General features: G+C 67.6%; 49 protein-coding genes and 4 pseudogenes (2 of these 53 running past the window's edge). 25 read left to right on the forward strand and 28 right to left on the reverse strand.

The window, feature by feature from the left end:
- From minE to minC, 3 genes and pseudogenes are all read right to left on the reverse strand, one after another.
- Positions 1 to 153 carry the 5' portion of a cell division topological specificity factor MinE gene (minE, locus tag Atro_RS19905; RefSeq protein WP_039802943.1) on the reverse strand. It extends 102 nt beyond the left edge of the window, so 153 of the gene's 255 nt are visible here — the first part of the coding sequence; it begins with the start codon at positions 151 to 153; the stop codon falls past the left edge of the window.
- Positions 150 to 964: pseudogene (gene minD, locus Atro_RS19910) on the reverse strand (septum site-determining protein MinD). The gene minE and the pseudogene minD overlap by 4 nt, the downstream one beginning before the upstream one ends.
- Before the next feature lie 99 nt (positions 965 to 1063).
- Positions 1064 to 1807, reverse strand: a complete 744-nt coding sequence (gene minC, locus Atro_RS19915; RefSeq protein ID WP_497925106.1) for a septum site-determining protein MinC — start codon at positions 1805 to 1807, stop codon at positions 1064 to 1066.
- A gap of 226 nt (positions 1808 to 2033) precedes the next feature.
- On the opposite strand from minC, the gene Atro_RS19920 reads away from it, so the two are divergent.
- On the forward strand, positions 2034 to 2957 hold the full coding sequence (locus Atro_RS19920; RefSeq protein ID WP_497925107.1) for a lipid A biosynthesis lauroyl acyltransferase: 924 nt from the start codon (positions 2034 to 2036) through the stop codon (positions 2955 to 2957).
- Between the two features lie 11 nt (positions 2958 to 2968).
- Here the strand turns inward: Atro_RS19920 and Atro_RS19925 are convergent, their stop codons facing one another.
- Both Atro_RS19925 and Atro_RS19930 read right to left on the reverse strand, forming a co-directional pair.
- Positions 2969 to 3724 carry an MlaA family lipoprotein gene (locus Atro_RS19925; protein ID WP_497927716.1) on the reverse strand — a complete coding sequence of 252 codons (756 nt, stop codon included), beginning with the start codon at positions 3722 to 3724 and terminating at the stop codon, positions 2969 to 2971.
- A gap of 10 nt (positions 3725 to 3734) precedes the next feature.
- Positions 3735 to 5033, reverse strand: a complete 1299-nt coding sequence (locus tag Atro_RS19930) for an alpha/beta fold hydrolase (RefSeq protein ID WP_497925111.1) — start codon at positions 5031 to 5033, stop codon at positions 3735 to 3737.
- Between the two features lie 134 nt (positions 5034 to 5167).
- Here Atro_RS19930 and Atro_RS19935 point away from each other — a divergent pair, with 134 nt between their 5' ends.
- On the forward strand, positions 5168 to 5524 hold the full coding sequence (locus Atro_RS19935; protein WP_497925115.1) for a hypothetical protein: 357 nt from the start codon (positions 5168 to 5170) through the stop codon (positions 5522 to 5524).
- On the opposite strand, the gene Atro_RS19940 is transcribed toward Atro_RS19935, so the two are convergent.
- Positions 5504 to 7105, reverse strand: a complete 1602-nt coding sequence (locus Atro_RS19940; RefSeq protein ID WP_497925119.1) for a glycoside hydrolase family 17 protein — start codon at positions 7103 to 7105, stop codon at positions 5504 to 5506. The genes Atro_RS19935 and Atro_RS19940 overlap by 21 nt on opposite strands.
- A 66-nt stretch (positions 7106 to 7171) precedes the next feature.
- On the reverse strand, positions 7172 to 7396 hold the full coding sequence (locus Atro_RS19945; protein WP_497925122.1) for a DUF2061 domain-containing protein: 225 nt from the start codon (positions 7394 to 7396) through the stop codon (positions 7172 to 7174).
- A gap of 293 nt (positions 7397 to 7689) precedes the next feature.
- Between Atro_RS19945 and Atro_RS19950 the strand changes: the two genes are divergently transcribed.
- The 4 genes from Atro_RS19950 to Atro_RS19965 all read left to right on the forward strand — a co-directional run bounded on the left by Atro_RS19950 (position 7690) and on the right by Atro_RS19965 (position 11487).
- Entirely contained in the window at positions 7690 to 8004 is a 315-nt protein-coding gene (locus Atro_RS19950; protein WP_497925126.1) for a DUF485 domain-containing protein, read from the forward strand.
- A complete protein-coding gene (locus Atro_RS19955; RefSeq protein WP_497925129.1) occupies positions 8001 to 9659 on the forward strand; it encodes a cation acetate symporter in 1659 nt (552 codons plus the stop codon). The genes Atro_RS19950 and Atro_RS19955 overlap by 4 nt, the downstream gene beginning before the upstream one ends.
- Before the next feature lie 152 nt (positions 9660 to 9811).
- Positions 9812 to 11110 carry a hemolysin family protein gene (locus Atro_RS19960; protein WP_497925134.1) on the forward strand — a complete coding sequence of 433 codons (1299 nt, stop codon included), beginning with the start codon at positions 9812 to 9814 and terminating at the stop codon, positions 11108 to 11110.
- A 17-nt stretch (positions 11111 to 11127) separates the two neighbouring features.
- Positions 11128 to 11487, forward strand: a complete 360-nt coding sequence (locus Atro_RS19965; protein ID WP_497925138.1) for a DUF2784 domain-containing protein — start codon at positions 11128 to 11130, stop codon at positions 11485 to 11487.
- Positions 11488 to 11494: 7 nt separating this feature from the next.
- Here the strand turns inward: Atro_RS19965 and Atro_RS19970 are convergent, their stop codons facing one another.
- The 5 genes and pseudogenes from Atro_RS19970 to Atro_RS19990 form a co-directional block, all read right to left on the reverse strand.
- Positions 11495 to 11722 (reverse strand): YheU family protein, encoded by a 228-nt coding sequence (locus tag Atro_RS19970; RefSeq protein WP_497925142.1) that lies wholly within the window; start codon positions 11720 to 11722, stop codon positions 11495 to 11497.
- 37 nt (positions 11723 to 11759) lie between these two features.
- A complete protein-coding gene (locus Atro_RS19975; protein WP_497925145.1) occupies positions 11760 to 14501 on the reverse strand; it encodes a hybrid sensor histidine kinase/response regulator in 2742 nt (913 codons plus the stop codon).
- A 386-nt stretch (positions 14502 to 14887) separates the two neighbouring features.
- Entirely contained in the window at positions 14888 to 16078 is a 1191-nt protein-coding gene (locus Atro_RS19980) for an osmoprotectant NAGGN system M42 family peptidase (RefSeq protein ID WP_497925148.1), read from the reverse strand.
- Positions 16079 to 16146: 68 nt separating this feature from the next.
- A complete protein-coding gene (gene ngg / locus Atro_RS19985) occupies positions 16147 to 17889 on the reverse strand; it encodes an N-acetylglutaminylglutamine synthetase (protein WP_497925152.1) in 1743 nt (580 codons plus the stop codon).
- A gap of 12 nt (positions 17890 to 17901) precedes the next feature.
- A pseudogene (locus Atro_RS19990) lies at positions 17902 to 19670 on the reverse strand (N-acetylglutaminylglutamine amidotransferase).
- A gap of 169 nt (positions 19671 to 19839) precedes the next feature.
- Between Atro_RS19990 and Atro_RS19995 the strand changes: the two are divergent.
- Positions 19840 to 20301: a MarR family winged helix-turn-helix transcriptional regulator gene (locus tag Atro_RS19995; RefSeq protein ID WP_497925155.1), complete on the forward strand. Its 462-nt coding sequence runs from the start codon at positions 19840 to 19842 to the stop codon at positions 20299 to 20301.
- Positions 20302 to 21026: 725 nt separating this feature from the next.
- Here the strand turns inward: Atro_RS19995 and mnmC are convergent.
- Complete coding sequence (gene mnmC, locus Atro_RS20000; protein ID WP_497925158.1) at positions 21027 to 22988, reverse strand: bifunctional tRNA (5-methylaminomethyl-2-thiouridine)(34)-methyltransferase MnmC2/FAD-dependent 5-carboxymethylaminomethyl-2-thiouridine(34) oxidoreductase MnmC1; 1962 nt, start codon at positions 22986 to 22988, stop codon at positions 21027 to 21029.
- Positions 22989 to 23100: 112 nt separating this feature from the next.
- Here mnmC and pap point away from each other — a divergent pair.
- A pseudogene (gene pap, locus Atro_RS20005) lies at positions 23101 to 24602 on the forward strand (polyphosphate:AMP phosphotransferase).
- Between the two features lie 328 nt (positions 24603 to 24930).
- A complete protein-coding gene (locus Atro_RS20010; RefSeq protein ID WP_497925161.1) occupies positions 24931 to 25989 on the forward strand; it encodes an OmpP1/FadL family transporter in 1059 nt (352 codons plus the stop codon).
- A gap of 51 nt (positions 25990 to 26040) precedes the next feature.
- Here Atro_RS20010 and Atro_RS20015 read toward each other — a convergent pair whose 3' ends face one another.
- Both Atro_RS20015 and Atro_RS20020 read right to left on the reverse strand, forming a co-directional pair.
- Positions 26041 to 26232 (reverse strand): DUF6316 family protein, encoded by a 192-nt coding sequence (locus Atro_RS20015; RefSeq protein WP_497925163.1) that lies wholly within the window; start codon positions 26230 to 26232, stop codon positions 26041 to 26043.
- 123 nt (positions 26233 to 26355) lie between these two features.
- Positions 26356 to 27750: a class II fumarate hydratase gene (locus Atro_RS20020; RefSeq protein WP_497925165.1), complete on the reverse strand. Its 1395-nt coding sequence runs from the start codon at positions 27748 to 27750 to the stop codon at positions 26356 to 26358.
- A 171-nt stretch (positions 27751 to 27921) separates the two neighbouring features.
- Here Atro_RS20020 and Atro_RS20025 point away from each other — a divergent pair, with 171 nt between their 5' ends.
- The 4 genes from Atro_RS20025 (at position 27922) to Atro_RS20040 (ending at position 31329) form a co-directional block, all read left to right on the forward strand.
- A complete protein-coding gene (locus tag Atro_RS20025) occupies positions 27922 to 28422 on the forward strand; it encodes a DUF2059 domain-containing protein (RefSeq protein WP_497925167.1) in 501 nt (166 codons plus the stop codon).
- Positions 28419 to 28727, forward strand: coding sequence for a BolA family protein (locus tag Atro_RS20030; protein WP_497925170.1), 309 nt, complete (start codon positions 28419 to 28421; stop codon positions 28725 to 28727). The genes Atro_RS20025 and Atro_RS20030 overlap by 4 nt, the downstream gene beginning before the upstream one ends.
- 189 nt (positions 28728 to 28916) lie before the next feature.
- Entirely contained in the window at positions 28917 to 29549 is a 633-nt protein-coding gene (locus tag Atro_RS20035; RefSeq protein WP_497925172.1) for a DsbA family protein, read from the forward strand.
- Positions 29542 to 31329 carry an ABC transporter ATP-binding protein gene (locus Atro_RS20040; RefSeq protein WP_497925174.1) on the forward strand — a complete coding sequence of 596 codons (1788 nt, stop codon included), beginning with the start codon at positions 29542 to 29544 and terminating at the stop codon, positions 31327 to 31329. Before Atro_RS20035 ends, Atro_RS20040 begins: the two co-directional genes overlap by 8 nt.
- A gap of 30 nt (positions 31330 to 31359) precedes the next feature.
- Here the strand turns inward: Atro_RS20040 and Atro_RS20045 are convergent, their stop codons facing one another.
- The gene (locus tag Atro_RS20045) at positions 31360 to 32850 is read right to left on the reverse strand and encodes an extracellular catalytic domain type 1 short-chain-length polyhydroxyalkanoate depolymerase (protein WP_497925179.1); all 1491 of its coding nucleotides are present in this window, start codon (positions 32848 to 32850) and stop codon (positions 31360 to 31362) included.
- Positions 32851 to 32964: 114 nt separating this feature from the next.
- Positions 32965 to 33246 (reverse strand): hypothetical protein, encoded by a 282-nt coding sequence (locus Atro_RS20050; RefSeq protein ID WP_497925182.1) that lies wholly within the window; start codon positions 33244 to 33246, stop codon positions 32965 to 32967.
- Positions 33247 to 33529: 283 nt separating this feature from the next.
- Here Atro_RS20050 and Atro_RS20055 point away from each other — a divergent pair, with 283 nt between their 5' ends.
- The gene (locus tag Atro_RS20055; protein WP_497925186.1) at positions 33530 to 34156 is read left to right on the forward strand and encodes a LolA family protein; all 627 of its coding nucleotides are present in this window, start codon (positions 33530 to 33532) and stop codon (positions 34154 to 34156) included.
- A complete protein-coding gene (locus tag Atro_RS20060) occupies positions 34153 to 34656 on the forward strand; it encodes an SRPBCC family protein (protein ID WP_497925187.1) in 504 nt (167 codons plus the stop codon). The genes Atro_RS20055 and Atro_RS20060 overlap by 4 nt, the downstream gene beginning before the upstream one ends.
- Before the next feature lie 34 nt (positions 34657 to 34690).
- On the opposite strand, the gene Atro_RS20065 is transcribed toward Atro_RS20060, so the two are convergent.
- The 6 genes from Atro_RS20065 to Atro_RS20090 all read right to left on the reverse strand — a co-directional run bounded on the left by Atro_RS20065 (position 34691) and on the right by Atro_RS20090 (position 39849).
- A complete protein-coding gene (locus tag Atro_RS20065) occupies positions 34691 to 35050 on the reverse strand; it encodes a BON domain-containing protein (protein WP_497925189.1) in 360 nt (119 codons plus the stop codon).
- 183 nt (positions 35051 to 35233) lie between these two features.
- Positions 35234 to 36271, reverse strand: coding sequence for a metal-dependent hydrolase (locus tag Atro_RS20070; protein ID WP_497925191.1), 1038 nt, complete (start codon positions 36269 to 36271; stop codon positions 35234 to 35236).
- Positions 36272 to 36382: 111 nt separating this feature from the next.
- The gene (locus Atro_RS20075) at positions 36383 to 36568 is read right to left on the reverse strand and encodes a hypothetical protein (RefSeq protein WP_497925193.1); all 186 of its coding nucleotides are present in this window, start codon (positions 36566 to 36568) and stop codon (positions 36383 to 36385) included.
- A 311-nt stretch (positions 36569 to 36879) separates the two neighbouring features.
- Positions 36880 to 38010, reverse strand: coding sequence for a DUF3616 domain-containing protein (locus Atro_RS20080; protein ID WP_497925195.1), 1131 nt, complete (start codon positions 38008 to 38010; stop codon positions 36880 to 36882).
- A gap of 112 nt (positions 38011 to 38122) precedes the next feature.
- On the reverse strand, positions 38123 to 38749 hold the full coding sequence (locus Atro_RS20085; protein ID WP_497925197.1) for a hypothetical protein: 627 nt from the start codon (positions 38747 to 38749) through the stop codon (positions 38123 to 38125).
- Positions 38750 to 38778: 29 nt separating this feature from the next.
- Positions 38779 to 39849, reverse strand: coding sequence for an extracellular catalytic domain type 2 short-chain-length polyhydroxyalkanoate depolymerase (locus Atro_RS20090; RefSeq protein WP_497925199.1), 1071 nt, complete (start codon positions 39847 to 39849; stop codon positions 38779 to 38781).
- Positions 39850 to 40575: 726 nt separating this feature from the next.
- Here Atro_RS20090 and arfB point away from each other — a divergent pair.
- The gene (gene arfB / locus Atro_RS20095) at positions 40576 to 40989 is read left to right on the forward strand and encodes an alternative ribosome rescue aminoacyl-tRNA hydrolase ArfB (RefSeq protein WP_497925203.1); all 414 of its coding nucleotides are present in this window, start codon (positions 40576 to 40578) and stop codon (positions 40987 to 40989) included.
- A gap of 39 nt (positions 40990 to 41028) precedes the next feature.
- On the opposite strand, the gene ggpS is transcribed toward arfB, so the two are convergent.
- The 4 genes from ggpS to phhA all read right to left on the reverse strand — a co-directional run bounded on the left by ggpS (position 41029) and on the right by phhA (position 46032).
- Positions 41029 to 43281, reverse strand: coding sequence for a glucosylglycerol-phosphate synthase (gene ggpS / locus Atro_RS20100; RefSeq protein WP_497925205.1), 2253 nt, complete (start codon positions 43279 to 43281; stop codon positions 41029 to 41031).
- An 88-nt stretch (positions 43282 to 43369) separates the two neighbouring features.
- A complete protein-coding gene (locus Atro_RS20105) occupies positions 43370 to 44659 on the reverse strand; it encodes an MFS transporter (protein ID WP_497925207.1) in 1290 nt (429 codons plus the stop codon).
- A gap of 144 nt (positions 44660 to 44803) precedes the next feature.
- Positions 44804 to 45160 carry a 4a-hydroxytetrahydrobiopterin dehydratase gene (locus Atro_RS20110; RefSeq protein WP_497925209.1) on the reverse strand — a complete coding sequence of 119 codons (357 nt, stop codon included), beginning with the start codon at positions 45158 to 45160 and terminating at the stop codon, positions 44804 to 44806.
- An 86-nt stretch (positions 45161 to 45246) separates the two neighbouring features.
- Entirely contained in the window at positions 45247 to 46032 is a 786-nt protein-coding gene (gene phhA, locus Atro_RS20115; protein WP_497927717.1) for a phenylalanine 4-monooxygenase, read from the reverse strand.
- Between the two features lie 231 nt (positions 46033 to 46263).
- On the opposite strand from phhA, the gene Atro_RS20120 reads away from it, so the two are divergent.
- Positions 46264 to 46728, forward strand: coding sequence for a TyrR/PhhR family helix-turn-helix DNA-binding protein (locus Atro_RS20120; protein ID WP_497925211.1), 465 nt, complete (start codon positions 46264 to 46266; stop codon positions 46726 to 46728).
- Positions 46729 to 46989: 261 nt separating this feature from the next.
- The gene (locus tag Atro_RS20125; protein WP_497925213.1) at positions 46990 to 47283 is read left to right on the forward strand and encodes an encapsulin-associated ferritin-like protein; all 294 of its coding nucleotides are present in this window, start codon (positions 46990 to 46992) and stop codon (positions 47281 to 47283) included.
- 139 nt (positions 47284 to 47422) lie between these two features.
- On the opposite strand, the gene Atro_RS20130 is transcribed toward Atro_RS20125, so the two are convergent.
- A complete protein-coding gene (locus Atro_RS20130; RefSeq protein WP_497925217.1) occupies positions 47423 to 47719 on the reverse strand; it encodes a hypothetical protein in 297 nt (98 codons plus the stop codon).
- A 229-nt stretch (positions 47720 to 47948) separates the two neighbouring features.
- On the opposite strand from Atro_RS20130, the gene Atro_RS20135 reads away from it, so the two are divergent.
- The 7 genes and pseudogenes from Atro_RS20135 to Atro_RS20165 all read left to right on the forward strand — a co-directional run.
- A complete protein-coding gene (locus tag Atro_RS20135; RefSeq protein ID WP_497925219.1) occupies positions 47949 to 48677 on the forward strand; it encodes a hypothetical protein in 729 nt (242 codons plus the stop codon).
- A 176-nt stretch (positions 48678 to 48853) separates the two neighbouring features.
- Entirely contained in the window at positions 48854 to 49264 is a 411-nt protein-coding gene (locus tag Atro_RS20140) for a phage holin family protein (RefSeq protein WP_497927718.1), read from the forward strand.
- Complete coding sequence (locus Atro_RS20145) at positions 49261 to 50070, forward strand: DUF3618 domain-containing protein (RefSeq protein ID WP_497925221.1); 810 nt, start codon at positions 49261 to 49263, stop codon at positions 50068 to 50070. Before Atro_RS20140 ends, Atro_RS20145 begins: the two co-directional genes overlap by 4 nt.
- A gap of 309 nt (positions 50071 to 50379) precedes the next feature.
- Positions 50380 to 51207 (forward strand): HpcH/HpaI aldolase/citrate lyase family protein, encoded by an 828-nt coding sequence (locus Atro_RS20150; RefSeq protein ID WP_497925223.1) that lies wholly within the window; start codon positions 50380 to 50382, stop codon positions 51205 to 51207.
- Positions 51208 to 51481: 274 nt separating this feature from the next.
- A complete protein-coding gene (gene acs / locus Atro_RS20155) occupies positions 51482 to 53446 on the forward strand; it encodes an acetate--CoA ligase (protein WP_497925225.1) in 1965 nt (654 codons plus the stop codon).
- A 189-nt stretch (positions 53447 to 53635) separates the two neighbouring features.
- Positions 53636 to 54610, forward strand: a complete 975-nt coding sequence (locus tag Atro_RS20160; RefSeq protein ID WP_497925228.1) for a GlxA family transcriptional regulator — start codon at positions 53636 to 53638, stop codon at positions 54608 to 54610.
- Between the two features lie 218 nt (positions 54611 to 54828).
- Positions 54829 to 55754: pseudogene (locus Atro_RS20165) on the forward strand (aspartate aminotransferase family protein) (it continues 293 nt past the right edge of the window).

Genomic DNA, 55754 nt, shown 5'->3' on the forward strand with positions numbered 1-55754 from the left:
GATCACCTCGATCAGCTCCTTCTGCAGGTCCGGCAGGTAGTCCGGCGCACTGCGCTGGCCGCGCTCGTGGGCGACGATGATCTGCAGACGCTCTTTCGCAATGGACGCAGAGGTTTGTTTCTTGCGTTCGCGAAAGAAGTCAAAAATGTTCATTCACGGCCTCCAAATAGGCGTTGCAGGAATCCCTTCTTCTGCACATCGAGGAAGCGGTGCGGCGTTTCCTTGCCCAGCAGTCGCTCCACGGCATCGCTGTAGGCCAGGCCGGCATCGCTCTGTTCGTCGAGGATCACCGGGATGCCCTGGTTGGAGGCCTTGAGGACCGACTGGGACTCGGGAATCACCCGAGCAGGCGGATGGCGAGGATTTCCTCGACGTCCTCCACGCCGAGCATCTCGCCCTTGGTCACGCGGTCGGGGCTGTAGCGGGTCAGCAGCAGGTGCTCCTTGATCGGCTCTTCGCCGTTCTCGGCGCGCCGCGACTTGCTGGCGAGCAGGCCAAGCATGCGATCGGAGTCGCGTACCGAGGATACTTCGGGGTTGGTCACCACGATCGCCTCGTCGGCAAAATACATGGCCAGGTGGGCACCCTTCTCGATACCCGCCGGCGAGTCGCAGATGATGTACTCGAAGGACTCGCGCAGTTCGTCCATCACCCGGCCCACGCCCTCGCTGCTCAGGGCGTCCTTGTCGCGAGTCTGGCTGGCCGCCAGCACGTAGAGGTTCTCCAGGCGCTTGTCCTTGATCAGGGCCTGGCTGAGCGTGGCATCACCCTGGATGACGTTGACGAAGTCGTATACGACCCGGCGTTCGCAGCCCATGATCAGGTCGAGGTTACGCAGACCTACGTCGAAGTCGACGACGACGGTCTTGTGCCCGCGCAGGGCAAGGCCGGTACCGATGGCGGCGCTGGTTGTGGTTTTGCCGACGCCACCCTTGCCGGAAGTGACTACGAGGATCTTGGCCAAGGTGATTCACCCCAAGTGAAGAAAAACGGGAGCGTTGAGCCGCGCGGGTGGCTTGTGGAGTCCAGTCCGTTAAAGCCCCTGAGAACGCGCGAGTATCCGTTAAAGGCGAGTGATGTTCAACACGTCGCCCGCCAGATGAATATGCACGGCCTCGCCCCAGTTCGGATCGCGCCTGAGGTCTTCGGCGACCTTGTAGCGGCCGGCGATGGAGATCAGCTCGGCGGCCAGCATCCGGCAGAAAATCCGTGCCTGGCTGTTGCCCTTGATGCCGGCCAAGGCTCGTCCCCGCATCGGGGCGTACACATGGATGTTGCCGTCGGCGAGCAGTTCCGCGCCGGCGCTGACCGGGGCCAGGACCAGCAGGTCGCCGCCCGGCGCATAGATCTGCTGGCCGCCGCGTACCGGGGTGTTGACCACCCGGGTCGGACGCACCGCCGGCTCGGCCGGTTTCTCGGCTTTCTTCGCCGGTGCCGGTGCTGCGCCAGCGGGAGTGATCGGTCGCTCCCGCGCACTGGAGGGTGGCAGGATCGGCAGGTCCAGCGCCTGGGCGGCGGCGATGTGTTCGGCCAGGCTGGCGCGAATCGCCAGGGTGCGCAGGCCGTGGTGCCGGCAGACCGCCAGCAGGGCGCGCAGATCGAGCCGCTGCGCGCTGGGCTGGAGCTTGTCCAGGGCCAGGACCAGCGGGGTGTTCTGAAAGAAGTTGGGGGCCTGCGCCACCTTTTCGCTCAACTGGTGGTCGAGACGGGCCAGGTCGTTGTGTGCCAGTTCCAGCACGGTAATGGCGAGCATGCTGCCCTTGAGCTGGAACACGGGGGCTGGGTCGAGGAGGTCGGCTTGGCTCATGATCTGCCCATTGCAATGAATGGCGGTCTTATAACGGGAAACGCCGCGTCAGGCTAGCCAGAGAGTGGAAAACCGCTGCGCGGGCCGACGATGCGCCGCCTGGCATGGCCGTGGCTCCTTGTCGCGCGGCCTGGTGACGGATCTGGGCCGCCGATTTCAGCAACGATCGTGACCGCTATTTGCCCGCTGGCTAAAATGCCGGCTTTTGCCTTTTCCGGAACCGCCAATGGATCGCCCGCGCTTTCGTGCCTATTTTCTCCACCCGCGTTTCTGGGCCCTCTGGCTGGGCTTGGGGCTGTTCTGGCTGGTTGCCCAACTGCCCTATGCCTGGCTGCTGCAGCTCGGCCGCGGTCTGGGAGCGCTGACCTATCGTCTGGCCGGTTCGCGCCGGCGCATCGCCAGACGCAACCTGGAGCTGTGCTTCCCCCAACTGTCCGCCGCCGAGCGCGAACGCCTGGTGAAGGAAAATTTCGCCTCGATGGGTATCGCCTTCTTCGAGATGGCCATCAGTTGGTGGTGGCCGCGCCGGCGGCTGGCCCGGCTGGCGCACATCGAGGGTCTCGAGCATCTGCAACAGGCCCAGGCCGAGGGCCGGGGGGTGATCCTCATGGCCCTGCACTTCACGACCCTGGAGATCGGCGCCGCCCTGCTCGGCCAGCGGCAGACCATCGACGGCATGTACCGTGAGCATGCCAACCCGGTCTTCGACTACGTCCAGCGCTGCGGTCGGGAGCGGCACAATGCCGATGCCACCGCCATCGAGCGCGAGGACATCCGCGCCATGCTCAAGGTGCTGCGTGCCGGACGAGCCATCTGGTATGCGCCGGATCAGGACTACGGGCGCAAGCAGAGCCTTTTCGTGCCGCTGTTCGGCATCCCGGCGGCGACCGTGACGGCGACGACCAAATTCGCCCGCCTCGGCAAGGCGCAGGTGATGCCCTTCATCCAGAGCCGTCTGGCCGATGGCTCCGGCTACCGGCTGACGATTTACCCGCCGCTGGAGGAATTTCCCGGCGAGAGCGAGGAGGCCGACTGCCTGCGCATCAACCGCTGGGTCGAGCAGGCGGTATGTCGGCAGCCCGAGCAGTACCTGTGGGCGCACCGGCGCTTCAAGAGCCGTCCGGACGGCGAGCCGGGCCTCTATCAATAACGGAGCGGTCGCTATTCCTCGATCTGCAGCTGGCGGGCGCGGGTGTAGACGTAGCGGATCTTGTTGTATTCGAAGGGCGAGTTCAGCTGTCCGTAGCGGAAGGGGATGCTGTCGCGCCGATCTATGCCCTTGAGGGCGAGAATCTCCGGATGGGCGTTGCTGGCCGTGGCGACGTTCAGGTAGTCGATCCGGTTGGCGGCCAGGAAATCCGTCAGCAGGCCGCCGGCATCGCGCAGGTTGGATGGCCCGAGGATCGGCAGCATCAGGTAGGGGCCTGCGGGCACGCCGTAGGCGCCGAGGGTCTGGCCGAAGTCCTCGCTCTGCCTGGGCAGCCCCATGCGGCTGGCCGGGTCCCACAGGCCGGCGACGCCCAGGGTGGTGTTGAACAGCAGGCGTGTCCCGGTCTCGAGGGCGCGCCGGCCGCGCAGTTGCAGCAGGCTGTTGAGCAGGGTGGGAATCTCGGCGAGATTGCTGAAGAAGTTGCGTACGCCGCTGCGCACGAGGCTCGGGGTGACGTAGCGATAGCCGCGTACCACCGGCAGCAGCACCCATTCGTCGAAGCGATAGTTGAAGTGATAGACCCGTCGGTTCCAGCGTTCCCAGGGATCCTGGACATTCAGGATGGCCATGCTGGCACGTTCGAATTCGCGTTGATCGAGGCCGGGGTTGAAATGCAGACGGTTCAGCGGCTGCTTGAAGCCGTCCTTGTCGGCAGGGGGCTCGGCGGCATGCGCCAGACTGCCGGCGAGCAGGGCGGCGGCAATCAGTCCTGCGCGCTCAGCCACGGAAGAACTCCAGCATGGCCTGGCTGTTGACCCGGTAATTGAAGTTGCCGCAGTGCCCGCCGAACGGATAGAGCGTCAGCCGCTCGCCGAAGGTGCGCCGCAGGAAGCCCAGGTCTCCGGGGCCGAGGATGAGGTCGTCGGCATTGTGCATTACGGCGATCTTGCGGCTGTCGGCCAGGTAGCCCTGCAGGGCCTGGAGGCTGATCTGGCCGATCAGTTGGGACAGGTTGCCGCCATTGTGGCGCAGGCGCCACTGGGGGATCAGCTGCTCGTTCAGGTAACAGCCGAAGTTGCATTGCAGGGCGCGGATGAAAAAAGGGGCGAGCGGGGTGTCCTCCTCGACCGGATAGTTCGGCGGAGTGATCAGCCCGCGACGATTGAGCAGGTCCGAGGTGTAGGCGATATCGGCGGCGGCGAAGCGGAACACCGAGCCGATCAGCATGGCCATTTCCTCGTTCGTCAGGCGCTCCTTCGACTGCTGGAAGTCGTACAGCAGGGCCTCGTTGAGGTCGATGTACCCGCGGCGCTGGAAGTAGCGGGTCAGCTTGTCGAGGATCAGCTCGTAGAAGGTCAGGTTGCCGGTGATGCCGGGCACTTCGGTCTGTACCAGGCGGTCGAGGTTGCGCACCGAGTTGTAGGGGTTGACCGGCGGATTGAGCAGCAGCACGCGCTTGAAGCCGAAGCTTTGGCGGGTCTCGTCCAGCTGGCTGACGAAGGCTGCGTGGAGAGCGCCGAGGCTGTAACCGGTCAGGTGGTAGGCCGTGACCGGCAGGTCCGCCTGCTGCGCCCGCACTGCCTCCATGACCCGGTACAGATCATCGGCATCCTCGCGGCTGAGGCCGGGCGTGGCGGCACGCGAGGCGGCGGTCATGAAGTCGTAGCTGGTCGGCGAAGATAATTGCACCACATGGAAGCCGGCTCCGTAGAACAGGCGCTTCAGGTATTCGGTGAGGCTGCTGGCGTAGTGCGCACCGGTACCGGAGATGATGAAGATCAGCGGCGCAGGGTGGTCCTGACGGGCCAGGCGATAGTGCAGGTCCTCGACCTGGCGCAGGTTGCCCGGCAGCGCGAACGGGCGCTCGGGCCGCAAGGGCAGGCTGTAGTCCTGCTGGTCGATCTCGTCGTCGGATGGCAGGGCGGGGCGCAGCTCCGGCGGCGTGGTGGCGATGGTCGCCTCGAACGGGTTGTGCAGCGGAAAGCCGTAGCTCGCCGGATCGATGTCGGCTGCCGACAGGCGACCGGAGAACAGCAGGGGGCCGAGCAGGGCGGCGATGAGGGGCAGACGGGGCATGGTCCAACCTCGTGGGTGATCTGGCCATGGGACTGCTTTTAGCGCAGCGCGTGCAATCAGGGTAGTCCGGCGCCGGCGCTTGCTTCCGTGCCGCCGCTGGTTATGCTGGCGGGCATTTGTCCCTGGAGTGTCCCATGTCCTCGCGCCTGCCCCTGATTGCCCTGCTGATCCTCCTGCCGCTCTGCGTGGCGGCCAGCTACGGGCTGCGTTTCGCTTTCATGGAGGATAGCCAGTGGGTCGGCCTGTGCGCCGAGCAGGCGCAGCGTTGGGAGTGCCAGCTGCGCACTGGGCTGGGCCTGATGATCCACTTCCGTCTGCTGGCCTGGAGCGCCCTGGCGGCGGCGCTGGCCGGCTTCCTGCTGCGCGGGCGCGCCGGCTGGTGGCTGGCGCTCGCGGGGCTGTGCCTGGCGATTCCGGCGCTGGTGCTCTACACCGCCAGCCTGGCGGTATTCGCCGTGGTCATTGCCGGGCTACGCCTGGTTCGCCGCTGAGCTGGCCTCCACCGCCGCAGCCGCCGGAGCGGGCTTGCGCAGGAACAGGCTGCGGCCGAGGGCGATCACCAGCAGCAGGCTGACCAGCGCCCAGCCGAGCGCCTGCCGGTTGAGCAGGGTCTCCTGATACAGCTGTGGCAGGATGCCGAGGCCGATCAGCGCCAGCAGCAGGGCGATCTCCCGGCGCGATCCAGCCACCGGCCGGCAGCCGTAGAGCAACGCCGGCAGCAGCAGGGCGACGCTGGGAAAGCTGCGGTAGCGGGCATCGAACACCAGCGCCAGCATCATCACCGCCCCGGCGAAGCCGGTGGCGGCCAGCCACCAGCCGCTTCGCGCCTCCAGCCAGGCGAACAGCCGGGCGCGGAAGCCCCGGCGGGCCGACAGCAGCAGCACGCCATGCAGCAGCACGACCAGGTTCAGGCCGATCAGCAGAGCGGCCCACAGCCATTCGCCGGGATAGCGACTGGTGACCCGCGCCAGCTCGCCCCACAGGCCGATGCAGGCACCGCCGAGCGCGGCCAGCGGTGGCAACAACAGGGCCGCGGCGACGGACGCCGGACGTCCGGCGACGAGCAGTGCGCCGGCCATGATCAGCCCGCCGACGCCCAGCCAGAACGGCCAGTACGGCAGGTTGGAGATCGGCCCGGCGAGTACGTGCTTGTCCTCGCGGTCGGCATCCAGCAGTCCCCAGTAGCCGCCCACCGCCCCCTCGCTCTCGCGTTTCCAGGGCTGGTCGAAGGCTTCGATCAGGTTGTAGCGCCAGCCGTGCTGCTCGGCCATGGCAACGAAGCCGCGGATGAACAGGGCCTGGTTGACCCGGCTGGGTAGGGCGGTTTCGCGCTGGCGGCCCTCGCTGGGCCAGCCGGTCTCGCCGATCAGGATGTCCTTGGGCGCGAAGCGCTGGCCGAATTCCTGGCGGACGCGGGCGACCTGGGCGAGCGCCCGGTCGATCCCGGCCGGATCGTCCTCCCAGTAGGGCAGCAGGTGGATGGTCAGGAAGTCCACCGCCGGGGCGACTTCCGGGTGCTTCAGCCAGAACTCCCAGACGTCGGCATAGGTGACCGGCTGGTCGATGCTGCGCTTCACCCGCTCGATCAGTGAGGCCAGATAGGTGGCGGTGACCTCCTTGCGCAGCAGGGTCTCGTTGCCGACGATCACCGCCTCGACGATATCCGGGTTGGCTCTGGCCGCCTCGATCAGCAGCGCGATTTCGCGTTCGGTCTCCACCGGGTCGGCGTTCACCCAGGCGCCGAGCATCAGTTTCAGGCCGTGCTTGCGGGCCAGCGCGGGGAGTGCCTGCATGCCGGTCATGGAGTAGGTACGCACGCATTGGAAGCGTTCGGCGAGCAGCGCCAGATCGGCGTCCATGCGCGCCTCGCGCAGCACGAACGGCTTGTCGAAAGGCGATTGGTCCTTGTCGAACGGACTGTAGGACACGCACTGCAGCTTGTGCGCGGGACTGACCACGTCTGCCAGCACGACCGGCTGGCCGGCGCTGTACCAGATGCCGGTCAGAGCCAGCAGGGCGAGAAGGGTGGCGAACAGATAGGGCGATAGCGGAAAGCGGGAAGTGGCGGGCATGGTTCGAGATCATCTGACGGCCGAGCCGCGCATCTTAACCGCTTCCGCCCGCGCATCGCACCGGCCTCAGGCATGGCGGTGCAGCCAGCCGGACGGCGAAGTCCCGGCCGGCCGGCCGCGGGCCTTGCCCAGGCGCTGCCAGAGCTTTTCGTGGAAGTAGAAACCCACCGAGTTGCACAGGGGCTCGACCGCCGCCAGCAGGCCGCCCACTGCGATGCTGCCGGTCAGCGCGTAGGCGACGCCGAAGGCGATGCAGAAGTGCATCAGCGTGAAGGTCAGGGTCTTGAGCATGGCACACCTCGCAGGAAGTCGTTCCTTGGTAGGGCTCAAGATAATGGCCGGGCGGATGGCCTGGAAATGACGGTTGCGCATGGCTCCGATAGGGGCCGTCAATCTTGTTGTCGATGCCGACGGCCGGCACTGTCTGTGCGGTTTGTTCGCTCGCGCAACAGGGCCCTGCGACGGCTCTCACAGACCGGCTTTGGTATATGGGAACGATGGGCTAAGACTAAGGTCGTCTGTTGTCTGTTTGGCGGCGATCTACAGTGTGCCTACCCCGCAACTCCGTGAGGATAATAAAAGAAATGAACGACGACGGTATCTACAAGCGGATCGAGCAGAATCCGCGTTTCAGAGAACTGGTGGCAAGGCGTGAGCGGTTCGCCTGGCTGCTGTCAGCCATCATGCTGGGCCTCTACTTCGCCTACATCCTGATCATCGCTTTCGTGCCGCAGGTCCTGGGTGCCAAGATCAGCGCCGACTCCGCCACTACCCTGGGCATGCCCGTCGGTATCGGTCTGATCCTTCTCGCCTTCGTGCTCACCGGTGTTTACACCTACCGTGCCAACGGCGAGTTCGATCGTCTGAATCAGGAACTGCTCGACGAGGTGCAGAAATGATGAAGCGTTTTCTGACTGCTGCCACCTTGCTGGCAGCCTCCCCGATGCTGCTGGCGGGCGAAGCCCTGACCGGTGAAGTGCAAAAGCAGGCGACCAACTGGACCGCGATCATCATGTTCGTGGTGTTCATCGCCGCCACCATGGGCATCACCAAGTGGGCAGCCAAGCGCAACACCTCCACGGCTGACTACTACACCGCCGGCGGCAGCATCACCGGCTTCCAGAACGGTCTGGCGATCGCCGGCGACTACATGTCCGCCGCCTCCTTCCTGGGTATTTCCGCCCTGGTGTTCACCTCCGGCTACGACGGCCTGATCTACTCGATCGGCTTCCTGGTCGGCTGGCCGGTGATCCTCTTCCTGATGGCGGAGCGCCTGCGCAACCTCGGGAAGTTCACCTTCTCCGACGTGGCCTCCTACCGCCTCGGGCAGACTCCGATCCGCATCCTGTCGGCCTTCGGCTCGCTGATCGTGGTGGCCTTCTACCTGATCGCCCAGATGGTCGGTGCCGGCAAGCTGATCCAGCTGCTGTTCGGTCTGGACTACCTGGTCGCCGTGGTGCTGGTCGGTGTGCTGATGGTCATGTATGTGCTGTTCGGCGGCATGCTGGCCACCACCTGGGTGCAGATCATCAAGGCGGTCCTGCTGCTTTCCGGCGCCAGCTTCATGGCCCTAATGGTAATGAAGCACGTGGGCTTCGACTTCGGTACCCTGTTCACCGAAGCCGTGAGCATCCATGCCAAAGGCGCTGCCATCATGAGCCCCGGCGGTCTGGTTTCCGACCCGATCTCCGCGATCTCGCTGGGCCTGGCCCTGATGTTCGGTACCGCCGGTCTGCCGCACATTCTGATGCGCTTCTTCACCGTGAGTGACGCCAAGGAAGCTCGCAAGAGCGTGTTCTACGCCACCGGCTTCATCGGCTACTTCTACATCCTGACTTTCATCATCGGCTTCGGCGCCATTCTGCTGGTCGGCACCGATGCTTCCTTCAAGGATGCAAGCGGCGCCATCATCGGCGGCACCAACATGGTGGCCATCCACCTGGCCAACGCCGTCGGCGGCAACCTGTTCCTCGGCTTCATCTCCGCAGTGGCCTTCGCCACCATCCTGGCGGTGGTTGCCGGTCTGACCCTCGCTGGCGCCTCGGCCGTGTCCCACGACCTGTACGCCTGCGTGATCAAGAAGGGCAAGGCCAAGGAAGAGGAAGAGATGCGCGTGACCAAGATCACCACCCTGTCCCTGGGCATCGTGGCGATCCTGCTCGGCATCATCTTCGAGAAGCAGAACATCGCCTTCATGGTGGGTCTGGCCTTCTCCATTGCCGCCAGCTGCAACTTCCCGGTCCTGTTCCTCTCCATGTACTGGAAGGACCTGACCACCCGCGGCGCCCTGTTCGGTGGTGCCCTGGGTCTGGGTGTCGCCCTGGTGCTGACCATCCTCAGCCCGACTGTCTGGGTCGACGTGCTGCACAACGAGGCAGCGATCTTCCCCTACAAGTATCCGGCGCTGTTCTCCATGGTGGCGGCCTTCGTTGGCGTGTGGTTCTTCTCGATCACCGACAAGTCGAAGTCTGCTGCAGAAGAGCGTGAGCGCTTCCTGCCGCAGTTCGTCCGCTCGCAGACCGGCCTGGGAGCCAGTGGCGCCGTCGCCCACTGATCCTTCTCCGGCAGATCGGAAAGGCAGCCTTCGGGCTGCCTTTTCCATTTCTGGGGCAGGGCTTTGTTCGAGTCCTGCGGCGGCGGTGCTATGGTTGTTGCAACGAGTCGGCAGCGAGGCCGCCGCGCCAAGGGTGAAGGGTGGTCGTAGCGATGGAAACGGGCCTGCTCCTGCTGCTGATCCTGCTCAACGGCGTCTTTGCGATGGCGGAAATCGCCGTCGTCTCTTCACGCAAGGCCCGGCTGCAAACGCTTGCCGACCAGCGGCGGCACGGCGCGCTGCTGGCCCTGGCGCTGCAGGAGGACCCTGCGCGTTTTCTCTCCACCATTCAGGTCGGCATCACCTCGATCGGCATTCTCAGCGGCGCGCTCGGCGAAACCCTGTTGGCCCGGCCGCTGGCGGAGCGGATCGCCGCGCTGCCAGTGCTGGCGCCCTATGCCGAGGGCATCGCCCTGGTTTTCACCGTGGCGGCGATCACCTACCTGTCGGTGGTGCTCGGCGAATTGCTGCCCAAGCGCCTTGCGCTGCTCTCGCCGGAGGCCATTGCCACCCGCATCGCCCCGCCGATGCAGTTTTTGGCACGGATCGCCGCACCGCTGGTATGGCTGCTGGCGTGTTCCTGCGACCTGCTGCTGCGCCTGCTCGGGGTCGGGCGCCGCGACGAGCCGCCGATCACCGACGAGGAGATCCGGATGCTGATGGAGCAGGGCGCCGAGGCCGGGGTCTTCCACGAGAGCGAGCAGGCGCTCGTCGCCAATGTCCTGCATCTGGACGAGCAGCCGGTCGGAGCGATCATGTCGCCCCGCCAGCAGATCTACGCCATCGACCTGGGCGAGCCGCCGGAGGAGCAGCTCAGACGGCTCGCCGAGAGTCCCTACAGCAGCGTTCTGGTCTGCCGGGACGGCCTGCAGCAGGTGGTCGGCGTGCTGCAGCGCGGCGACCTGCTCGGGCCGGCCCTGCAGGGGCAGCCGCTCGATCTGCAACGGAGCATTCGCCCGCCGCTTTACGTCGAGGAAAGCGCGAGCAGTACCGGCCTTCTGGAAAGCTTCCGCCGGACGCGCTGCGAGTTCGCCGTCGTCGTCGACGAGTTCGACGATCTGCAGGGCATCGTCACCCTCAAGGACGTGCTCACCGCGATCGTCGGCGAGATTCCCGGCACGCCGCAAGGCGACGAGCCGGCGCTCGTCCGCCGCGAGGATGGCTCCTGGCTGGCCGACGGTAGCATGGGCATCGAGCGGCTGAGGATCGCCCTGGGCATCGCCACCTGTTTTCCGGGCGAGGCGGAGAACGCCTATCGCACGCTCGCCGGGCTGGTCCTGCACCATCTGCAGCGCGTGCCGGAGGTCGCCGACCATTTCGAGCTCGACGGCTGGCGTTTCGAGGTGGTCGACATGGACCGCACGCGCATCGACAAGGTGCTGGTGGTGCGCCTGGTCGTGCCGGCGGGCTGAGCGATGGGGAGGTCCACATGCCGTACCGGCTGGCCGCGGATGCCCTGCTGGTGGTGCATCTGCTGTTTATCGTCTTCGTGCTGCTGGGCGGCCTGTTGCTGCTGCGCTGGCGTGCCCTGGCAGTGGTGCACCTGCCGGCGATGGCCTGGGGCGCGGCGACCGAGTTCTTCGGCCTGCCCTGTCCGCTGACCGCCTGGGAAAACGCCCTGCTGCGGGCGGCGGGAGAGTCCGGCTACGGCGGCGGCTTCATCGAGCACTACCTGTTGCCGCTGATCTACCCGGCCGGCCTGACGCCGGGCATCCAACTCTGGCTGGGCGCCCTGGTGCTGCTGGTCAACGCGCCGATCTATCTCTGGCTGCTATGGCGACGGCGCTGAGCGGCGCTCAGTCCAGCCATTCCTTCGGTACGTCCCGTTTCGCCATCAGCTGGCACTGCTGGCTGTCCGGCTCGAAGACGATCAGCGCTTCGCCGCGCTCGAGCGCCTGGCGGACGCGCTGCACGCGGGTCGCCAGCGGAGTCTCGTCGCCGTTGTCGGTGCCTTCGCGGGTCACGAAGTCCTCGATCAGCCGGGTGAGGGTGTCGGCCTCCAGCAGGTGGTAGGGGATGAGCATGGATAGTCTCCGGGGCAGGGCGGGCGGATCGCCCGCCTCAATTGTCCACCAGTGTCCGGACCGACAGGTAGCGCTCCACGGTGGCGTGCAGCAACTGCTTGTCCACCGGCTTGCCGAGGAAGTCGTTCATCCCCACCTCGAGTCCGTACTCCCGGTGCTCGTCGAGAGTGTGTGCGGTGAGGGCGATAATCGGCACCGCCGGCCACTTGCGCAGGCGCTCCAGCAGACGGATCTGCAGGGTGGCCTCGAAGCCGTCCATCTCCGGCATCTCGCAGTCCATCAGGATCATCTGGATCGAGCCGGGCGCGCGATGGTACTCGGCCACCGCCTCGGCGCCGTTGCCCGCCAGGCGTACGCGGTAGCCGCGCTTTTTCAGCAGTTCCTGGACCACTAGCTGGTTCACCGGGTTGTCCTCGGCGATCAGGATGCAGGGCACCTGGGTATCGCCCGCCGGGTCCTCGATCGGTACCAGCGCATGGGCGGGTTCCATGTGCAGCTCCAGGAGCTTCTTGCGCAGCGCCGCGACGCCGACCGGCTGGGGCAGGCCGAGCATGTGCAGGCTGCTGCGGCTGGCCGGCAGCTGCCGGCACTGCTCCGGCGGGCAGACCAGCAGCAGGCGCTGACCGGGCGCCAGATGCGGATAGAGAGCGTCCAGCCAGTACTCGACGCTGCCCGGCCAGGGGGCGATCAGCAGCAGCAGCGGCGGTTCTTCGAAGCCGGCCAGCTGCTCGGGCAGCTTTTCCGGGATCCGGCAGCGCTCGGTGTGCATGCCCCAGCGGCCGAGCAGGCGGCCGATGGCGTCCAGGGCGAAGCCGTCCAGCGAGGCGAGCAGCGCGGTGCGGCCGACCAGCAGCTGGAACAGTTCGTCGCGGCTTTCGCCGCCGCGCTGCAGAGGCATGTCGAAGGTGAAGCGGCTGCCCAGGCCCGGGGTGCTCTGCACCTCGATGTGGCCGCCCATCATTTCCACCAGCTCCTTGCTGATCGCCAGGCCCAGGCCGCTGCCGCCGTAGCGGCGGGTGGTGCTCGAGTCGCCCTGGCTGAACGACTCGAAGAGCCGCATCTGGGCCTCCTGGCGGATGCCGATGCCGCTGTCGCTGACCCCGAAATACAGGCGCTCGGAGCCGTCGCTCTTGCGCCGGCGGCTGACGTCGAGCCGCACCTGGCCCTCGGAGGTGAACTTCAGCGCGTTGCTCAGCAGGTTGGTCAGTACCTGCTTGAGGCGGGTCGGATCGCCCTGGACATGCTGCGGTACGCCCTCGTCGAGGCTCATGTGCAGGCGCAGGCGCTTTTCCATCGCTTGGGCGGTGAACAGGTTGAGGGTGTCGGAGAGCATCTCCTCGAGGTCGAACTCGATGTTTTCCAGGCTGAGCTTGCCGGACTCGATGCGCGCGTAGTCGAGGATGTCGTTGATCACCGCCATCAGCGTGCTGCCGGAGCTGGCGATGGTGTCCACGTAGAAGCGCTGGCTATGGTCCAGGCGGGTTTCCTTGAGCAACTGCAGCATGCCCAGCACGCCGTTGAGCGGCGTGCGGATCTCGTGGCTCATCTTGGCCAGGAAGCGGCTTTTCGCCTGGTTCTGCAGGAGCGCCTCCTCGGCGGCCTGGTGCGAGTACAGCCCTTCCTTGCGCAGCTGCTGGAAACGATCGGCCAGGCCGACGGCGAGGACCAGCAGGTTGACGGCGACGCCCAGCTTGGCCAGCGCCATGCCTTGCTCGCCGAGCAGGTCCAGGCCCAGCTCCGCACAGGCCAGGCCGGCCAAGGCGACCATCGGGAGCATCCAGGCGGCGAGCTGGTAGGTGCCGGCGCGCAGGCGCTTGCGCCACACATGGGCGCCACAGCCGGGCAGCAGCACGGCACCGATCAGGGTGGCGAGCGTGGCGAGGGTGCTCCAGGCCGGCAAGCCGATCAAGGGGCCGGCGAGCAGCGCGGCGCCGAGGGTCAGCATCCACAGGCGCAGGGTGCGGTCGAGCAGGGGAAAGTATTGGGGGATGCTCAGGAAGTGCCGGGTGAACTGGGTGGCGGCCAGCCAGAAGGTGAAGGTCAGCAGGTACACGGCGCTCTGCTGCAGGCCGGGCGCTCCGTACAGCAGGTAGCCGTCGAAGCTGAGCGCGAGCAGGATGGCGTTGAGGTTGTAGAGCAGATACCAGCCCTGGCTCGGCTCGCGCAGGAACAGAAAGAGGAACAGTTGGTAGCCGAACAGGGCCAGCAGCACGCCATAGAAGACGCCATTCAGGCCTTCCTGATGCTCCTGGGCGACCACGCTGGCTCCGCTGGTGCTGAAATACAGCGGCACGGTAATGGCGCTGCTGCTCTTCACCCGCACCAGCAGAGTGCTGCTGCCCGGCGGCAGCTCCAGGGGAAACCAGAGGTTGCGCAACGGCAGCGGTCGCAGCTGGAGTGGCCGGTCGTCGCCGCTTTCCTGCTGCTGCAGGCGGCCGTCCGGGGTCAGCAGACTCAGCTGCACGTCGTCGAGCAGCGGATAGTTGATCTCGAGAAAGCCGGTCAGGGGCTGCGGACGGGCATTGTGCAGGTCGATCCGGAACCACCAGGCCGAGCGGCTGCGGCCCAGGCTGGCCTGATCGCCCGCGACCGGCCGGAAAGCCGTATCGGGCAGCGCCAGCACCTCGGCGGCGTCGAGGCTGGCGTCGCGGTCCTCCAGGTAGCGGCTGTGCGGTCCGAGGGGCAGGCGGATCTCCTGGTCGGCGAGCACGGCAGGCTGGACGGCCCAGGCCGACGCGCCTAGCGACAGCAGCAACAGCATCCAGACGATGCGCACCATCCCGATTCCTCTGCTAATGGCCTGCCATCGAGGGGCGTTCCGAGGGCCTAGTCGCCCCGATCGGCTCGCGCAAGCTCCCGCTGCAGGCAGGCTCAGTCCTGGTCGAAAACGGCGATGCGGCACCTCCTGTCCCGCCCGGGAGCAATGCAGTCCGCGCCCGACGGGCCGGGTCGACCGCCGCTCCTGTGGAATGACCAAACCGCTCTTCTCATGCAATCCACAGGGCGTGGATGCAACAAGCCTGCCGGGGGCGCGCTGCCTGGTCCGGTAGCCGAACAGGGACCAGCGCAAGGCGAAAAGCCGTGATGACGAACCTGGCTGACACGAGTCCTTTCGGTTGGGATTCCTTACTCAGGGTGAGACTTTGCCCGGATGCGGCGAGCGCTTCAAGCGTTCGGTTTGCGCCGGAGCAGACTGTCCACGGCGGGAACGCGGGTTTCGCTTTCCATCTGGGCATCGTGTTCCAGCTGATGGCTGAACCGTTTCAGGGAGCCGCTCTGCGGTCTGGCGTCGCTGGCGAATACCGGCGGGCTGAGCAGATAGGCGCCGATCAGCCGGCTCAGCGCGGCCAGACCGTCGAGGTGGGTGCGCTCGTAGCCATGGGTGGCATCGCAGCCGAAGGCCAGCAGGGCGGTGCGGATGTCGTGGCCGGCGGCTACCGCCGACTGGGCGTCGCTGTGGTAGTAGCGGAACAGGTCGCGGCGCACCGGGATCGCGTGGTTTTCCGCCAGGCGCAGCAGGTGGCGCGTCAGGTGGTAATCGTAGGGGCCGCCGGAATCCTGCATGGCGACGGTCACCGCCTGCTCGCTGGACTGCTGGCCGGGAGCGACCGGCGCGATGTCGATGCCGACGAATTCGCTGACGTCCCAGGGCAGGGCCGCGGCCGCGCCGGAGCCGGTTTCCTCGGTGATGGTGAACAGCGGGTGGCAGTCGATCGGCGGCTCTTGGCCGCTGTCGAGCACGCTCTTCAGCGCGGCGAGCAGGGCCGCGGCACCGGCCTTGTCGTCCAGGTGGCGGGCGCTGATGTGGCCGCTCTCGGTGAACTCCGGCAGCGGGTCGAAAGCGACGAAATCGCCGACCGCCACCCCGTGGGCCAGGGTGTCGGCCTGGCTGGAGGTCATGGCGTCGAGACGCAGCTCGACGTGGTCCCAACTGATCGGCAACTCGTCCACCTGGGTGTTGAAGGTGTGTCCGGAGGCCAGCAGCGGCAGCACGCTGCCGCGCAGCACGCCGCGGTCGCTGAACAGGCTGACCCGGCTGCCCTCGGCGAAACGGCTCGACCAGCAGCCCACCGGCGCCAGGCCGATGCGGCCGTTGGCGTGGATTTCGCGGACGATGGCGCCGATGGTGTCGAGGTGTACCGCGAGCGCCCGATCCGGGCTGTAGCGGCGACCCTTGAGGGTCGCGCGGATGGTACCGCGACGGGTCAGCTCGAAGGGAATGCCGAGTTCCTCCAGCTGCTCGGCGACGTAGCGCACGATGGTGTCGGTGAAGCCGGTCGGGCTGGGGATGGCGAGCATTTCCAGCAGCACGCGCTGCAGGTAGTCGAGATCGGGTTCGGGAAGCTGGCCGGACATGGGCGACTCCAGAGGCAGGTGGTCCGTTCAGGCGGGAAGGGAGGCGGGGCGTTGGAAAGGGCCGGCGCCTACTTCGGCGCCTGGCTGAGCGGAAACAGCAGATCGACGAAGCGCGCGGCGGTGGGCTGGGGTTCGTGGTTGGCCAGGCCGGCCCGTTCGTTGGCCTCGATGATCACGTAGTCCGGCCGGTCGGCCGCCTCCACCAGCAGGTCGAGGCCGACCACCGGGATGTCCAGGGCCCGGGCGGCGCGCACGGCGGCCTCGGCCAGCGCCGGGTGCAGTTGCTCCGTCACATCCTCCAGGCAGCCGCCGGTGTGCAGGTTGGCGGTGCGCCGCACGGCCAGATGCCGGCCTTCGGGCAGCACGCTGTCGTAGTCGTAGCCGGCCTGGCGCAGGACCCGCTCGGTCTCGGCATCCAGCGGAATGCGGCTCTCGCCGCCGCTGGCGGCCTGGCGACGCCGGCTCTGCGCCTCGATCAGCGCGCCAATGCTGGTGCGCCCGTCGCCGATCACCTCGGCGGGGTGGCGCAGCGCGGCGGCGACCACCTCGAAGCCGATCACCAGGATGCGCAGGTCCTGACCGGCATGGAAACTTTCCAGCAGTACCCGGCTGTCGAAGCGGCGGGCCGCCTCGACGGCCTGTTCCACCTCCGCGAGCGTGCCCAGGTCGACGGCCACGCCCTGGCCCTGCTCGCCGTTCACCGGCTTGACCACCAGGCGGCGGTGCTCGGCGAGGAAGGCCGCGTTCTCCTCGCGGCTGCCGGCCAGGCGCTGGGCCGGCAGGTTCAGCCCGGCGCGGCTCAGCCAGCGCTGTGTCAGCTGCTTGTCCTGGCAGAGGGCCATGCTCACCGCACTGGTCAGGTCGGACAGCGACTCGCGGCAGCGGATCCGCCGTCCGCCGTGGATCAGGGTGAACAGGCCGGCTTCGGCGTCGTCGACCTGCACCTCGATGCCGCGGCGGTTGGCCTCGTCGACGATGATCCGCGCATAGGGATTGAGTTCGGCGGCCGGGCCGGGGCCGAGGAACAGCGGCTGGTTGATGCTGTTTTTGCGCTTCACCGCGAAGGTCGGCAGCTCGCGAAAGCCCAGCTTGGCGTAGAGGTTCTTCGCCTGGCGGTTGTCGTGCAGCACCGACAGGTCCAGATAGGCCAGCCCGCGGGACATGAAGTGCTCGATCAGATGGCGCACCAGGGCCTCGCCGACCCCCGGGCGCGTGCAGGTCGGCTCCACCGCCAGGCACCAGAGGCTGCTGCCGTGCTCGGGATCGTGGTAGGCCTCGACGTGGTTGAGGCCCATGGCGCCACCGATTACCGCCTTGCTGTCGTGGTCCTCGGCCAGCCAGTAGACCGGTCCGCCTTCCTCGCGCGGGGTCATCCGCCCGGGCTCGACCTGCAGCATGCCGCGGGTCTGGTAGAGGCGGTTGAGGCCGTCCCAGTCCGCCTCGCTCTGCACCCGGCGGATGCCGAAGCCGCGGAAGGTGCGCCGCGCCGGGCGGTAGTCGGAAAACCACAGGCGCAGGGTGTCCGAGGGATCGAGGAACAACTGTTGCGGCGCCTGGGCCAGCACCTGATGGGGGGCGGCCACGTAGAGCGCGATGTCGCGCTCGCCGGGCTGCTCGCGGAGCAGGTCGTCGGCCAGGCTGGCCGGATCGGGGTAAGTGTGCCCGATCAGCAGACGGCCCCAGCCGCAGTGCAGGGCCACCGGCGGCTGCCGTTCGTTCTGGCCGTCCTCGGCCATGAGCGCCTGCAGGCGCTGGTAGGAGGGTGTCTGGCCACGCAGTACGCGCTGGCCGTAGGCAGGTGACTTCTGCATCGATCTGATTCCTTATAGACCTTGTTCGCTGAGCCAGAGGTTGAGTGCCGCCAGCTGCCAGAGCTTGGAGCCGCGCAGCGGTGTCAGCTGGCCCTGCGGATCGCTCAGCAGTCGGTCGATTTCGCCCGGATCGAACAGACCGCGATCCTGGCTGGGGTCGAGCAGCAGCTCGCGCACCCAGTCCAGGGTCGCGCCCTGCAGATGCTTGAGACCGGGCACCGGAAAGTAGCCCTTGGGCCGGTCGATGACCGCCGCCGGGATGACCTGGCGGGCGGCCTCCTTGAGCACGTACTTGCCGCCGTCCGGCAGCTTGAAGCGCGAGGGGATGCGTGCCGACAGCTCGACCAGGCGGTAGTCGAGAAACGGCGTGCGCGCCTCCAGGCCCCAGGCCATGGTCATGTTGTCGACCCGCTTGACCGGGTCCTCGACCAGCATCACGGTGCTGTCCAGACGCAGCGCCTTGTCCACCGGGTCCTCGGCGCCGGGCTGGGCGAAATGCTTGCGCACGAAGGCGCCGGCATGATCCTCGCCGCGCCACTTCTCCTGCACCGTGGCCAGGTATTCGGCGTGGTCGCGGTCGAAGAAGGCGGCCCGGTAGGCGGCATAGGGATCGCTGGCGCCTGCCAGCGGCGGATACCAGTGGTAGCCGGCGAACAGCTCGTCGGCGCCTTGGCCGCTCTGCACCACCTTGCAGTGCCGGGCGACCTCGCGCGAAAGCAGGTAGAAGGCGATGCAGTCGTGGCTGACCATCGGCTCGCTCATGGCGCGGAAGGCCGCCGGCAGCTGCTCGATGATCTCCCGCTCGTCGATGCGCAGCTGGTGGTGGCGGGTGGCGTAGTGGCGGGCGATCAGGTCCGAATACTGGAACTCGTCGCCGCGCTCGCCGCCGGCGTCCTGAAAGCCGATGGAGAAGGTCGACAGGTTCTCCACCCCGGCCTCGCGCAGCAGGCCGACCAGCAGGCTGGAATCGACCCCGCCGGAGAGCAGCACGCCGACGTCCACCGCCGCCCGCTGGCGGATCTCCACCGCCGCGCGCAGGCTCTCGAGCAGGATGTCGCGCCATTCCGCCAGCCCGAAGCCGCGCTCCTCGTCCCGCGGGCCGTAGTCGAGCCGCCACCAGGTGCGCTGCTCGCGCCTGCCGTCGGCCTCGACGCGCAGCCAGGTCGCCGGCGGCAGCTTCTCCACCTCGGCGAGCAGGGTGCGCGGCGCCGGCACCACGGCATGGAAGTTCAGGTAATGATCGAGCGCCACCGGATCCAGCGCCGCGCCGATGTCGCCGCCGGCGAGCAGGGCCGGCAGGCTCGAGGCGAAGCGCAGGCGATGGCCGCTGCGCGACAGGTACAGCGGCTTGACGCCCAGTCGGTCACGGGCGAGGAACAGCCGCTGGCGATCGCGCTCCCAGATGGCGAAGGCGAACATGCCGTTGAGCCTGGGCAGCAGCGCCTCGCCCCAGGCGTGATAGCCCTTGAGCAGCACTTCGGTGTCGCCGTCGGAGAAGAAGCGGTAGCCGAGGCTTTGCAGCTCGTCGCGCAGTTCCGGGTAGTTGTAGATGGCGCCGTTGAACACCAGGTCGAGGCCGAGGTCGCTGTCGACCATCGGCTGCCCCGAGGCCTCGGCCAGATCCATGATCTTCAGCCGGCGATGGCCCAGGGCGATCGGCCCCGGGCGTGCACGCCCCAGGCGTCGGGCCCGCGGGAGGTGAGATGATGAGTGACCCGCTCGACCGCCGCGAGGTCGGCCGGACGCTTGTCGAAACGCAGTTCTCCAGATATGCCGCACATGAGTCCTTACCGGTTTTGCCGTTGGGGAAGGTGTCCGCACCCTGCGGGGCGAGGCCTTGGCCGGCCTGGCGAGGTTGTGACAGGAATCGCGCCGGCCGGTTGCAGACCTTTACACCAAAACAAGAAAATACTTTGATGTCAAAGATTGGTTGCCAATGTTTACGACGCCATGACTGTAGAAAAAGTTTTATATCAAACTGATATTTCAGCCTTCGAGGTACCGCTGTTTCAGGCTATGAGACGCCTGCAGCAGGCCGGGGAAGTGCATGCCAAGCGGGTGGCGCGCTACGGCGGGCTGACCCCGATGCAACTGCTGATCCTTCGGGTGCTGGCCGACGAGACGCGGCTGACGGCGAGTGCCCTGAGCCGGCGGGTCAGCCTCACCGCGGCGACCCTGTCCGGCCTGCTCGACCGGCTGGAGGAGCGCGGCCTGCTGCAGCGCCAGCGCGACGAGCAGGACCGCCGCCGGCAGTGGCTGGTGCTCGCCGAGGCCGGTCGCACCCTGCTCGAGGAGGCGCCGCCGCTGTTGCCGCCGGAGTTCCGGCTGCGCTTTGCCGCGCTGCCGGAGTGGGAGCGGCATGCGTTGACGGCAGCGTTGTTGCGGGTGGCGGAGTTGTGTGGGGGGGAGTAGGAGGGGGGCTTTGGCCGTGGGCCATGGAAAGCGCTGTTGGCCCCGGTTTCGGTGTGGGAACGTAGCGCTTTCCTCGGCCCGAGCGACAGGTTTCGCCTTGCACGGCGAGTCACTTTCTCTTTGCTCGCGCGAAAGAGAAAGTAACCAAAGAGAACGCGCGCCTGACATCCGGGTCTGCCCGCTTCGCGGCCAGACTTCCCTCGCTCCGGCACTGCTCCGGGGGTACGCTGCGAAGGGACGTCCCTGTCCCTTCGCGGCTCGCTCGACGTCCTGCCTCGCGTCTCCCTGCGCAGCGCCTGCGCTCGGCCTCCTGTACGGGACCGGGGAGTTGGCTGGCAGTTGGGAAGAAAGTTGGAGAGCTTCGCTTTGCCTTTGACGCCCAAATCATCAGGCAGCGCCAAACGCCCCTTTCAGGAGGCCGAGCGGAGTCGTCACGCAAGGGGTTGAGCCGCATGGATGCGGCGAAAGGCCCGATGGCCATGGATGGCCTTTCGGGCCGGGCCCCTGGAGCGACGACGGAGCGAAGCGCAGGGCCGGATGACAGGGGCAAGCGTTTTTGCTTACTTTTTTCGCGACTGAAAAAAGTGAGTCGCCGTGCAAGGCGAAACCTGTCGCTCGAGCCGAGGAAAGCTCTGCATCCTCATACCGCAAATGAGGCCCATACCCAACTGCCCGACGTTTTACATCACGGCCAAGGCCGCTCCCAGCGGGGCGCAGCAGTCTCCTCACTTCCCCCGGATCAACCTCCTCAATCCGAACCGGTTGGGATGACAGGCCTCCGCCACCACCCTCGGCACCGGCAGCGGCTCGTCGTCCAGCCAGGCGGCCAGCAGCTCCCCGGCCAGCGGCGCGCTGAGCAGGCCGCGCGAGCCGTGGCCGCTGCTGACGTACAGGCCGTCTAGCCAGGGGCAGGGGCGCTGCGGCACCTGGCGGGCGTCCTTGCCCAGCACCCCGTAGGCCTCGGCGAAGGCCGCGGCATCGGCCAGAGGACCGACGATCGGCAGGTAGTCCGGGCTGGTGCAGCGAAAGCCGGCGCGGCCTTCCAGCTCCGCCGCCACCAGCCGGTCGGCCTGCAGTCGCTCGGCCAGGTCGGTGGAGATCTCCCGCAGCAGTTGCAGGTTCTCCGCATGTTCCTCGACGGTCAGCGCCAGTTCCGTGCTGTCGAAGCGGAAGCTGGCGCCCAGGGTGTGCTCGCCATCGCGCACCGGGGCGACGTAACCCTCGGCGCAGAGCACGGTCTGCAGGTCGCGGCTGGCGGCGGTCGCCGGCAGGCGGCTGATCTGCCCGCGGATGCGCTTGAGCGGCAGTCCGGCGCTCTCGGGGAAGCGGGCGATGTCCGCCGCGCCGCAGAGTACCGCGACCGGCGCGGCGGCGAGCAGCGTCCCGCCGCTGCGGGCGTACCACTGGCCGTCCTCGCGGCGCAGATCGAGGACCTCCCGGTGGGTCAGCAGGCGGATATTCGGGTGTTCGGCCAGGTGCGCGCAGAGCGCCGGCGGATGCACCCAGCCGGCTTCGGGGTAGAACAGCCCGCCGCTGTCCAGGCCGACCCCGGCCAGTTTCTCGGCTTCTTCGCGGCTCAGGCCGTGCAGCAGGTCGCCGGGGAAGGCCGCCGCCAGCTCCGCCTGACGCGCCGCTTCCTTGGCGTCGAAGGCCAGCTGCAGCACGCCGCAGGGCGACCAGTCGCGGCCCGGTTCGAGGCGCTGCAGCAGCCGGCGGGTGAAGCCGAAGCCGGCGACGATCAGCCGCGAGAGCGCCGTGCCGTGGGCCGACAGCTTGAGGTAGAGCACGCCCTGCGGATTGCCGGAGGTTTCCTCGGCGGCCCCGGCGCGGCGCTCCAGCAGGGTCACCTGCCAGCCGCGCCTAGCCAGGCTCGCCGCAGCGGAGCAGCCGGCCAGGCCGGCGCCGATCACCAATGCTTCGCGGGCGCCGGCGGGACGTGGCGGGCGGGCGAACCAGGGCTTGGCGGCAGCCTGCGGTGCGCCTTCGAAGCGTCCGGCGAGCATCTCGCGCTTCTGCCCGAAGCCCTTGACCCGCTGCATGGCGAAGCCCGCCTCGCTCAGCCCGCGGCGCACGAAGCCGGCGCTGGTGAAGGTGGCCAGGCTGGCGCCGGGGGCGGACAGCCGGGCCAGCTCGGCGAACAGCGCCGGCGTCCACATTTCGGGGTTCTTCGCCGGAGCGAAGCCGTCGAGGAACCAGGCGTCGATGCGCGCGTCCAGCTCGGGCAGGCGCTCGAGCACGTCGCCGACCAGCAGGGTCAGCACCACCCGGCCGTCGGCGAAGACGAAGCGCTGGAAGCCCGGATGCACGGCGACGTACTGGTCCAGCAGGGCGTCGGCGTAGGGGGCCAGCTCCGGCCAGAGGGCCAGGGCCTTGCGCAGGTCGGCGCGGGTCAGGGGAAAGCGCTCCACGCTGACGAAGTGCAGCCGGGCGTCGGCCGGCGCCGTGCGCTCGAACAGTTGCCAGGCGCAGAGGAAGTTCAGTCCGGTGCCGAAGCCGGTCTCGCCGATGACCAGCCGCCCGCCGGCCGGCAGGTCGGCGAAGCGGTCCGGCAGCGCGTTGTGGTCGAGGAATACGTAGCGGGTTTCCTCCAGCCCCGAGGCGCGGGAGAAGTACACGTCGCCGAAGCCGCGCGACAGCGGCTGGCCTTGCTCGTCCCAGTCGAGCTGGGCGTGCTGGAAGTCGGACATGGGCGTTCTCCTGGAAAATCGGCGGCGCATTCTACCCGAACCCCCGGTCCGAGCCGGACAGTGCGCCATCCATCCGTTACGCTGAAGGCATTCCCGTTGCAAGGAGCCGTTCATGTTCGAGTCCGCGGAAATCGGTCACACCATCGACGACGATACCTTCGATGCCCAGGTTCCGGCACTGCGCGAGGCCCTGCTGGTGGCCCAGTACGAGTTGAAGGAGCAGGCACGCTTTCCGGTGCTGGTGCTGATCAGCGGCATCGAGGGCGCCGGCAAGGGCGAGACGGTCAAGCTGCTCAACGAGTGGATGGACCCACGGCTGATCGAGGTCAGCACCTTCGACCAGCCGACCGACGAGGAACTGGCCCACCCGCCGGCCTGGCGCTACTGGCGAAAGCTGCCGCCGAAGGGGCGGATCGGCATCTTCTTCGGCACCTGGTACAGCCAGATGCTGCAGGCGCGCATCGCCGGGCGGATCGACGACGCCCGCCTCGACCAGGCCATCGGTGTCGCCGGGCGCCTGGAGCGCATGCTCAGCGACGAGGGGGCGCTGATCTTCAAGTTCTGGTTCCACCTGTCCAAGAAGCGCATGAAGGAGCGCCTCAAGACCCTCAAGGACGATCCCCTGCACAGCTGGCGGCTCAGCGAGCTGGACTGGCAGCAGTCGAAGACCTACGACAAGTTCGTGCGCCATGGCGAGCACATGCTGCGCCGCACCAACCGGGACTTCGCGCCCTGGTACGTGATCGAGGGCACCGACCCCAACTACCGCAGCCTGAGCGTCGGACGCATCCTCCTCGACGGCCTGCAGGCGGCCTTGAAGTTCGAGGGGACGGCGCGCAGCAGCCCCCATGCGGCGCCCCTGGTATCGAGCGTCGACAACCGCGCCCTGCTGGACGCCCTGGACATGAGCCAGGCGTTGGACAAGGCCGCTTACAGGGAGCAGCTGCTCGTCGAGCAGGCGCGCCTGGCGGGCCTGCTGCGTGACAAGCGCATGCGCCGGCATGCCCTGATCGCGGTGTTCGAGGGCAACGACGCGGCGGGCAAGGGCGGGGCCATCCGCCGCGTCACCGGGGCGCTGGACCCGCGCCAGTACCGCATCGTGCCGGTCGCTTCGCCGACCGACGAGGAGCGCGCACAACCCTACCTGTGGCGCTTCTGGCGGCACATCCCGACGCGCGGCAAGTTCACCATCTTCGACCGTTCCTGGTATGGGCGGGTGCTGGTGGAGCGGGTCGAGGGGCTGTGCAGCGAGGCCGACTGGTTGCGCGCCTACGGCGAGATCAACGATTTCGAGGAGGAGCTGGCCGGCGCCGGGGTGGTGGTGGTCAAGTTCTGGCTGGCCATCGACCAGCAGACCCAACTGGTGCGCTTCAAGGAGCGCGAGCTGACTCCTTTCAAGCGCTTCAAGATCACCGAGGAGGACTGGCGCAACCGCGACAAGTGGGATGCCTACTGCGATGCGGTGGGCGACATGGTCGACCGCACCAGCACCGAGATCGCCCCTGGACCCTGGTCGAGGCGAACGACAAGTACTTCGCCCGGGTGAAGATCCTGCGCACCCTCAACGAGGCGCTGGAGAAGGCGTTCCGCGCAGGAAACGCGTCTTTCCCCTGACCGCTCGTCGGATGGCCGGCTTCGGCGATGTCCTCGACGAGTGGACATCCCGTCTGCCTGTGGCGGAGCCCGCTGGGCTGGTCCCGGCAAGGCAGTGGGCCGTCAGTCCGGCAACTATGCTTACGCGGGTTGACTGACGCTGGACATGGCAAGGCGATATCGCTTCGCCAGCGACTTTGCCCACACGAGGTCGACGGACTGCCAGTCCGTGTCCCGGAGGCCTTTCGGGAGAGACCGGGGCTTGTTGGAGCGCCCCGGCCAAGACCGCTCAACCCACGCACGGCTGGTACACCCTCACTGTCTGATGGACGCGAGAGAGGTGGCTGCCATGCCAACCCGTCAGGTTCTGTTCGGGCTCGCCCTGCTCGGTGCCGCTGGCACCGGCTGGGCGGATGATTCCCTGTTCCCCATTGCCGTCGAGCGCAGCGGACCGGCGGGGGCCGGTTCCGCCGCTCCGCCGGTGGGCACATCGGCCGGTTTCGGCCTGGGCGTCGGTCGCGGGGGCGAGCCGGTCTTCGCAGCCGAGACGGGAAGCGGCGGGCCGAACCGCAGCCATCCGTTGATTCCGGAGCCTGCGCTGAACAGCCTGGTCGTGCAGCCGACCTTCGCCTACCGGATCAGCGATACCCTGTCCATCGGCGTCGGCCCGCGCTTCGTTCACGGTGCCGTACTCGGCGACACGCTGCCCGGCCAGGACCCGGCCAGTGCGCCGGCGACCTACCGCGACAGCGACACCACGGCCAGCCTCAACCTGGGCCTGCTGTACCGGCTGGGCGACAGCACCTGGCTGGGACTGGCCTATGCCAGCGGCTACGAGCTGGACCTCGATACCCATGGCGGTGTCGCCAGCCCCGTGGCCAATGTCGCCCAGGGTCGCCCGGAAACCAACCGGCTGATCGTCGACACGCGGGCGCCGAGCACCGTCACCGCGAGCATTGCCCACCGGCTCGACAACGGCTGGATGCTGTCGGCCAGTCTCGGCTGGATGGGCTGGAGCGGACTGGAAAGGGCGGACGGCACGGCGCCGGCCATCGGTGCGGCGAGCGAGCAGCGCTATCGCGACACCTGGCGCCTCGCCCTGGGTGCGGAGCAGCGGCTCGACGAGCGCTGGCGCTGGAGCATGGGCTTGACCTACGACTCCTCGCCGCTGGCCGGCCCCCAGCGCAATCTGGACGACCCGCTGCCGGAGAACCTGCGTCTGGCCGCCGGGCTGAGCTACCAGATGAACGAAGGGGTGGAGCTGCAGTTCGGCTACAGCCTGATCTGGCTCGGCGGCGAGTCGCAGGACCGGCAGAACAACCGCACGCGCAACAACAGCTTCCTGTCGGGCGAGCCGCCCAGCAGCACCCTGAACGTCATCGGCGGCGGCATGGTCTGGCGCTTCTGAAGGGTGGACGGACTGCGCCTGGGGAGCCGGCCGGCCCGCCGGGCGCGGTGTTCAGCGGGGCTGTCGTGCCTGGCAGCGGCGGACATAGTCCGCGACGCCTTGCTCGGCGGCTTCGCGACTGCTATAGGGGCCCATCAGCTGGCCCTCGCGGGTGTCGAAGAAGAACTCGTGGTTGACGGCGCAGATGCGCCCGCTGCGAAAACGGGTGACGGGGACCGTGTCGGTCGCGCGTTGTGCGGACATGGGGAAGCTCCTTGCGGTGATACGGACAGGGCGCGCGGACGGGAACAGGCTGCCCCGGCGCCGGGCGCATGCTACCAGAGCGGCGGGCCAGACGTCCCGGCGCAGCGAAGGCGGGGCCGGCCTTCAGTCGTGCCGGCCGGCCTCCAGCATGTCCTGCGGACGCACCCAGGCGTCGAACTCCTCGGCGCTGACGTGGCCCAGCGCCAGGGCCGCCTCGCGCAGGGTGCTGCCCTCGGCGTAGGCCTTCTTGGCGATTTCCGCCGCCTTGTCGTAGCCGATGTGCGGGTTCAGCGCGGTCACCAGCATCAGGCTGCGCTCGAGGTGCTCGGTCATCCGCTGTGGGTCCGGCTCCAGCCCCTCGACGCAGTGCAGGCGGAAGTTGTGGCAGCCGTCGACGAGCAGGCGCACCGACTGCAACAGGTTGTGGATGATCACCGGCTTGTAGACGTTGAGCTGCAGGTGGCCCTGGCTGGCGGCGAGGGCGATGGTGCTGTCGTTGCCCAGCACCTGGCAGGCGAGCATGGCCAGGGCCTCGCACTGGGTCGGGTTGACCTTGCCGGGCATGATCGAGCTGCCCGGCTCGTTGGCCGGCAGGCGTACCTCGGCGAAGCCGGCGCGCGGGCCGGAGCCGAGCAGGCGCAGGTCGTTGGCGATCTTCATCAGCGCCACCGCCAGGGTCTTCAGTGCGCCGGAGAGGTGCACCAGGGGTTCGTGGCCGGCGAGGGCGGCGAACTTGTTCGGCGCCGAGACGAAGGGCAGCCCGGAGAGGGCGGCCAGCTCGGCGGCGATGGCTTCGGCGAAGCCCGGCGGCGCGTTCAGCCCGGTGCCGACTGCAGTGCCGCCCTGGGCCAGTTCGCAGACCGCCGGCAGCGCCGCGCGGATCGCCCGCTCGGCGTAGTCGAGCTGGGCGACGAAGGCCGATAGCTCCTGGCCGAAGGTGATCGGCGTGGCATCCATCAGGTGGGTGCGGCCGGTCTTCACCAGGTGGTTATGCCGCACCGCCTGCTCGGCGATGGCGCCGCTCAGCTCGTCGATCGCCGGCAGCAGCTCGTGCTGCACGGCGCGCACCGCGGCAATGTGCATGGCGGTGGGGAAGCAGTCGTTGGAACTCTGCGCGTGGTTGACGTGGTCGTTGGGGTGCACCGGACTCTTGCCGCCGCGCTGGCCGCCGGCCAGTTCGTTGGCGCGCCCGGCGATCACCTCGTTGACGTTCATGTTGCTCTGCGTGCCGCTGCCGGTCTGCCAGACCACCAGCGGGAACTGGTCGTCGAGGCGCCCGGCGAGCACCTCGTCGGCGGCCTGCTCGATCAGTCGGGCGATGTCCGGTGGCAGCTCGCCGATGCGGTCATTGACCCGTGCGGCGGCCTTCTTGATCAGTGCCAGGGCATGCAGCACGGCCAGCGGCATGCGCTCCTGGCCGATGGCGAAATTGATCAGCGAGCGCTGCGTCTGAGCGCCCCAGTAGGCCTCTTCGGGAACCTCGATCGGCCCCAGGCTGTCGGTTTCGGTGCGGCTCATATGACAAACCTCCACAAAAATTGGGGTGTAGCGAAGTGTAGACGCCGCCTCCGCCGGCCTCCCTTGAGCGCTTACCGGCTTGGGCGCAGAATGGCCCGGCCGGGCAGGTCCGGCCGGGAGAGTCCCGCCGGGGGAGCTTTCTTTTTTTGCCTTGCCTAGAAGGATGTCCGAATGTCCCGTTTTCGAGTGCTCTGTGCCGCCTCCCTGCTGCTTTGCGCCAGCGGCCAGGCACTGGCCGATACCGCCAGCCATGCCGCCGCCGCGGAGAAGTTCCTCCAGGTGGTGCGCGCCGACAAGCTGACCGTGCCGGTCTACGCCCAGGTGCAACAGATGTTCGCCCGGCGCTTCGCCGAGGCTAAGGCGCCGCAGAGCAAGCAGCCGTTGCTCGAGCGCTACCAGGCCCGCGCCAATACCGCGCTGGACAAGGCGGTCGGCTGGGACAAGCTCAAGCCGGAGATGGTCAAGCTCTACACCGGCACCTTCAGCGAGAGCGAGATGAAGGAGCTGCTCGAGTTCTACCAGTCGCCGCTGGGCCAGAAGGTCCTGCAGAGCATGCCGGCGCTCACCGCGCAATCGGCGCAGATGACCCAGGCGGCGCTGGAGAAGGCCGTGCCGGAAGTGAACCGCCTGCTTGACGAGATGCAGAAGGAATTGGGAGACACCAAGAAATGACCGCCAAGATCGAGCGCATCAAGACTGCCCTGGCCGCCCTCGAACCCGTCCATCTGGAGGTGCTCGACGAAAGCCACATGCACAGCCGCGGCCTGGAGACCCACTACAAGGCGGTGATCGTCAGCCCGCAGTTCGCCGGCCTGGGTGTGGTCAAGCGCCATCAGAAGGTCTACGCCACCCTCGGCGAGCTGATGGGGCAGATGCATGCCCTGGCCCTGCACACCTACGTCCCCGAGGAGTGGGCGGAGCGCGGCAGCGCCCCGGATTCGCCGCTCTGCGCCGGCGGCAGCAAGCACGATCATTGAGATCGCCGGAGGCGGCAGTTTGCCGCAGTCCGTCCGCCCATCCCCGCTGCGGTAAACTCCCCTGCGCCGGCTCCGCCGGCGTAGCCCTTTTCAAGGCACCGAAAGCTTTTTTGCCGGCCAGGGGCCACACTCCCGGCCCGGCTGACTACGATCAGAAAACGCACCCTCTACCAGCGCTACGGAGTTCGTATGAGTCAGCGCCTGCTCTATGTAATGGATCCGATGTGCTCCTGGTGCTGGGGCTTCGCTCCGGTGGTCGAGGCGCTGGCCCGTCAGGCGGCGCAGGCGGGCGTACGGCTGGACTGGGTGGTCGGCGGCCTGCGCCGCGAGACTGCGCCGCTCAGCGAGCCGGCTCGCGAACGCATCCTCGCCCACTGGCAGGCGGTGGGCGAGGAAACCGGCCAGCCCTTCAATCTTGCCGAGGCCTTTCCCGCGAGCCTGGTCTACGACACCGAGCCGGCCTGCCGGGCGCTGGTGGTGGCGCGCCACCTCGCGCCGCGACGCGTGGGCCGTCTCGCGCGGCTGATCCAGCAAGCCTTCTACGTGGAGGGCCGCGATGTCACCCATGCGCGCGTCCTGCTGGAACTGGCCGAGGCTGCCGGCTTCAGCCGCTGCTGCTTCGCCGAGGCCTTCGACAGCGCCGAGCAGCGGGACGCCACCCGCGCCGATTTCGCCTGGATCGAGCGGCTCGGCATCGCCGGCTTCCCGACCCTGCTGGCCGAACGCAACGGCATGCTCGCCCTGCTGACCAACGGCCATCAGCCGCTCGAGCGCCTGGCGCCCCTGCTGGAGCGCTGGCTGGAGCGTGTCGCCCATGCCTGAGCCCACCGACCGGCTGAGCTGGGCGGAGATCCGCCAACTCGCCCTGCACCACCGCAAGGCCCTGCTGCTGGCCAATGCCATCGCCGTGCTGGCGGCCCTGGCCAGCGTGCCGATTCCGCTGCTGTTGCCGCTCTTGGTTGACGAGGTGCTGCTCCGGCAGGGCGATGCGGCGCTGCGGATGATGGACCACCTGCTGCCCGCGGCCTGGCAGAACGCGGTCGGCTACATCGGCCTGATGCTGCTGGTCACCCTGCTGTTGCGCGGCGCCGCGCTGCTGTTCGGCGTGCTGCAGGCCAAGCTGTTCGCCGGGCTGTCGAAGGACGTCGTCTACCGCCTGCGCATGCGCCTGATCGAGCGCCTCAAGCGCATCTCCCTCGGCGAATACGAAAGCCTCGGCAGCGGCACCGTGACCGCCCACCTGGTCACCGACCTGGACACCCTGGACAGCTTCGTCGGCGACACCCTCAGCCGTTTTCTGGTCGCCCTCCTGACCCTGGCCGGCACCTCGGCGATCCTGATCTGGATGCACTGGCAACTGGCCCTGCTGATCCTGCTGTTCAACCCGCTGGTGATCTATGCCACGGTGCTGCTCGGCAAGCGCGTCAAGCACCTGAAGAAGCTGGAGAACGACAGCACCGCACGCTTCACCCAGGCGCTCGGCGAAACCCTCGAGGCGATCCAGGAGGTGCGCGCCGGCAACCGCCAGGGCTTCTTCCTCGGCCGCCTCGGCCGGCGCGCCCAGGAAGTGCGCGACCGCGCCGTCGCTTCGCAGTGGAAGACCGACGCTTCGAGCCGCGCCAGCGGCCTGCTGTTCCAGTTCGGCATCGACGTGTTCCGCGCCGCGGCGATGCTCACCGTGCTGTTCTCCGACCTGTCGATCGGCCAGATGCTCGCGGTGTTCAGCTACCTGTGGTTCATGATCGCCCCGGTGGAGCAGCTGCTCGGCCTGCAGTACGCCTTCTACGCCGCGTCCGGCGCCCTGGCGCGGATCAACGAGCTGCTCGCCCGCGCCGACGAGCCGCAGTATGCCGGCGGCGTCGATCCGTTCCGCGGGCGCACCACGGTCGGTATCGAGGTGCGCGATCTGCGTTTCGCCTATCGCGACGAGCCGGTGCTGGACGGCCTCGACCTGTCCATCGCGCCGGGCGAGAAGGTCGCCGTGGTCGGCGCCTCGGGCGGCGGCAAGAGCACCCTGGTGCAGCTGTTGCTCGGCCTCTACACCCCGCAGTCGGGGAGCATCCGCTTTGGCGGCTCGACCCTCCAGGAGATCGGTTTGGAGCGGGTGCGCGAGCACGTCGCGGTGGTCCTCCAGCAGCCGGCGCTGTTCAACGACACGGTGCGTGCCAACCTCACCCTGGGCCGCGAGCGCAGCGACGAGGCCTGCTGGCAGGCGCTGGAGATCGCCCAGTTGGCGGCGACCGTGCGCGCCCTGCCGCAGGGCCTGGACAGCGTGGTCGGGCGTTCCGGCGTACGCCTCTCCGGCGGCCAGCGGCAGCGCCTGGCGATCGCCCGCATGGTGCTCGCCGACCCGCAGGTGGTGATCCTCGACGAGGCCACCTCGGCCCTCGACGCCGCCACCGAATACGCCCTGCACCAGGCGCTGGCGCGTTTCCTCCACGATCGGACCACGCTGATCATCGCCCACCGCCTGTCGGCGGTGAAGCAGGCCGACCGGGTACTGGTGTTCGACGGCGGGCGCATCGCCGAGCAGGGCGACCACCACCAACTGATCGCCGAGGGCGGCCTGTACGCCAAGCTCTACGGACACCTGCAGCACTGAGCCGGCGTCAGGAAGGGCGCAACGCCTTTCCTACCAGGTGCAGGCCTCCGGCGGCCGGACGAACCACTGCCCCGGCGCGCCTTCGTGGAGTGTCACCGGGCTCAACCACTGGAACACCGAGCCGATGTCCCCTTGGTCGCCGCTGGCCAGGGCGCGGAGCCGGCCGTCGGGCCGCGCCCGGCCGCCGAAGACATGCGCGCTGGGCGAGGCGCTGAGCATCGCGCAGGTCGCCGCCGGCACCTCCGGGTCCTCCACCAGCACCGTGCGGATCGCCTCGCTGTGCCGGCCGCGCCGGTTGGTGGTGCCGTAGACGCAGCGGTAGCGGCCGGCGCGGCGGCTGTCGACGCTGCAGTCGGTGCCGACCGCCAGCTCGCCGTCGCGGGCGTCGCTGGCGCGGGCGCCGGGATCGACGAACGGTTCGCCGAGTTTCAGGCGCAGCGGATTAGGGCCTTCGATGGCTACCCGCGGGCGGTCGTCTGTGGCCGGGCCGTTGCGTGGATGACGGGTGAAGAAGTCCCAGAGGATGTCCGGATGGCTGGGGCCTAGGCGCAGCGCGTAGGGACCGTCGCGGCCGTGTTCGCCGCCGATCCAGTAGTGGCCGCGGTCGTCGTCGTCCGCCGCTGGGGTTTCCAGCGGCCCCCGGTAGAACAGCGTCTCGACCAGCGAGCGGCTGGCGCTGTTGCCGTCGGCGCTGAAGACCTCGCGGCGGCAGCCGTAGTCGTCCTCGCCGAACACCGGGAAGCAGCGTCCCTGCGCTGCCCGGGTGGTGGCCGGGGTGTCGAACGGCGGCGTACCGAATACCTTGAGGTGGGCGTCGCGCAGGTGGCGCCCGGCGGTCTGCACCACGGTGCAGTCGTTGTCGTTCTGCACGACCAGCAGCGGGAGCGGGTAGGGATCGCCGAGTTCAGCGCGCATGTCGGCGGCCACCTGCTCGACGCCGTGCAGGCGGGCGCCGCTCAACGGGCAGGCGGCGAAGGACACCGCCTGCGCCTCTTCGCCGTAGGGCAAGCCGGCGACGCTGGCCGCCGCTGCCCAGTATTCGTTGTGGGCGATCGCCGCCGCCACGCCCATCGCCGCGCCGGAGGACAGCCCGGCGATGTAGCGGCGCGCCGGGTCGATCCCGTGGCGGGCTTCCACCGCCTGGGCGATGCGCAGCAGATCCTCCGCCTCGCCGCCGCCCCGGTGGCGCTGCGCGTCGATCCAGAAGCCCCAGCAATTGGGATTGCGCGGTTCGTCGTAGTCGGTGACGAAGGGCGTCACCAGGATGAAGCCGTAGCGGTCGGCGGCGGCGCTCAGGCCCCAGTCGCGCAGCACGTCGTCGTGGGTCGTCCGGCAGCCGTGCAGCGCCATTACCAGCGGCGCCGCCTCGGGGCGCACGTCCGGCAGGTAGACCTTGTACTGGCGCTCGCGCGAGCCGGGATAGCCGGCGGCAGGCAGGGTGTGGGATTCGAGGCTGCCGCCCCAGGCGGCCAGCGCCAGCAGGAGCAGCAGGGGGAGGGCAAGCAGGCGGAAGGTCCGCATGACGGCGTTTCCTTGGTCGAGGCAGATCCGGCATCGCTTCGCTGCAGGGTAGATCGCCCCTGCATCGCTGGCCAGTCGGCCCCCAAGGAGTCGGCAAGGCGGCCCGGCGTTCGGTCAGTTGCGGCCGTTGCCGTTGCTCTTGCCGCCCTGGTTGCTGTTCCCCTTGGCCTTGCTCTTGCCTCCTTGGCTTTCATGGCGGGTTTTCTGCCCGTGATCGTCCTGGCCGCCCTCGTAGCGGCGCTCGTAGCCTTCGTGACGGCCGTTGTCCCAGTGGGACCCGGGACTGTAGTGGTGGTCATGGTCATGGTCATGATCGTCGCCCCACCAGTGGATCGAACAGCCACCGAGCGAGGTCGTCAGGATCAGCAGGGTAAACAGGGCATAACGGCGTTTCATCGCGTCTCTCCACGGCTACTTCGGGTACGGAAAACCGGGCGTGGATGGTCGCACAGGCCGGGGCAGGCCGCTGGATGCTGAGTGCGCTCTGTGCGAAAGCGCAAGGAAACCCCAGGCAGGAACCCTGGCGGCCGGGCCGGTCGTCGCCAGCCAGGCAGCCGGCGGCGATTTCTGGCCGATACTTCGTCCATTGCCTGCGCTGAAGGTGACGGCCTTGAATGCCTGCGACCCCTGCTGCACGACCCGCGCGCGGACGGCCCGATCCCGAGGTGGGAGGTAGCCCGTGGCCTGGCTGATGCTGCTGCTCGCCCTGCTCGGCAAGCCCCTGGGCGATCCGCTGGGCGAGGCGCAGGAGCGCTTCCGGAGCCTGACCAGCTACCGGGTCACGGTGCGCTTGAACACCCAGGGCAGCGAGCCGCATGTGATGCGCTACTTCTACCGCAAGCCCGGCTGGGTGCGCATGGAGTTCGTCCGGCCGCACCCGGGGCTGGTGCTGATCTACGATCCGAACACCCGCCGGGTGCGGGTCTGGCCGTTCGGTCTGGATCACCTGCCGAGGCTCAACCTGGCTCCGGACAATCCGCTGATCCGCGGTCCGCACGGCATCCGGGTCGACCGCTCGGATGTCGGCGTGCTGCTGGAGAATCTTCGCGCCATGGCGGCCGCCGGCAGCCTGGCCGTGCTCGGCGCCGGCAAGGTCGCCGCGCGGCCGGTCGAGGGGGTCGAGATTCGCGACGAGAAGGGCGGAAACCCGTCCGGCGTGCAGCACTATCGGGTATGGCTGGCACAGGACAGCCGGTTCCCGCTGCGGGTCGAGCGCTTCGCGAGCGGCGGGCGTCTGCTCGAGAGCGTCGACATGGCCGATGTGGAGATCGACGTGGCTTTTCCCGAGCGGTTCTTCACCCCTTGAGCAGGAGTGCGGCCAACCGCTACCGGCTGACCACCCTCTGGCAGCTCGATGTGCCGCCCGCCGCGGTATGGGCGGCGATCGTCCAGGCCGAAGCCTGGCCCGACTGGTGGCGGGGCGTCGAACAGGTCGTCACCCTGGAGACGGGGCGCAGCGGCGGCGGCCTCGGCACCCGCCAGCGTTTCGTCTGGAAGGGCGTTCTACCCTACCGCTTGTCCTTCGTCTCCTGCGTGACGCGCCTCGAACCGCTGCGCCTGCTCGAGGGGCGGGTCGAGGGCGAGCTTGAGGGTATCGGCCGCTGGCGCCTCAGCGGCGACGCCGGACGGACCTGGGTGCGCTTCGACTGGCGGGTGCGCACCACCCCGGCCTGGATGAACCGGCTCGCCCCGCTGGCGCGGCCGCTGTTCCGCTGGAATCACCGGCTGCTGATGCACGCCGGCGGCATCGGCCTGGCCCGGCGGCTCGGCACGCGCCTGGTCTTCCAGGCGACCTGGTCGTCCTGAGCCGTGCCGCAGCCGCCTTGTGCCGGAAAACGCTCTAGTGGCGGTCTTCCATCCGCTGCTGGTGTTCCCCGTAGGCCTGGTAGTCGGCGGTTTCCTCGGCGTTGGACGCCTCGAACGGCGCGTCGCTGGCCGACAGTCTGACCGCCAGCCCGCTGGCGTCCACCCCGACGACGCCATGCACCGCGCGGGCGAGCTGCAGAGCTTCGTTGTGCTGCCGGTGGCTGTTGACCATACCGCTGAGGAACACCTCGCCGCCGTGGGTCTTGACGTGGATATCCTGGCCGCGGGTGTCCCTGGCCAGCGCCAGGGAGGATTTCACGTTGGCGGTGATCCAGGTGTCGTGAATGGCGGCGCCGAGGCGCTGGGGAGCGTGGCTGGACGATGGGATTTTCATGATGGCGCACCTCTCGGGTAGAACAGGCGTCGGCCCGCTCGCTCAACGGGCCTTGCATCGATTGTCTCCAGCCGGGAAACCATCGGTGGCAACCGGCAAGTATAGATGCGCCACTGCCGGCAGCCGCGGCATGGGCGACCGGGCGTCAGAGCGTCGATCGTCGGCGCGCGGCTCTGTCCCGGCTCAGTGGCGCAGCCCGGCCGCCCAGTCGGCCAGCGGCAACGGCTGGTCCTGGCTCCAGATCCGCGTCCAGACCTGTCGCAGCTGTTGCAGGTCGCCACGCTCCGCCGGCCAGCGCTCGACGACGGGGAAGGGCCGCCAGGTCGCGCCGCGGCGTTCGGCGAGCAGGAAGCGGAACGGGTGCAGGCCGGTCATGCCCAGGCGCAGGTCGGTGACCACCAGCTTGCCGTCGATCTCGTCGTAGCGCAGCCAGTCCTGGGTGAACCAGCGCAGCCGCGCCAGCTGCGGCGAGCCGTCCAGACCGGCGCTCAGGGCGTTGCCGCGCGACAGGCGGACCAACTCCGGCGGCCGGCGGTCGAGCCAGCCGACCAGCGCCTCGTGGTAGTCCTCGCCGTCGCGCACCAGCACCCGCCAGAGCAGGCTGTTGAACGGCGTCGGCCCGCTGAACAGCGCCTCGGCATGCATGCCCCGGCGTTCCAGCTCCGCCGTCACGCGGCTCTCGGCCATCTGCTTGCCGGCCAGGGTCAGGCCCAGGTAAAGCGTCGACAGGCCCAGCGCCCAGTACTGCCAGCGCAGGGCACGGCCGCGCATACCGCAGAGGATGCCGCCCAGCACCGCGCCGAGCAGCGGCAGGGTGTACAGCGGATCGATGATGAACACGCTCGACCAGACCACTGGCGGCGCGCTCAGCGGCCAGAACAGCTGGGTGCCGTAGCTGGTCAGGCTGTCCAGCAGCACGTGGGTGACCAGCACCAGCCAGAGGGCGAGCAGCAGGCGTCCGCCGCCATAGCCCGGATGTGGCCTGAGGCGGCGCAGCAGCCAGGTCAGCAGCAGCGCAACGCCGCTGAGGACGAACAGGGAGTGGCTGAAGCCGCGGTGGTGGGTCATGTTGGCCACGGCGTCGCCATAGTCGATCAGCACGTCGAGATCGGGCAGGGTACCGAGCAGGGCGCCGTAGAGCAGCGCTTTGCGTCCCTGCCAGCGGCCGAGCAGCGCGCCCTGCAGGCTGGCGCCGAGCACGGCCTGGGTGAGCGAATCCATCGATGAGTCCCGTGGAGCGGAAAACGGACGGATACGGTAGCCGAGCAACGCCGGCGAATGGAAATCCGCTTTTTCGCCAATTATTGCCGGGTCAGCAGGCGGAGCCGCCCCCTACGGCCTACGTTCCGCAGACGGTTCGAAAATCACCTGCCCATCCGTGTTCGCCAGGGGAGAAATCGCTAGAGGCAGGCCGCTGTTCGCGGCCTCCACCGTCCTGGCTTCCAGGCAAACCTCGTTCGCGCCCTGCCGACCGATCATGGCGACCGCCTCCTGCATGATCCGCTGGGTGATCGCCATGTCCTCGTAGGCGAACCGCAGGCTGTGCTTTTCCTGCTGTTCGACGGCCTGGGCAAGGCTCGGGTGCGAGGAGTAGCCGATCTCGATGCCTTCCGGAAACGGCAGGTAGTCCTCCCGCTCCGCAGGCCAGAGAAGCTTGCCGCAATAGAGGTAGCTTTCCGGTAGCTCTTCCTCGATGGCCTCGATGGCGTTGCTGTGCCAGGAGGTGAGTAGCAGGGTGCAGGCGATCAGGGTTTTTCTGAGCGTGTTGATGATCCGGCCCTCCCGTAGTTTTGGTGTGCGAAATCGGTATCGACAAGCAGGTGGTCTGTCTACAGCTTGAAAATATCTGCCGTAACCGCACTTTTCCCCGACTTGCGCTCTTCGGCGGCCGCGTCGTACACCACCAGCAATGCGCTGGCCTCGCCGCCATCCGGGGCGAACAGGGTCATGCCCTCGGCATGGTCCACGCCTTCGCCGTAGGGCACTTCCAGGACTCGCTGCAGGGCATCGGCCGGCACCATTGCTTCGTCGTCCGGGCTGCTGCCGCCCGGCCAGCGGAACACGCTGACCGGACCGTCCAGCTCCATGGTCGGCCCGGCGAGGATCAGCAGGTCGTCGCCCTGCACGCACAGGTCGCGAATCCCCAAGCCGCCGAGGTCGAGGAAGTGCTTGCGGTAGAGGCAGCCTTTCGGTCCGATGGGCTGCAGCCTCAGGGTGGAGGCCGTGGCGTCGGCGGCGACCGCCACCTCCAGGATGACCGCCCAGCCGCGCAGTACCGGGCCGCGCAGGCCGAGGAAGAGCCGTTCGCCGACCACCGCCAGGCCTTCGATGTCGAAGCCGTTGTCCTTGCCGGGAATGGCGAGGAAGGGGCCCAGGTGCTTGTCGTTCTTAAGGGCTGCGGTCAGTTCGTTGCCCTTTTCGTCGCCCTTCAGGCTGGCGGCGAACCGCTCCTGGCCGTCTTGCTTGCTGCGTTTTGCCGGTTCGCAGGCGCCATCGCTGTCCACGAGCGGAATGCGGGCCAGCAGGTAGCGGTTGCCGTCGCTGCGGACCTTGGCCAACTGCTTGCGGCCCTTGTCGGGGGCATCCCCAGGCTTCGGATTCTTGCGCTTCAGACTGTGCGAACCCACCAGCCAGAGGTAGCCGTCCGCGGAGGCCAAGCCTTCGATGTCGACTTCCTCCAGATCGACCGGGTCGTCGGGAAGGGGGACCGGCAGGGGGAGATACTCGTCCAGCGGGAACTGCCGGTGCCGGCCATAGCGGCAGGTGCCTTGGCCATCGTCCGCCAGGCGCGTGAGCCGTTCCAGGCTGATCGTCTCGTCGTTCGCCAGCCAGAGGTTGGCGCCGATCTGCACGGCGACTGACAGCCCGTCCCGCAGCCTCTTGTCCCTGCCCAGCTCGTTGCGTTCCGGAGCGAATTCCAGCGTTGCGACATGCTGCGTTGCGTCAGGCTTCGTGCCCATGGGCAAGCCCTCCGTCGGCCCCCGGCTAGGCGGGCCTTTGAGTTGAATCGAATGCCTCGCCGGAGCGGGCCTGTGCCGCAGTCGTCACGGCTCGTCCGGCGCGTCGCCTCGTTCAGACCCCGCTGTCTTTTTCCGGCTCCGATTGGGCGGTCGGGGTTGCAGGCACTGGCAGCGATGGCTCCGAGGCGGCGGCCGGCAGCACTGCCGAGGTTTCGCTCTCCTCGGCGGGCTTGCTGCTCAGACTCTCCAGCGTCCTTTGCAGCCAGGCGTTGTAGGCCGCTTGAATCTGGCTGAACGTCGAGGCCTGTTCGCTGATATCGGCCTGGTACTGCTTGGCGATATTGAGGGTGGCTTCCATGTAGGAGGCCAGGATCTGTTGCGGACTGGCGGCGCCCTGCATGGCCTCGGCCACCTGCCTGCCGGCCCCCATGGTGGTGGTCAGGAAGCGGAGGCAGCAGTCGTTCTCCTTCTCCTGGGCGGCCAGCTGGAGCTCGGTCAATTCCTGGTAGGCGCTGAACATCGTCGAGGGGCTCACCCAGTTGACGCTGCCGGGCGTCCAGCCGCTGTGCTGCACGGACTCCATGATCTGCTGGGCGATCTGCAGGCCGTCCTTGACGGGCGTCATGGCTTCGAACAGGACCCGGACGTTCTGGCCGCTGTCGTTCGCGTAGTCGTTCCAGTGTCTGATCGCTTCGGACAGCTTCGGATCGATCGTGGCATTTTCGATGACGGCATCCATGGTGGTTCTCCCTTGTGCAGTGGGCTGGCTCAGGATCGTGGCTCGGCAAGGCGGCTGATCATCTTGTAGATGGCGCGTAGTTGGGGAGCGTTACGGGTGTAGTAGTCCGGATGCGGATTGCCCGGCGAGGAATAGCCCCAGAAGTCCCAGCAGCCTTCGGGGTTCAGCGGCGCGGCGTTGGAAGGCTGTACCTGGGGATAGAGCATGATGAGGTCGTTGGCTTCGGCCATCTGGTTGTAGCCGGTCTGGGCGTAATACTTGTCGCCGATGAGCGTCGCGCCCTGTTTGCAGCCGTGGAACACCACATGAACCGGGCAGCTCTTGCCGTTCTGGCAGGCCGTCGGGACGTAGGCATAGGCCGTGTCGCTCATGCTGGTGTAGGGCGAGTCGATGAATTCCGCCTGGTCGAAGGCGATCACGGCGCTGCTCAGCTGGGCGGCCGGCGGCTTCAGGCCTGGGTAGATCTGGTTGAGTATGGCGCCGGACTGTTCGAAGTCGCAGTCGTTGATATACGGAGGCTGGGTCAGGGCGCAGGCGCTGTCCGTGCTGTTGTCGGTCACGAAGGCGTGGCCTGCGGCGATGTTCCGGTTGTACTGGATGGAGGCGTCCGGCACGCCGATGGACTTGAAGAACTGCCGGGTCTGGTTCACGACCGTGGTCGTGACGGTTGGATCCTTCGTCCCGCTGAAGATGTAGATGCGGTCATCCTGGAGATTCTTCGGCGGATCGATATAGCCGTATTCGGCCAGCAGGTTCGCATACTTGACCAGGGCCGGGGTGTTGGGGCCGGTGCTGGCGGTCAGAGGATGCATGCAGGTGGTCGTGGCATTCTCCACCAGGGTATTGGCCGCCCAGGACTTCGCACACAGGTAGGGGCCGCCGGCGACGATGCCGGCTCCCACCATGATGTCGGAGAACACCATATAAAGTTGCGACGTCATGAAGGCACCGGACGACAGTCCCGATACCGAAGTCTTGTGAAGAGCTGCGCCGTAGGCGGGCAGTTTGACGGTTTGCGGCTGTGCATCGGCAGTGGCGAAGGCCAGTAGCAGCGTCGCTGCCAGTCCGGTCTTGAGACGAATTCCGGGTATCTGTTTCATCGTTCCGTGCGAGAGACTCCCGCCGTTCCGGGGCGGGGAGGGATAGCATGGCCGCCTGGGGCGCCCCTGTACTCGCTGCCTCCTTTCTGGGTAGGTGCTATCTGGGTTGAAGTTGTCGCCGGGCTGCGGCGAAGGCCATTCGAGTATGGACAAAAGGTGTGACGGCGCAAGGCGGCTGTGGAGCTGCCATCCCCCGACCATGGCGCGGCGGCCGGCCTCGGCTGGCTGCGCGGAAGCCTTGTCTGCAGGGGATGCGGTCTGCCTTCAACGCTGGCCGACAGAGCCACTGGAGCGGGGCGCGGATCGGGCGTTGCGTTGCCAGGAGGTACAGGCTACCGCAAGGCGCCGCTGCGGATGGGAATGAGAGATTGCGGGACCCTGTAATTCATACTTCACGCAGATCCTCAGGTTCGAATTCGATCCGCCGCTCATGGCGGAGTCATTTCAAGGTTCTGCCAGGTGCCCAGTCTGGAAATTGTCTGGCAGCCGTATGTCAGTGAGTATGTAAGCGCTGATGTCCAGCATAGTGCGCGCCCACAGTGAAGCGCTCGCAGTGCCGATGGCCGACCGGTTTTCCGACCGGTGGTGCAGTTTCGGCAAGATGCCGCTATACGGCGAGCGGCGGGTTCGCCAGCGTCTCTTCGCGACCGGCACGGCATGCGGACCCGTAACCTGTTTCTGCAAGCGGCGGTTATCCTGCCCGATCCTTTCCCGACCGAGCCCGCCATGCTGGAAATCTCCAATACCGTCCACCTGCCCGACGACGAGATCGAGCTGAACGCGATCCGTGCCCAGGGGGCCGGCGGGCAGAACGTCAACAAGGTATCCAGCGCGGTGCATCTGCGCTTCGACATCCGCGCCTCGTCGCTGCCGGCGTTCTACAAGGAGCGCCTGCTGGCCCTGCGCGACCAGCGCATCAGCGGCGAAGGCGTCGTCGTGATCAAGGCGCAGCAGTACCGCACCCAGGAGCAGAACCGCGCCGATGCCCTGGAGCGCCTGGCCGCGCTGATTCGCAGTGTGGCGAAGGTGGAGAAGGCGCGCCGCCCGACCCAGCCGACCCGTGGCTCGAAGCAGCGCCGGCTGGAGGGCAAGGCCAAACGCGGGGCCATCAAGGCCGGGCGGGGCCGGGTGGATTATTGACAGCGCCGGTGCCATGGGGCAGCACCGACGCTTCGGCCTTCAGGCGATGGCGCGGATTTGCGCCTGCGGCTCCGCCAGCGCGCCGAGGAAGTCGTCGCCCCAGCGGCGGATGTCGTTGAAGGCGACGATGTCGAACAGCTCGCGCAGCCGCGCGCGGGCCTCACTTCTCGGCAGGTTCAGCGCCAGGTTGCACTGATGCACCAGGTCGGCGGTGTCGTGCGGATTGGTCAGCAGGGCGCCCTTGAGCTCGGCGGCGGCGCCGGCGAACTCGGAGAGCACCAGCACGCCGCTGCCGTCCAGCAGGCCCTGGGTGGCGACGAATTCCTTGGCCACCAGGTTGAGGCCGTCGCGCAACGGGGTGATCCACATGACGTCGGCCATGGCGTACCAGGCCACCACCTCCTCGAAGGGCAGGCTGCGGAAGAAGAACTGCACCGGCGTCCAGCCGACCCGGGCGAAGCGGCCGTTGATCCGCCCCACGGCCTGTTCGATCTGTCCCTGCAGTTCGTCGTAGACGGTCATCTCGCGCGCCGCCGGAACGCAGATGCTGGCCAGGGTGACCTTGCCCTGCAGCTCGGGATTGTCCGCCAGCAGCCGCTCGAAGGCCCTGAGCTTTTCCAGCACGCCCTTGGTGTAGTCCAGGCGCTCGACGGCGAGGATCAGGCGCACGCCGTTCAACTCTTGGCGCAATTGCTCCATCTGCTGGCGCACGGATTCGCGGGCCAGGGCGTTACGTACCCGGTCGAGGTCGAGCCCGACCGGATGGGCGCCGAGACGGACCTGGCGCATGCCGGTGTCGATGGCGGTGGTCACGCGTTCCAGGCCGACCGCGCAGCCGTAGGTGACGAAGCGCGGCGCGCAGTTCTGCCGGCCGAGGACCTTCAGCGGCGCCACGCCGCGGGCGACGTCGACGAAGTTCTCCACCTGGCGCGGGATGTGGAAGCCGATGTAGTCGCACTGCAGCAGGCTGCCGACGATCTGCCGGCGCCAGGGCACCACGTTGAACACGTCCGCCGAGGGAAAGTGGGTGTGGTGGAAGAAGGCCAGCTTGAGGTCCGGGCGCAGCTCGCGCAGGTAGGCCGGGACCATCCACAGGTTGTAGTCGTGCAGCCAGACGGTGGCGCCCTCGGCGGCCTCCAGGGCGGTGCGTTCGGCGAAGGCGCGGTTGACCCGCAGGAACACCTGCCAGTCGTCCTCGTTGAAGGCGGCGCGCTCCCAGAAGGTGTGCAGGGTCGGCCAGAAGGCTTCCTTGGAAAAGCGCTTGTAGAAGGTGTCGATGTCCTGCTTGTTCAGCGGCACGCGGGCGGCGGTCAGGCGCGGATAGCGCTCGGCGTCCACCGTGGTGTGGCTCTCGAAGACGCCCTGGCCTTCCTCGTGCTCGGCCCAGGCGACCCAGGAGCCTTTGCGCCCGTCGGCGAAGAAGCTGAGCAGGGTGGGAATGATGCCGTTTGGCGAAGTCGGCCGGCGGCGCTGCACCTGGCCGTGCTCGCGGTATTCCTCGTAGGGCAGGCGGTGGTAGACGATCACCAGCTCGGCCTGGCCCGGCTCGGTCGCCTGGCGGGTTTCGGCGGCGAAGCCGTGCGCGCCGAGGAAGCCGAAGTGGGCGAAGGCCTGGATGATGCCGCCGCAGCCGGGGCTGTCGGCATGCAGGACGTGGGTGCAGTGGCGCGTGCGCTCGAGCAGGCTTTCCTCCGATTGGCCGACGCAGACGCCCTTGAGGCCGCAGCTGAGCATGCTGAGGTCGTTCAGGGTGTCGCCGGCGACCAGTACCTGCTCGGGGTCGAGGCCGAGGTGCTCGATCAGCTTGAGCAGGCTGCTGCCCTTGTTCACCCCCTGTGGCAGGAAGTCCAGGTAGCGTCCGGCCGAGTACAGCAGGTCGCAGCCGAGACGCTCGGCGATGGCCTGGAGGGCCGGGTCGGCGGCGCGCTCCGGGGTGCAGAAGTAGGAGCAGCGACGCGCCTGGGGCACGTCCTGGCGCTGCAGGTCGGGCAGTCCGGCAAGAGCGCCGGCGATCTGGCTCTCGCCGGGCCAGCGGGCGTCGATGGCGTGCTGCAGGGGCTGGATCGGCTGCAGGGTTTCGCCGTGATAGAGGCTGGCGCCGACGTCGGCGACGATGTAGTCCGGCTGCGGCAGGGTGGGATCGGCCAGCAGTGGCAGCACGGCCTCCAGGCTGCGGCCGGTGACGTAGGCCAGCTGGATGTCGGGGTGGGCGGTGATGGTCTGATAGAGGCTCAGGCGATCCTGCGGATCGCCGGCGAGAAAGGTTCCATCGAGATCGGTGGCAAGTAGCATGCGCTGTCTTCTCTCCAGTAGAGGGGCAAGTTGACGCGCCGACCTGGGCCGACGAGCAGTGGTGTCCGGGGCCTGCATGGCGCCGGAGTCAGGTGCAGGTTTCCTCCCGGGTTGTGTCCGGCTCCGCCGCGGCGGGCTCGGGAGCGGGTTCGGCCGCGCTTTCCGGCGCCTCGGGCATCAGTTCGAGCACGGTATGGCTGGTGCGCAGCATGGGGGTGAACTGGGCGTGCGGTTCGCTGAGCAGATCGCTCACCCGGCGCAGGCGGTAGAGGGTGTAGAGCGCCAGCAGGCCGAGCACCGCCGCGCAGTAGAGCGGCAGCCCGCGCGGGCCGAGCAGGTGCATGGCCAGTCCGGCGAGCAGCGGGCCGCAGGCCGAGCCCAGGCCGTTGACCAGCAGCAGGCCGCTGCAGCCGGAAAGGATCTCGTCCGGGTGCAACTGATCGACCATCCGCGCCACGGCGATGGAGTAGATGGAGAAGGCCAGCCCGCCCCAGAGGAAGAAGGCGCCGAGCAAGAGGTTGCCGACGGACAGCTGGCTGATCGCTAGCGCCACGAGCGCGGCCAGGGCCACCACGCAGAGCATCACCTTCGCGCGGTCGTGGCTGTCCGAATAGCGGCCGATCGGCCACTGCAGCACGGCGCCGCCGAGGATGGTCACGCCCATCAGCAGGCCCACCCCGGCGGCGTCGAAGCCGCTCTGGCTGGCGTACACCGGTGCCAGGCCCCAGAAGGCGCCGAGGGCCAGTCCGGACAATCCCGAGGCGGTCACCGACAGAGGGGCGATGCGCGCCAGTTGGCGCAGCTCGGTGGGCGGGGTGTCGGGCAGGGTCGGCTGGGCCTGGCGGGTCAGGGTGACGGGCAAGAGCGCGGCGCAGATGAGGATGCCGGCGAGGGCGAAGAGCAGGAATTCCAGCGGGCTGGCGAGGTTCAGCAACTGCTGGGCGAGGGCCAGGGCGCCGAGGTTGACCGCCATGTAGACGGCGAACACCCGGCCGCGGCTGTCGCCGCTGACCCGGGCGTTGAGCCAGCTCTCGATGACCATGTAGAGGGTGACCAGGACGATGCCGTAGACCACCCGTAGCGCCATCCACACCCAGGGGTCGACCAGGATCAGATGCAGCAGCGCGACGATGGCGCCCGAGGCGGCGCAGCAGGCGAAGGCGCGGATATGCCCGATGCGGCGGATCAGCGGTACCGTCAGCCAGGTGCCGAGCAGGTAGCCGACGAAATAGCCGGACATCAGCAGGCCGAGCAGCCCGGTGGAGTAGCCTTCGGCGACGCCACGCAGGGTCAGCAGGGTGTTGAGCAGTCCGTTGCCGAGCAGGAGCAGGGCGACCCCGCCGAGCAGCGAACCGATGGGAGCAATCTGGGACAACATGCGCCCCACCCTAGGGAAGTTGCCGACGAATGGCAACCCAAACTCTTCCTGTGTGGATCGGATATTGCTTTCAAGTTATTGTTTTAACAAAGGATATTTTTGCCGACGAACGGTCGTTGGCTGTTTCGTGCGGGTGCCAGGAGGTCAGCCGCGGCCTTCCGGGCTCTTCGCCGCCTCGTCGGTGCGCGCCGCCATGATGAAGTCGTTGCGGTGCAGGCCGTGGATCTTGTGGGTCCACCAGGTCACGGTGACCTTGCCCCATTCGGTGAGCAGCGCCGGGTGGTGACCTTCGGCCTCGGCGAGCGCGCCGACCGCGTTGGTGAAGGCCAGGGCCTGGGCGAAGTTCCTGAACGGGAAGACTTTCTCCAGCTGCAGGATGCCGTCGCGGTTTTCCACGTTCCAGTCGGGGATCTGTCCGATCAGCTCGGCGAGTTCGGCTTCCGAGACTTTCGGCGCGTCGGCGCGGCAGGCTTCGCAGTGAGCTTGGGAGAGGGCGGTCATGGGCGGGCTCCGGTGCAGGATCGAGGTTGGGTTCGCTGGCGGAAAACCGCTGTGCGGGTTTTCCGCCCGGCGTCTGCTGTCGACGTTCAGGCCGCCTTCGGCGGAAACTTCGGCGGGTGCAGGCCGAGGCGCATGGCCTGGTGCACCAGTGCCATGATGTCCTGGCGGGCCAGCTCGAACAGATGGCGCAAATCCGGCAGCACGAAGTAGAGCGGCTGCAGGATGTCGATGCGATACGGCGTGCGCATCGCCTCGATGGCGTCGAAGGGCAGGTGTTCCGGCGCCGTGGACAGGCAGTAGAGGGTTTCCTTGGGCGAAGAGAGGATGCCGCCGCCGTAGATGCGCCGGCCCGCCGGGGTGTCGACCAGGCCGAACTCCACGGTCATCCAGTACAGCCGCGCCAGGTAGACGCGCTCCTCCTTGCTGGCCGCCAGGCCCAGGCGGCCGTAGGTGTGGGTGAAGGCGGCGAACCAGGGGTTGGTCAGCATCGGGCAGTGGCCGAACAGCTCGTGGAAGATGTCCGGCTCCTGCAGGTAGTCCAGCTCCTCCGGCCGGCGGATGAAGGTCGCCACCGGAAACCGGCGCTCGGCGAGCAATTCAAAGAAGGTCTGGAAGGGGATCAAGGCCGGGACCCGGGCCACCCGCCAGCCGGTGGCGGACTCGAGCACGCGGTTGATCTCGCCGAGCTGCGGGATGCGTTCCCGCGGCAGGCCGAGCCGCTGGATGCCGTCCAGGTATTCCTGGCAGGCGCGTCCCTCGACCACTGTCAGCTGGCGCTCGATCAGGGTCTGCCAGACGGCATGCTCGGCCTCGCTGTAGTGGATGAAGCCCCGCTCGTCCGGCTGCCGGGCCACATAGGGCGTCGCGGTCATTTCGGTGCCTCCTGCGCTGCTGCGCACGGTTTCCTTCTTATTATCAGGCATAGCGCGAATGGGGCCGGTCTGCACGCTGGCGGTGTTGCTCACGGCGTTTCGCAGGGTTTTTGCTAGCCTCCGAAAGTCGTATGGCCTGTCTTGCGAATGTGGCAATTTGACACATAATTTGCCCGAAAAACGGCGTTCGCCATTGTCGTCGATCCCTCATCCCGCCGTCCGGATTCCGCCATGCGCCTCAAGATCTTCTGTCAGAACCGGGTCGGCCTGCTGCGCGACATCCTCGATTTGCTTCGCGACTTCGGAGTCGACGCCGTTCGCGGCGAGCTCGATAGCGAGCGGGGCGAGGCCATCTACCTGCGCTGCCCGGGGCTGCTCGACCGGCAGCTGCAGGCGCTGATGTCCGGGCTGGAGGCCATTGGCGGCGTATACGGCGTCGTGCAGGTCGATCTGCTGCCCAGCGAACGCCGCCATCGGGACGGAGAGGCATTGCTCGGCGGCTTTTCCCTTGACGGCCGCCTCGGCGAGATCGTCGCGCGCTTCGAAAAGGCCGTGCTGCAGCGGCTGCTCGGCGAATACCCGAGCAGCCGCCTGCTGGCCCGCCGCCTCGGCGTGTCGCATACCACCATCGCCAACAAGTTGCGCCAGCACGGACTGCGCTGTGCGCCGGACGAGGGGCCGAGCGGGAAGGGGTAAATAGAAGGTGCGGCAAGCGCCAGCCGCCGGGTCTTTACTTCATCGGGCGGCTGTCTGGCGGGGGCGCATGAGGCTTCCATAGCCGGGCTGCAACCAAGCGGCTCCGCGGGGAGTCTACAGGCTTTGACTGCATGCGCTCCGAGCGCGGTTGCGAGTGGCCGAGCCCTGCAGGTCCGCGCCGTGCCGAGGGCGGCTGTCTTCAGCGTCTTCGTATCGGGCGAATCGAGCGGTTCGTTCGCCCAAACCCACAGGAGAAAGGATATGTCCAGCGTCGGTTATCACGAGCCCATCGAAGAGCTTTCCGCCGAAACCCGTGACATGCACCGGGCCATCGTTTCGCTGATGGAGGAACTCGAAGCCATCGACTGGTACAACCAGCGAGTCGATGCCTGCCGGGACCCGGAGCTCAGGGCCATCCTCGCGCACAACCGCGACGAGGAGAAGGAACACGCATCCATGGTGCTGGAGTGGATCCGCCGGAAAGACCCCAAGTTTTCCGGCGAACTCAAGGAGTATCTGTTCCGCGAGGGACCGATCAACCATGAGGGCGATTGAGCCTCTTCGCGGCGGTCGCCAAGCGGCTCCGTTCCGAAACCGGGGCAGGGTAGCTACGCTGCTCGCCGTTCGACGGCACAGCTTCCGCTTCGCCTTTGCGCCGCCATGCGAAGCGCGGGGATTGGCCCCGGCCGAGGGCTCAGTAGTAGCCCGCTATCCCCTGGCTCTCGGCCTTGGCCGTCGCCTCTTCCAGCTCCAGCGAGCGCTGCTCGTAGGCTGCGCATTCGTCGGGCAGCGCTTCGGCCCGTTCTTCGGGCCGCATTCTTCGTACTTCCCGGTAAATCTCCTGGGCTTTCTGCGGGTCGCTCGCGGTGAGCGTATGCACGTTGACAGCGAGCTCGCGGGCCTTGAAGGAGATGTCGTCCTCGGTGCAGGCGAAGCTGGACAGGGAGGCCAGCAGGGCGCTGGCTGCGGTAAATCCGAGCAGGGCTTTCATGGGCTTTCCCTCCGTTCGCGGGTTTCCCGGTGGATTGCGAAAGCAGCGGGAAAGTTCAGCAGACTGCGCCGATTGCCGTCGAGCCGGAGTTCATCGTTTCGCTCGAACTCGCTGGGAAAAGGCCTGTCACCTACTGAGAGGGACGCAAGTAAGAAGGCTGTTTTTCCGACATTGCACCACCCCCTGCAAGGGAACGGTGGCTTGCAGAGAAATCGAGGTGGACAAGACCATGCCCAGACCTACTGAACGCACTCCACGACCCAATGGCCGCAAAGGGTTTCCGGCCGGCAATGTTTTTAACGAGCCGCCGGCGCAGGGTGCCGATCAGGTATCCAGCGAAACCAGGCGACAAGCCCGCAGCAAGGACCCGCTGGAAACCTACACCCAAAGTGCCGCGGATGAGCTGGAGAAGATCGCCGAGGGGGCTCGCGCGGCGGCTTGCGAGCTCGAGGAGCAGGACGAACAGCGGCTGTCGAACTATGTGCTGGACGCTGCCGACCGCCTGTTCAAGTTTGCCGACCAGCTGCGCGGCAAGAACGTCGAGCAGCTGTTCAATGAAACCGACCGCCTGGCCAGGGAAAACCCGGCGCTGTTTCTCGCCGGCAGCGTTGCCGTCGGCTTCGGCCTGACCCGTTTTGCCCGCGCCTCCGGGCGCCGTTCCCCACAGCCTTCCCGGCCGCCGGAAAGCACCGCTTCCAGCAGCGCCTTCGCGCAGGCGGGACCTGGGAGCAGCACCAGCCAGTCCGGCTCGGCGAGCACCGGGACCCCGGTCACTGCCATGCCGGACGGCACCGTCAGCACCGGCAGTCCCTCTGACACAAGTACTACCCGGCTGCCGCCCGGCGACATCGGCCAGGGCGGTCTGGGTATGACCGGCACTAGCCGGGCTAGCGCTCCCGAGAGCACCGGTGCGATCAGCCGAGACGACAAAGGCCCGAATGGAGGAATGCAGCGATGAGCGAATCGACCGGCAATCGGAACTATCCGCCGAACCAGGCCCGCCCCGACGTGGCTAGGCCTGACCTGGCCAGCCCCGAAACGCCGCGGCCCGAGGCGATCCGTCCCGAAGCGGCACAGGCGCGGGCGGCCCGCCCCGAGACGATCCGGGCGGAGACGGGACGGCCCAGTGCGACCATTCATCCTCATACCGCCCGCACGGAGGCCGAGGCGGGCAGCAGCATCGTGGGGCTGCTTGGCCAGTTGGGCCGGGAGCTGCCTTCGCTGGTCACCAAGGAGCTGGCCCTGGCCAAGGTCGAGATCAGCGAGTCGATCAACGCCACCAAAGCCGGCCTCATGTCCCTGGCCGGCGGCGGGGCGGTGCTGTTGGCCGGCCTCATCATCCTTCTGCAGGCGGTGGTCTATGCCCTGAGCCAGGTGATGGACGCCTGGCTGGCGGCCCTGATCGTCGGTGTGATCGTGATGGTGGTCGGCTATGTGATGGTCCAGGGCGGCAAGAAGAAGTTCGCCCCGTCCGCCTTCAAGCCGACGCGCACGCTGCATAGCCTGCAGAAAGACAAAGCTGCCATCCGGGAGACTGCCCCATGAGCACGCAGAGCAGAATCGACCTCGAAGCGCAGAAAGATCCGGAAACCCTGGAGCGGGAAATCGATCAGCAGCGCGCAGAAATCAGCAACATCGTGCATGCCCTGGAAAACAAGCTGTCCCCCGGCGAGTTGCTGGACAAGGCCTTGGGGTATACCAAGGGGCATAGCGGTGAGTTCATGTCCAACCTGACCCACACGGTCGCCGCCAATCCGCTGCCGACCGTGCTGACCTCGATCGGGCTGCTATGGCTGATGACCAGCCAGAACCGCACGCCGGTGAGTCGCGTCTATGTCGAGGGGGCGGGCGTAGAGTCGAGCGGCCCGTCGCTGACGGAGAAGGCCAGGCAGCAGGCCGCCGGTATCCGCGAGAAGGCCGGGCATCTGGGCGAGGAGGTGGGTGAAACGCTCGGCTCGGCACGCCAGCATGTGAGTGACAGCCTGGGTTCGGTCCGCCATCACCTGAGCGACTCCGGCCAGCATGTCGCCGACTCGCTGCGGCACCGGGCGCAGCAGGCGCGCGGCAGCTTCGACACCCTGCTGCACGAGCAGCCGCTGGTACTGGGTGCACTCGGCATCGCGGTGGGGGCGCTGATCGCCGGCGTGCTGCCGACCACCCGCCAAGAGGACGAGCTGCTCGGCGAAGCCAGCGATCAACTGACCGACAAGCTCAAGGTGAAGGTCGAGGAGGGGCGCGACGCGGCTACCGAGCTGGGCTTGGAAATGGCCGATCGGCTGCGCGAGAGGATCAGCTCGCCTCATTCGGAGGCCAGGGCGCAGCCGCCGGGGATGAGCGGCGGAGCGGTCTAGGACGAGGGTTCGCGCAGTCGTTAGACCTTGGTGCAATCCCTTGCCCAAGGGGCTGTCGGGTATAAGGACGCTGTCCTGGATCGGGAGATGCGATCCAAGTGTTTTGTTTGCATTCCTAAGTGGAATGATGGGCGGGCGACCTCGGGTCGCCCTCTTTTTTACCCGCTCCCGCCATCTCGCTGCGTCTCTTCGTCCCGTCTGTCTCGCCGCCGCGCTTGCGATGCGCGGGGTGGCGCGCTTTGATCGTTCGGTGCGATCCCCGTTCGGGCATCATGCATTTCCCATAACGAGAACAAGCGAGAAACACCCATGCATCCAGCTCCCATCCGTTCCGCCCTGTTCGTCCCGGCCAGCCGCCCGGAGCGTATTCCCAAGGCGCTGGCCAGCGGCGCCGACGCGGTCATCGTCGATCTCGAGGACGCCGTCGAGGAAGACCTCAAGGCCGAGGCGCGTGCCAATCTGGATGCTTTCCTGACCGACCATCCGCAGGCCCGCCTGCTGGTGCGCATCAATGCCCCGGTCCATTCCCAGCAGGCCGCGGATCTGGAGCTGTGCCGCCGCCAGCCGGGCATTCTCGGCGTGGTGTTGCCCAAGGTGGAGAGCGCGGTGCAGGTCAGTCTGGTGGCGGCGGCCGGCAAGCCGGTGTGGCCGGCGGTCGAGAGCGCCGCGGGGGTGAATGCCCTGCCGGCGATCGCCCGTGTTCCCGGGGTGGAGCGGTTGACCTATGGTGGTCTCGATCTGGGGCTGGATCTGGGCCTGGCCGCCGGCAGCGAAGCGGGCGAGCGGATCATGGATCAGGTGCGTTACGCCCTACTGCTGCAGTCGCGCACCGCCCGTCTGGCCGCGCCGCTGGAAACCATCTTCCCGGCCATCCAGGACCTCGCCGGGCTGGCCCGGCGTGCACGGCAGGCCTGCGACATGGGCTTCGGCGGCCTGCTGTGCATCCATCCGGGCCAGGTCGCGGTGGTCCATGAGGCTTTCATGCCCGGCGCCGAGGAGCTGGCCTGGGCGCGACGGGTCATGGCGGGCGCAGCTTCCGGCGAGGGAGTGTTCGTGGTCGATGGGGCAATGATCGATGCCCCGGTGGTGGGACGGGCCAGGCGCCTGTTGGAGCGGGCTGGGCAGGCACCGGCCTGAGCGCCGGGTGGGCTTGATCGCCGTGGCTTTGCCTGGGAGGACGGCGATGGATCGGTCTCTCGCCGATCCTCTGTATCCCGGCACCGCACCGTTCGGCTTGAGGAGGCTCGAAGGCCCGTTTTCCGCGGGCTGGGCGGGTGACGCTGGCTTGCTCTTCGTAGCTGCTTCTGGCCAGTTCGCGTTAAGACCATTGTCGAATTTTTGGGCTACTGTCAAGAGACTAGAAAATTACAACCAATAAAAATAATTGTGTTTTTCGCGAGGAAAACTACTCATGTGCGCCGCCTCCGTGTATCCGGTACGTCCTGAAGTTGCTGCTCAATCCTTCACCGACGAGGCCAGTTACAAGGCCATGTATCAGCAGTCGGTGATCAACCCCGATGGCTTCTGGCGCGAGCAGGCCAAGCGTCTGGACTGGGTCAAGCCGTTCAGCAAGGTCAAGCAGACCTCCTTCGACGACCACCATGTCGACATCAAATGGTTCGCCGATGGCACCCTCAACGCCTCCTACAATTGCCTGGACCGCCACCTCGAAGCACGTGGCGATCAGTTGGCGATCATCTGGGAGGGCGACGATCCGTCCGAGCAGCGCCGGATCACCTACCGCGAGTTGCACGAGGAAGTCTGCAAGTTCGCCAACGCCCTGCGCGGTCAGGACATTCATCGTGGCGATGTGGTGACCATCTACATGCCGATGGTCCCGGAGGCGGTGGTGGCCATGCTGGCCTGCGCCCGCATCGGCGCGATCCATTCGGTGGTGTTCGGCGGCTTCTCGCCGGATGCGCTGGCCGGGCGCATCGCCGACTGCAAGTCGAAGGTGGTGATTACCACCGACGAAGGGCTGCGCGGTGGCAAGAAGGTTCCGCTGAAGGCCAACGTCGACGAGGCGCTGACCAATCCGGACACCTACAGCGTCAACAAGGTCATCGTCTGCAAGCGCACCGGCGGCGAGATCAAGTGGCACCCGCATCGCGACATCTGGTACGAGGACCTGATGAAGGTGGCCGGCAGCGTCTGCGCGCCGAAGGAAATGGGTGCCGAGGAGCCGCTATTCCTCCTTTATACCTCGGGCTCCACCGGCAAGCCGAAGGGCGTGGTGCACACCACGGGCGGTTATCTGCTCTATGCCTCGCTGACCCATGAGCGGGTGTTCGACTACCGGCCGGGCGAAGTCTACTGGTGCACCGCCGACGTGGGCTGGGTCACCGGCCACAGCTACATCGTCTACGGTCCGCTGGCCAATGGCGCTACCACGCTGCTGTTCGAGGGCATCCCCAGCCATCCGGACATGACCCGCCTGTCCAAGATCGTCGACAAGCACAAGGTGAACATCCTCTACACCGCACCGACCGCCATCCGCGCCATGATGGCCCAGGGCAAGGCGGTGATGGAGGGCGCCGACGGCTCGAGCCTGCGCCTGCTCGGCTCGGTCGGCGAGCCGATCAATCCGGAAGCCTGGCAGTGGTACTACGAGAACATCGGCCAGGCGCGCTGCCCGATCGTCGATACCTGGTGGCAGACCGAGACCGGCGGCATCCTGATCAGCCCGCTGCCGGGCGCCACCGCGCTCAAGCCGGGCTCGGCGACCCGCCCGTTCTTCGGCGTGCAGCCGGCACTGGTGGATAACTTGGGCAACCTGGTCGAAGGGGCGGGCGAGGGCAACCTGGTGATTATCGACTCCTGGCCGGGCCAGGCACGCACCCTGTATGGCGACCATGACCGCTTCGTCGACACCTACTTCAAGACCTTCAAGGGCATGTACTTCACCGGCGACGGCGCCCGCCGCGACGAGGACGGCTACTACTGGATCACCGGCCGCGTCGACGACGTGCTCAACGTCTCCGGGCACCGCATGGGCACTGCCGAGATCGAGAGCGCCATGGTCGCCCATCCGCAGGTCGCCGAGGCGGCAGTGGTCGGCATACCGCACGACATCAAGGGGCAGGGCATCTACGTCTACGTCACCCTGAACGACGGCGTGCCGGCGTCCGAGGCGCTGCGTCAGGAGCTGAAGGCCTGGGTCCGCCGCGAAATCGGCCCGATCGCCATGCCGGACGTGATCCAGTGGGCACCGGGGCTGCCGAAGACCCGCTCGGGCAAGATCATGCGCCGCATCCTGCGCAAGATCGCCGTCGGCGAGTACGACAGCCTGGGCGATATCTCCACTCTGGCCGATCCGTCGGTGGTGCAGCAACTGATCGACATCCATCGCGACATGCGGGCCGCTGCCTGCGCCTGATCGGCATACCTGCTCCGACGACGCCCCGCCCCGGCTTGCCGCGGCGGGGCGTCCGATTTTTCGGGCCAGTGCAGCAGTTATGGCCGCGCGGTCGTTCGGTCCCTCCTGTTAGAATGCCGCTCGTCTTTGCCGGAGCTCTGCCGGCGAAGCTTGTTCAACGTCCGGCATCCGGAAGCTTCGTCGTCCGCCATGACTGTGCATCGAATCGGTTTTCTTCTCTGGCCCGGGACCAGGGCCCTGACCCTGGCCTTGGCCGAGGAAGCCCTGCAGTTCGCCGTCCACCTGCAGCCGCAGGCACGCTATGAATGGTGCATCCTGCAGGCCGAGTTGCCGCAGGAGGGCGATTGGCGCCTGCCCGGCGTGCTCTGGGAGGGGCGGCTGGAGGGTTTCGACAAGCTTTTGCTGCTGGCCGATGCGCCAACCGTCAGCGTGGCGCCGCCGCTGGCTGCGGCGCTCCGGCAGGTGGCGCGCGAAGGTTGTCAGCTCGGCGGGTTGTCCGCTGGCGTCTATCCGCTGGCCCAGCTCGGACTGCTCGACGGCTACCGGGCTGCGGTGCACTGGCGCTGGCAGGAAGATTTCGTCGAGCGGTTTCCGCGGGTGATCGCCACCAGCCATCTGTTCGACTGGGATCGCGACCGTCTCACCGCCTGCGGCGGTCTGGCGGTACTCGACCTGTTACTGGCGGTGTTAGCCCAGGACCATGGCGCCGAACTGGCCTGCGCGGTCAGCGAGGAACTGGTGGTCGAGCGCATCCGCGAGGGCAGCGAGCGCCAGCGAGTGCCGCTGCAGAATCGCCTCGGCTCCAGCCATCCCAAGCTGACCCAGGCGGTGCTGCTGATGGAGGCCAACATCGAGGAGCCCTTGACCACCGACGAGATCGCCCAGCACGTCTGCGTTTCGCGGCGCCAGCTGGAGCGCATCTTCAAGCAGTACCTGAATCGGGTGCCGAGCCAGTACTACCTGGAGCTGCGCCTGAACAAGGCCCGCCAGCTGCTGCTGCAGACCGGCAAGTCGATCATCCAGATCGGCCTGTCTTGCGGCTTTTCCTCGGGGCCACATTTTTCCAGCGCTTACCGCAGCTTCTTCGGCACCACGCCGCGGGAGGATCGCAACCAGCGCCGCGCTGGCAGCCAGTTCGAGCCGACCGTACCGGGCGAGCCCTGATTCCACGCGGAGGCGTGATCGGGGAATTTTTCGTCGAGCCGCTTTTTCCGGGGCACACAGCGTTTAAACTGCGCGCTCCTGATGCTTTCCGCGCCGTCGCCGGAAAGCGGGGAGCCCTGCGAATGGCGACGCATGCCGTGGTTGCCTGGCGGAATCAGCTGCCGCAGGAGTGTTTCCAGAATTTTTCTTCGCTAGCCTATCGTGGCAGGAGTTTCCCGATGTCCGTTGAGCATGCTCAGGTGCAACGCGCCGATTTCGACCAGTTGATGGTCCCCAACTATGCCCCTGCCGCCTTCATTCCGGTGCGTGGCCAGGGTTCGCGAGTCTGGGATCAGAGCGGTCGCGAGCTGATCGACTTCACCGGGGGATCGCGGTGAACTCCCTCGGCCACTGCCATCCGCGGCTGGTGGCGGCGCTGACCGAGCAGGCCGGAAAGCTCTGGCACGTATCGAACATCTTCACCAACGAGCCGACCCTGCGCCTGGCCAAGAAGCTGGAAGACGCCACCTTCGCCGACCGGGTGTTCTTCTGCAACTCCGGCGCCGAAGCCAACGAGGCCGCCTTCAAGCTGGCCCGGCGTGTCGCCCACGACCGTTTCGGGCCGCAGAAGTGCGAGATCATCTCGGCGCTGGACAGCTTCCACGGACGTACCTTCTTCACCGTCAGCGTCACCGGCCAGCCCAAGTACTCCGACGGCTTCGGGCCGAAGCCCGAAGGCATCACCCATGTTCCCTACAACGACCTGGTGGCCCTGGAGGCGGCGATTTCCGAGCGCACCTGCGCGGTGGTGCTGGAGCCGATCCAGGGCGAGAGCGGCATCCTGCCGGCCCAGCAGGCCTACTTGGAAGGTGCGCGCCGGTTGTGCGACCAGTACAACGCGCTGCTGATCTTCGACGAAGTGCAGACCGGCGTCGGTCGCACCGGCGAGCTCTTCGCTTACATGCACTACGGCGTGGTCCCGGACATCCTGTCCACCGCCAAGGGCTGGGCGGCGGTTTCCCGATCGGCGCTATGCTCACCCGCACCGACCTGGCCAAGCATTTCTCGGCCGGCGTGCACGGCACCACCTTCGGCGGCAACCCGCTGGCCTGTGCGGTGGCCGAGGCGGTGATCGACGTGGTCAACACCCCCGAGGTGCTGCAGG

The sequence above is a fragment of the Azotobacter tropicalis genome (assembly GCF_059739045.1).

Excerpts from the sequence above, each read along its gene's own strand:
- minC (WP_497925106.1), bottom strand. The coding sequence starts at position 1,807 with ATGAGCCAAGCCGACCTCCTCGACCCAGCCCCCGTGTTCCAGCTCAAG.
- Atro_RS19920 (WP_497925107.1), top strand. The coding sequence starts at position 2,034 with ATGGATCGCCCGCGCTTTCGTGCCTATTTTCTCCACCCGCGTTTCTGG.
- Atro_RS19930 (WP_497925111.1), bottom strand. The coding sequence starts at position 5,033 with ATGCCCCGTCTGCCCCTCATCGCCGCCCTGCTCGGCCCCCTGCTGTTC.
- Atro_RS19935 (WP_497925115.1), top strand. The coding sequence starts at position 5,168 with ATGTCCTCGCGCCTGCCCCTGATTGCCCTGCTGATCCTCCTGCCGCTC.
- Atro_RS19940 (WP_497925119.1), bottom strand. The coding sequence starts at position 7,105 with ATGCCCGCCACTTCCCGCTTTCCGCTATCGCCCTATCTGTTCGCCACC.
- Atro_RS19945 (WP_497925122.1), bottom strand. The coding sequence starts at position 7,396 with ATGCTCAAGACCCTGACCTTCACGCTGATGCACTTCTGCATCGCCTTC.
- Atro_RS19950 (WP_497925126.1), top strand. The coding sequence starts at position 7,690 with ATGAACGACGACGGTATCTACAAGCGGATCGAGCAGAATCCGCGTTTC.
- Atro_RS19955 (WP_497925129.1), top strand. The coding sequence starts at position 8,001 with ATGATGAAGCGTTTTCTGACTGCTGCCACCTTGCTGGCAGCCTCCCCG.
- Atro_RS19960 (WP_497925134.1), top strand. The coding sequence starts at position 9,812 with ATGGAAACGGGCCTGCTCCTGCTGCTGATCCTGCTCAACGGCGTCTTT.
- Atro_RS19965 (WP_497925138.1), top strand. The coding sequence starts at position 11,128 with ATGCCGTACCGGCTGGCCGCGGATGCCCTGCTGGTGGTGCATCTGCTG.
- Atro_RS19970 (WP_497925142.1), bottom strand. The coding sequence starts at position 11,722 with ATGCTCATCCCCTACCACCTGCTGGAGGCCGACACCCTCACCCGGCTG.
- Atro_RS19975 (WP_497925145.1), bottom strand. The coding sequence starts at position 14,501 with ATGGTGCGCATCGTCTGGATGCTGTTGCTGCTGTCGCTAGGCGCGTCG.
- Atro_RS19980 (WP_497925148.1), bottom strand. The coding sequence starts at position 16,078 with ATGTCCGGCCAGCTTCCCGAACCCGATCTCGACTACCTGCAGCGCGTG.
- ngg (WP_497925152.1), bottom strand. The coding sequence starts at position 17,889 with ATGCAGAAGTCACCTGCCTACGGCCAGCGCGTACTGCGTGGCCAGACA.
- Atro_RS19995 (WP_497925155.1), top strand. The coding sequence starts at position 19,840 with ATGACTGTAGAAAAAGTTTTATATCAAACTGATATTTCAGCCTTCGAG.
- mnmC (WP_497925158.1), bottom strand. The coding sequence starts at position 22,988 with ATGTCCGACTTCCAGCACGCCCAGCTCGACTGGGACGAGCAAGGCCAG.
- Atro_RS20010 (WP_497925161.1), top strand. The coding sequence starts at position 24,931 with ATGCCAACCCGTCAGGTTCTGTTCGGGCTCGCCCTGCTCGGTGCCGCT.
- Atro_RS20015 (WP_497925163.1), bottom strand. The coding sequence starts at position 26,232 with ATGTCCGCACAACGCGCGACCGACACGGTCCCCGTCACCCGTTTTCGC.
- Atro_RS20020 (WP_497925165.1), bottom strand. The coding sequence starts at position 27,750 with ATGAGCCGCACCGAAACCGACAGCCTGGGGCCGATCGAGGTTCCCGAA.
- Atro_RS20025 (WP_497925167.1), top strand. The coding sequence starts at position 27,922 with ATGTCCCGTTTTCGAGTGCTCTGTGCCGCCTCCCTGCTGCTTTGCGCC.
- Atro_RS20030 (WP_497925170.1), top strand. The coding sequence starts at position 28,419 with ATGACCGCCAAGATCGAGCGCATCAAGACTGCCCTGGCCGCCCTCGAA.
- Atro_RS20035 (WP_497925172.1), top strand. The coding sequence starts at position 28,917 with ATGAGTCAGCGCCTGCTCTATGTAATGGATCCGATGTGCTCCTGGTGC.
- Atro_RS20040 (WP_497925174.1), top strand. The coding sequence starts at position 29,542 with ATGCCTGAGCCCACCGACCGGCTGAGCTGGGCGGAGATCCGCCAACTC.
- Atro_RS20045 (WP_497925179.1), bottom strand. The coding sequence starts at position 32,850 with ATGCGGACCTTCCGCCTGCTTGCCCTCCCCCTGCTGCTCCTGCTGGCG.
- Atro_RS20050 (WP_497925182.1), bottom strand. The coding sequence starts at position 33,246 with ATGAAACGCCGTTATGCCCTGTTTACCCTGCTGATCCTGACGACCTCG.
- Atro_RS20065 (WP_497925189.1), bottom strand. The coding sequence starts at position 35,050 with ATGAAAATCCCATCGTCCAGCCACGCTCCCCAGCGCCTCGGCGCCGCC.
- Atro_RS20070 (WP_497925191.1), bottom strand. The coding sequence starts at position 36,271 with ATGGATTCGCTCACCCAGGCCGTGCTCGGCGCCAGCCTGCAGGGCGCG.
- Atro_RS20075 (WP_497925193.1), bottom strand. The coding sequence starts at position 36,568 with ATGGCGATCACCCAGCGGATCATGCAGGAGGCGGTCGCCATGATCGGT.
- Atro_RS20080 (WP_497925195.1), bottom strand. The coding sequence starts at position 38,010 with ATGGGCACGAAGCCTGACGCAACGCAGCATGTCGCAACGCTGGAATTC.
- Atro_RS20085 (WP_497925197.1), bottom strand. The coding sequence starts at position 38,749 with ATGGATGCCGTCATCGAAAATGCCACGATCGATCCGAAGCTGTCCGAA.
- Atro_RS20090 (WP_497925199.1), bottom strand. The coding sequence starts at position 39,849 with ATGAAACAGATACCCGGAATTCGTCTCAAGACCGGACTGGCAGCGACG.
- arfB (WP_497925203.1), top strand. The coding sequence starts at position 40,576 with ATGCTGGAAATCTCCAATACCGTCCACCTGCCCGACGACGAGATCGAG.
- ggpS (WP_497925205.1), bottom strand. The coding sequence starts at position 43,281 with ATGCTACTTGCCACCGATCTCGATGGAACCTTTCTCGCCGGCGATCCG.
- Atro_RS20105 (WP_497925207.1), bottom strand. The coding sequence starts at position 44,659 with ATGTTGTCCCAGATTGCTCCCATCGGTTCGCTGCTCGGCGGGGTCGCC.
- Atro_RS20110 (WP_497925209.1), bottom strand. The coding sequence starts at position 45,160 with ATGACCGCCCTCTCCCAAGCTCACTGCGAAGCCTGCCGCGCCGACGCG.
- phhA (WP_497927717.1), bottom strand. The coding sequence starts at position 46,032 with ATGACCGCGACGCCCTATGTGGCCCGGCAGCCGGACGAGCGGGGCTTC.
- Atro_RS20120 (WP_497925211.1), top strand. The coding sequence starts at position 46,264 with ATGCGCCTCAAGATCTTCTGTCAGAACCGGGTCGGCCTGCTGCGCGAC.
- Atro_RS20125 (WP_497925213.1), top strand. The coding sequence starts at position 46,990 with ATGTCCAGCGTCGGTTATCACGAGCCCATCGAAGAGCTTTCCGCCGAA.
- Atro_RS20130 (WP_497925217.1), bottom strand. The coding sequence starts at position 47,719 with ATGAAAGCCCTGCTCGGATTTACCGCAGCCAGCGCCCTGCTGGCCTCC.
- Atro_RS20135 (WP_497925219.1), top strand. The coding sequence starts at position 47,949 with ATGCCCAGACCTACTGAACGCACTCCACGACCCAATGGCCGCAAAGGG.
- Atro_RS20145 (WP_497925221.1), top strand. The coding sequence starts at position 49,261 with ATGAGCACGCAGAGCAGAATCGACCTCGAAGCGCAGAAAGATCCGGAA.
- Atro_RS20150 (WP_497925223.1), top strand. The coding sequence starts at position 50,380 with ATGCATCCAGCTCCCATCCGTTCCGCCCTGTTCGTCCCGGCCAGCCGC.
- acs (WP_497925225.1), top strand. The coding sequence starts at position 51,482 with ATGTGCGCCGCCTCCGTGTATCCGGTACGTCCTGAAGTTGCTGCTCAA.
- Atro_RS20160 (WP_497925228.1), top strand. The coding sequence starts at position 53,636 with ATGACTGTGCATCGAATCGGTTTTCTTCTCTGGCCCGGGACCAGGGCC.